This window comes from Gemmobacter serpentinus (assembly GCF_008973825.1).
GTDB classification, from domain to species: Bacteria; Pseudomonadota; Alphaproteobacteria; order Rhodobacterales; family Rhodobacteraceae; genus Gemmobacter; species Gemmobacter serpentinus.
Map to the genome: position 1 here is coordinate 1 of NZ_WCHR01000048.1, position 43,964 is coordinate 43,964.

The following is a 43,964-nucleotide window of genomic DNA, read 5'->3' on the forward strand; positions in this document are numbered from 1 at the left end:
GGGAAAAACTCCGACGAGCTGGCGTCTGAATGTCCCATTTAAGGGCAACAAACGCTGCCCAACGCGCCGTGTGCCGGTTTTAAAGGCAACGCGACAGCGGGATCTACGATCGCAATGCGCGGCAACATGCCTCGGTCGCGCAGCGAGACCTTGCGCCCATGGTCGGGCAATCCAAGCACAGCGTTCCTTGTTGCCTCGGCCCCGGTACCGGCTGTCGTCGGCAGGGCGATGACAGGTAACGCCGGCAGCGCCAGTGGTAGGCCGCGCCCGACCACTTCCAGATGGTCCATCGGGCCCCCCGGTGCCGGGATCAGCGCCGCCAGCGCCTTGGCCATGTCAAGCACCGCCCCCCCGCCGATCCCGACCACAACATCGGGCCGGAACCCTGCAAGCTCTCCCAGGGCGGCCTCGATCATGGCAAGGGTCGGCTCAGCGGCGCAGCGCATCGTGCGGATTTCACTGCCGGCAAGCTCCGCAAGCAACCAGCCGACGCGCGCGGCGTCGCGGCCATGCACCACCAGCACCTTTTCGCCAAAGCTGCGGGTCAGGGCCGGAGCCTTTGTGGCCTCGCCACGGCCAAACAGGACCTGCCCGGGCAACGCTACGGAGAAAGCGGGCATCATGCGGCGGCCATCGTGGCCGCGACCGCACGTTTCCAGGCGGCATATTTCTTCTCTCGCAGGCCGGGGTCCATGCCAGGCACAAAGCGCCGCTCAAGCGCCCAGTTGTTTGCGAAATCTTCGGGCGGGGGTTGCAGGCCGGCCTGCAGGCCCGCCAGATAGGCCACGCCAAGCGCCGTAGTCTCCGTGACCGAAGGCCGGTCCACCGGCGCGCCGAGAATATCGGAGAGGAACTGCATCGCCCAGTCGCTGGCCACCATACCGCCATCGACCCGCAGCACTCCGTCGCCCGCAGCGCCCCAGTCGGCGCGCATCGCCTCCAGCAGATCGCGGGTCTGGTAGCCGACGCTTTGAAGCGCCGCGCGGGCAAATTCGGCGGGGCCGGAATTGCGAGTCAGACCGTAGATCGCGCCCCGCACTTCCGGTCGCCACCAGGGCGCACCGAGGCCAGTGAAGGCCGGAACCAGGATCACCTCCTGCGCAGGATCGGCGCGTTCCGCGAGGCCCTGTGTCTCAGCGGCGGAGCGGATGATCTGCAGCCCGTCGCGCAGCCATTGCACCACCGCCCCTGCGATGAAGATCGAGCCTTCCAGCGCATAGGTCGTCTGCCCGTTCAGTCGATAGGCGATGGTGGTCAACAGACGGTTCTGCGACGGCACCATCTGATCGCCGGTATTAAGAAGCGCAAAGCATCCGGTGCCATAGGTGGATTTCATCATGCTGGGATGGAAACAGGCCTGACCCACGGTCGCCGCCTGCTGATCGCCCGCGACGCCCAGGATCGGGATCTCGCGCCCGAAAAGATCGGCCCGCGTCACCCCGAAATCGGCGGCGCAATCCCTCACCTCGGGCAAGAGCGCGGCCGGGATGTCGAGAAGCGCAAGGATTTCGTCATCCCAGCGGTTTTCGGCGATGTTGTATAGCATGGTGCGGGCCGCATTGGTGGCATCCGTCGCATGCACGCGCCCGCCGGTCAGGTTCCACATCAGCCAGGTGTCGACCGTGCCAAAGGCCAGCTCGCCACGCCGCGCGCGGTCGCGGGCGCCCCCAACCGTGTCGAGCAGCCATTTTAGTTTGGTCCCCGAGAAATAGGGGTCGAGCAGCAGGCCGGTGCGGGCGGTGATCATCGGCTCATGCCCGGCCTCTTTCAGCGCGGTACAGAGGCTCGCGGTGCGGCGGTCCTGCCAGACAATCGCATTGTGAAGCGGTTGGCCGGTGGACCGGTCCCAGAGCAGGGTGGTCTCGCGCTGATTGGTGATGCCGATGGCGGCGATATCCTCCGCGCCGATACCGGCGCGCTCGATCGCGGCGCGGGCGGTGCCGGCGACGGTGGCCCAGAGATCGGCGGGATCATGTTCGACCCAGCCCGAAGCCGGGTAGTACTGGGGGAATTCCTCCTGCGCCGAGGTAACAGGCTTCAGCGCCTGATCGAAGAGGATTGCCCGCGACGAAGTCGTCCCCTGATCTATGGCAAGAATATGGGACATCGCTCGGGATTCCTCGATTGCGGAAGAAAGGCCGGGCGGCAAGTTACGCCGCCCGGCCACAGGTCAGTTTACTGCCAGGACTTGATCAGCTCATCATAGGAAACCGTCTCGCCCGCAGGCTTTTCGTTTTCCAGCTTCGCCACCGGCGCGCCCGGGGCATCAAGCCATTCCTGCGGGTCCTTCGGTTCGTTCATCTTCGGGCCCAGATCGCCCTGGACACCGGCTCGCTCGAGGCGTTCCAGCACACGTTCCTGTTCGGCGCAGAGGCTGTCGAGGGCTTCCTGCGGCGTTTTCGCGCCCGACATCGCATCGCCGATATTCTGCCACCACAGCTGAGCCAGCTTAGGATAGTCAGGAATATTGGTGCCAGTGGGCGACCATGCCACACGGGCCGGGCTGCGATAGAACTCGATCAGGCCACCGAGTTGCGGAGCCCGCTCGGTGAAGCTTTCGTCCAGGATCGTGGATTCACGGATGAAGGTCAAACCGACATGCGATTTTTTCACATCGACCGTCTTCGAGTTGACGAATTGTGCATAGAGCCAGGCGGCCTGTGCCCGGTCAACCGGGGTGGATTCCATCAGCGTCCAGGAGCCCACATCCTGGTAGCCGATCTTGGTGCCTTCAGACCAATAGGCGCCATGCGGGCTGGGGGCCATACGCCATTTCGGCGTGCCATCCTCATTCATCACCGGGGTGCCGGGTTTGACCATGTCGGCGGTGAAAGCGGTGTACCAGAACATCTGCTGTGCGATGTCACCACGCGCAGGAACCGGGCCGGCCTCACCGAAGGTCATGCCTTGCGCTTCCGGCGGAGTGTATTTCTGCAGCCATTCAACCGCTTTGGTCACAGCATAGACTGCTGCGGCGTCATTGGTCGCACCACCGCGGGCCACGCAAGAACCGACCGGACGGCTGTTTTCGTCGACCCGAATACCCCATTCATCGACCGGCAATCCGTTCGGCTCGCCCTTGTCGCCGCCGCCGGCCATCGAGAGCCAGGCATCGGTGTAACGCCAGCCGAGGCTCGGGTCTTTCTTGCCGTAGTCCATATTGCCCCAGGCCTTGGCGGGGCCGCCCTCGATATAGGACATATCGCGGCCGGTAAAGAATTCGGCGATGTCTTCATAGGCCGACCAGTTGACCGGAACGCCCAGATCATAGCCGTATTTGGCCTTGAAATCGTCTTTTGTTTTCTGATCGTTGAACCAGTCATAGCGGAACCAGTAGAGGTTGGCGAATTGCTGGTCGGGCAGCTGATACAGCTCCCCATCCGGGGCGGTGGTGAATTTGATCCCGATGAAGTCGTTCAGATCAAGCCCTGGGTTGGTAAAGGCCTTGCCGTCGCCCTCCATCCATTTCGTCAGGCTGCGGGCCTGCTTGTAGCGCCAGTGGGTGCCGATCAGGTCCGAGTCATTGATATAGCCGTCATAGATGTTTTCGCCGGTCTGCATCTGGGTCTGCAGCTTTTCGACGACATCACCCTCGCCGATCAGGTCATGGGTGATCTTGATCCCGGTGATCGCGGTGAAAGCCGGGGCAAGCACCTTCGCTTCATATTCATGGGTGGTGATGGTTTCCGAGACGACCTTGATTTCCATCCCGGCCAGCGGTTTGGCGGCGTCGATGAACCATTGCATCTCGGCCTCCTGATCGGCGCGGGAGAGCGACGACAAATCGCCGATCTCGGCGTCGAGGAACTTCTTTGCGGCGTCCATGTCCGCCCAGGCGGGTGCGCCGAAGACCATCAGCGCAAGCGCCATGGCGGTGGTTGTGTTTTTCAGTCTCATGCTTCTCCTCCCTGAGAATGCTTGTCAGTTTGCCCGGCCCGGATCATTCCGGGAGACGGGGTACTCAGACCCAGCGGAACACCGCTGCGGCGTAGAAAGGGCAAAGGACCAGGGCCCACCACACGGGTGTCCCCAGGAAGAACAGCCAGATCAGGCAGATGAAAGCCGAACCCAGCAGGGTAATGAACAGCCGGTCGCCGCGCGTGGTCTCGATCTGCAGAAACCCTTTGCGCGGGGTTTCCGGGAAACGGATCGCGAGGATGGTGAAGGTCACGAGCAGGCTCGCGATGCACCAGAAGAAGAGCGCCACCGGGAAGGTCCAGGCCATCCAGCCGCCCCGGATCATCGGGTCGGTCCAGGCCTTTGCACCGTCGCGCACCGGCGTGGCCCAGATCAGGAAAGCCAGCGCGGCACCCAGGAGCAGGACGACGGTCAGCGTGATCAGGGTCCAGTTGGCGCGGCGCGGCGCGAATTGGGTAGCGGTGCTCATCAGACCCTCCCCAGGGCAAAGCCCTTGGCGATGTAGTTGCGGACAAACCAGATCACCAAAGCGCCCGGAACGATGGTCAGTACCCCGGCGGCGGCGAGCACGCCCCAGTCCATCCCCGAGGCGGAAACCGTGCGCGTCATGGTCGCAGCGATGGGTTTGGCGTTCACCGAAGTCAGGGTGCGAGACAGCAAAAGCTCTACCCAGGAGAACATGAAGCAGAAGAAAGCCGCGACCCCGATGCCCGACGCGATCAGAGGCATGAAGATCTTCACGAAGAAGCGCGGGAAGGAATAGCCGTCGATATAGGCAGTTTCGTCGATTTCTTTCGGCACGCCGCGCATGAAGCCCTCAAGAATCCAGACCGCCAGCGGGACATTGAAGAGGCAATGCGCTAGTGCCACTGCGATATGGGTGTCGAACAGCCCGACCGAGGAATAGAGCTGGAAGAATGGCAGCGCGAAAACCGCAGGCGGCGCCATCCGGTTCGTCAGCAGCCAGAAGAATAGATGCTTGTCGCCCATGAAGCTGTAGCGCGAGAAGGCATAGGCCGCCGGCAGCGCCACCGAGATCGAGATCGCGGTATTCATCACCACATAGATGATCGAATTGACGTAACCCATATACCAGCTCGGGTCGGTCAGGATCACCGTGTAATTGCGGAGCGTGAAGTCCGCTGGGAACAGGGTGAAGGCGCCGGTGATCTCGGCATTTGTTTTGAAGCTCATGTTCACGAGCCAGTAGATCGGGATCAGCAAGAAGAGCAGATAAAGCGCCATGACGATTGCAGAGGATTTGATCCGCATTACTTCGCCTCCTTGTCCATATTGGTCATCACGGTGTAGAACACCCAGGAGACGAGCAGGATCACGAGGAAATACATCAGGCTGAAGGCCGCAGCCGGGCCGAGGTCGAACTGCCCCACCGCCATCTTCACGAGGTCAATCGACAGGAAGGTGGTCGAATTGCCCGGGCCGCCGCCGGTGACAACGAAGGGCTCGGTATAGATCATGAAACTGTCCATGAACCTGAGCAGCACCGCGATCAGCAGCACGCCCTGCATCTTGGGGAGTTCGATGTAGCGGAACACCGCCCAGCGGGAGGCCTGGTCAATCTTTGCCGCCTGGTAATAGGCCTGCGGAATGGATTGCAGCCCGGCATAGCACAGCAGTGCAACGAGCGAGGTCCAGTGCCAGACATCCATCACGATGACCGTGGCCCAGGCGTCGATCGGGTCATTGGTGTAATTGTAGTCGACGCCCAGTCCAGCCAGCGTCCTGCCCAGAAGGCCGATATCCACCCGGCCGAAGATCTGCCAGATCGTACCGACCACGTTGAACGGGATCAGCAGCGGCAGCGCCATCAGCACGAGGCAAAACGAGGCCCAGAATCCCTTTTTCGGCATGTTCAGCGCGACGAAAATCCCCAGAGGCACCTCAATCGCCAGGATGATCGCCGAGAACATCGCCTGACGGCCAAGCGCGCCGTGCAGGCGTTCGGAATGGATCATCTCGTCGAACCATTCCAGACCCGCCCAGAAGAAATCATTGTTCCCGAACGTATCGTTGAAGGCGTAGTTCACCACCGTCATCAGCGGGATCACCGCCGAAAAGGCGACCAGCACCAGAACCGGGATCACCAAGAGCCAGGCGCGGTTGTTCTGCGTCTTTTCCATCAGGCCGCCCTTTCCGCAGGACCACGCGGAGCAACCCGCCATTCATTCGCATAGATATTGATCTTGTCCGGGGCGAAGGCGACGCGCGGCAAAGCAGCAACCGCCTGGCCTTCGGGCACCACCACATTCAGCGGTTTACCCAGAACCTCGCCGCGGATCAGGCGGTGACGGCCGACATCTTCGATCCTGTGGATGGTCAGCGGCAGCCCGCCCTCATCCGTCAGCCCGACATATTCCGGCCGGATGCCGATCTGGCCAGAGATCGGCGCGTAATCGGCGCCGAGCGCAATCATAGTGCCGTCCGGCAGCGTGGCGCGATTGCCCGAGACCTCGGCATCGAAGAAGTTCATCCCCGGCGAGCCGATGAAGTAACCCACGAAAGTATGGGCCGGCGCCTCGTACAGCTCTTCCGGCGTGCCCATCTGCACGACGCGGCCGTCGTACATGATCACCACCTTATCGGCGAAGGTCAGCGCCTCGGTCTGGTCATGGGTGACATAGATCATCGTATGGCCGAACTCGCGGTGCAGCTGTTTCAGCTGGGTGCGCAGCTCCCATTTCATATGTGGGTCGATCACCGTCAGCGGCTCGTCAAACAGGATCGCGTTCACGTCTTCGCGCACCATACCCCGGCCAAGACTGATCTTCTGTTTCGCATCGGCGCCCAGACCGCGCGCCTTTTTCGACAGCATCGCCTCCATACCGATCATCTGCGCGATCTGATCGACGCGGGCTTTGATGTAACCCGCATCCATGCCGCGATTGCGCAGCGGGAAAGCCAGGTTGTCGCGCACGGTCATGGTGTCGTAGACGACCGGAAACTGGAACACTTGCGCGATATTGCGCTCGGCGGTGGCGGCATCGGTCACATCGCGCCCGCCAAACAGCACCCTTCCATGGCTGGGGCGGATCAGCCCCGAGATGATGTTCAGAAGCGTGGTCTTGCCGCAGCCCGAGGACCCGAGCAGCGCATAGGCGCCGCCATCCTGCCAGATATGATCCATCTCTTTCAGCGCGTAATCCGCATCCGAGGTCGGGTTGGCAAGATAGCTGTGTGCCAGATTTTTCAGCGTGATCTCTGCCATGGGTCAGGCCGCCTTTGCATAGGCCGCAGGCGCGGCGAGCCGACCTTCGGTGTCGAACAGATATACATGGGCGGGGTCGAGCCAGACCTGCAGATCGGTCCCGGGTTCCAGATTCTGGACGCCCTCGACCAGGCCGACCCAGCGATCAGAGCCATTGTCGAGATGAAGGAAGGTCTCCGATCCGGTGATCTCAGACACCGCAAGGCGCGCGGTCAGGCCGACCGATGATGCGGAATGCCGGCGCAGAAACAGATGATCGGCGCGGAAACCCGCCATGTAGTTCCCGTCGGGCAGTGTGGCCAGACCTCCGTCGACCGGGGCATGGGCGGTTTCGCCGAAGGTCAGCCGGTTGCCTTGTTTTACCACCGGCAGGAAATTCATCGGCGGATCGGAAAAGACCCGTGCCGTGGTGGCATCGACCGGCTGGCGATAGACCTGCGGCGTCGGACCGAACTGGGTGACACGGCCTTCCCACATGGTCGCGGTATGCCCCCCCAGAAGCAGCGCCTCTTCGGGTTCCGTGGTAGCATAGACAAAGATCGCACCCGAAGCCTCGAAAATACGGGGGATCTCGACGCGCAGCTCCTCGCGCAGCTTGTAGTCGAGGTTCGCCAGCGGCTCGTCGAGCAAGACTAGTCCCGCGCCCTTGACCAGAGCGCGCGCCAGTGCGCAGCGCTGCTGCTGGCCGCCCGAAAGCTCGAGCGGCTTGCGGCCCAGCATCGGCGTCAAGCGCAGCATGGCGGCGGTTTCCTGCACCTGGCGGTCGATCTCGGCCTTTGGCCGGCCCAGGATGCGCAGCGGCGAGGCGATGTTCTCGTAAACCGTCAGGCCGGGATAGTTGATGAACTGCTGATAGACCATCGCCACGCCGCGATCCTGGACGCGCTGGCCGGTCACATCCTGGCCGTTCCACAGAATGCGTCCGGCATCTGGGCGATCCAGCCCCGCCATCAACCGCATCAGGCTGGTCTTGCCCGAAAGCGTCGGCCCCAGCAGGACATTCATCGTGCCCTTTTGCAATGTCAGGCTGGTGGGGTGGATATGGATCCGCCCGCCCACCTGCCGCGACATGCCTTGCAGTTCCAGTGTCATCCATCCTCCCCTTCAGGCCAGCGGTCGCCCCTCTTCCGGCTTCCGCGCCCGATCCCTTTCTCAGGCCGCCGGAACTTCCCGACGTTTCGCGCGCTCCATCCAGGATGCAAGCGCCGCGACATCTTCTTCATTCATATGCAGTCCAAGCCGCGTGCGGCGCCAAAGCACATCCTCGGCGCTCCGGGCAAATTCGCGGCGCATCAGCCAGTCGACCTCTGCCCCGGTCAGGCCGGCGCCGAAATCAGGGCCCAGATCCGCCCATGCCTTCGCTTCGCCCAGAAGGGCGAAACTGTCGGTCCCATACGTGCGGACCAGCCGTATGACCTGCGCGCCGGTCAGGAACGGATAGGCGCTGCCAAGCCTGAGCCGCAGATCTGCCACGCCGTCATGTGGGAAATCCCCGCCCGGCAGCGCCACGCCCGCCGTCCAGTTTGCGCCGGCCTGCGGAAAATGACCGGCGAGCTTTGCCAGCGCGTTCTCGGCCAGGCGGCGATAGGTGGTGATCTTGCCACCGAACACATTCAGCAGCGGCGCCTCGTCATGGCCGGCACCATCATCCAGGCTGAGCACATATTCCCGCGTCGCCGCCGTCGCCGATTTCGCCCCGTCATTGTAAAGCGGGCGGACGCCGGAATAGCTCCAGACCACATCCTCCGCCGTGACCGGCTTCGCGAAATATTGGCTGGCAAAGGCACAGAGGTAATCGCGTTCCTCATCGGTGCAGCGGGCGTCAAGCGGGCTGCCCTGATGGTCCTTGTCGGTGGTGCCGATCAAGGTAAAATCGTCCTCGTAAGGAATGGCGAAAATGATCCGCCCGTCGCTGCCCTGAAAGAAATAACAGCGGTCATGATCGTAAAGCCTGCGGGTGACGATATGACTGCCCCGCACCAGCCGCACCCCTTCGGTCGAGGGCACACAGGCCACGTTGCGGATGATATCCTCGACCCAGGGTCCGCCCGCATTCACTAGGCCACGGGCGCGCCAGGTCTTCCGCCCGCCCTCGCCTTCGGTGACGATGTCCCAGTACCTGCCGTTGCGCGTGGCCGAGACCACCCGTGTCCGGGTCAGGATCGTTGCGCCACGCGCCTCGGCATCGCGGGCATTAAGCACGACAAGCCGGGAATCCTGCACCCAGCAATCGGAATATTCCCAGGCAAGGCCGAAGCCCGGCTTCAGCCAACGCCCGGCTGGATCGGTGTTCAGATCAAGCTTGCTAGTGCCCGGCAGGATTTTACGCCCACCCAGCGTGTCATAGAGGAACAGGCCAAGCCGGATCAGCCAGGCCGGGCGGCGCCCCTTCATCCAGGGCATCACCACCCCCAGCAGCCGCGAGGTCGGCGTTTCACTTTCGAACCGCATCCCCGGGCTGTAGGGCAGCACGAACCGCATCGGCCAGCTGATATGCGGCATGGCGGCCAGCAGCGTCTCGCGCTCTTTCAGCGCCTCGCGCACCAGATGGAATTCGAAATATTCCAGATAGCGCAGCCCGCCATGGAACATCTTGGTCGAGGCCGAAGAGGTCGCCTGGGCAAGATCGCCCTGCTCGGCCAGAATAACCGAAAGCCCGCGCCCGGCCGCATCGCGGGAAATCCCGCAGCCATTGATGCCGCCGCCGATGACGAAGAGATCTGCCATGTCAGACTCTGTCGATGCCATGCGACCCCTCCCTTCGCTTTGCGTCTTCCGTGCTTTCTTACGAGTAACAGCTTCGCGAGGTCGGTCAAGAACGATTTTCGTTTAGCTTTCGTTATTATGAAAAACGAATGCTTGGTTCTGCAATGCGGCAAGAAAGCGAACCAAATCCAAAGAAAGTGAGGGAAATTGCCGCCTTGCAGGCGCGGGCTCGTTGCGTAAAATCCGCAGGAAACCGAGCAAAAGCGAACATGACGCGAACCCGCACGGGAGAGGAGGCCATGATCCCCAGCGTCCGCCAGAACCAGATTCTCGAACTTGCCCGTGCCGAAGGCAGGGTTCTTGTCGAAGACCTCGCCCACCGATTCGAGGTGACATTGCAGACCATCCGCCGTGATCTCGGCGAATTGGCTGAGGCCGGCCTGCTTGAACGCGTGCATGGTGGTGCTGTGCCCCGGACCGGCATGGTCAATCTGGGCTATGAGGCGCGAAGGAAGATGAATTCCGGGGCAAAGGCAGCAATCGCCACCGCCTGTGCCGCAGCGATACCTGAGAATTCCAGCCTGATCCTGAATCTCGGCACGACGACCGAGGCCGTGGCGCGCGCGCTGATTCATCACCAGAACATCACGGTGATTACGAACAACATGAATGTTGCCAATATTCTTGCGGACAATCCGGGCTGTGAGATCATGGTAGCCGGCGGAGCTCTGCGACGCTCGGATGGCGGGCTGGTGGGAGAGTTGGCCACCCAGTTCATTGAGCAATTCAAGGTCGATTACGCGGTGATCGGCACGTCTGCGATGGACCTGGACGGTGATCTTCTTGACTATGATCTGGCCGAGGTCAGGGTAAGCCGTGCCATTCTGAAACAGGCAAGACAGGCTTTTCTGGTGACCGATTACAGCAAGCTTGGCCGCTCCGCACCGGCGCGAATCGCCAGCCTGGCGGAGATCGACATATTGTTCTGCGATCATGCGCTGCCCGAGCCGCTGAGCGAGCGTTGTGCAGAGTGGAGAACCAGTGTTCGAATCTGCGATCACGGCTAGGTGTTTGATCCCACGGTTTGATGGTGCGATCCTTTCTCTGGAATGGAAGGACGCCCTATGGGGCAAATTCGTCATGGCAGCGCCACGACCACGCACGCCGTCAGAGCAGCAATACAGCGATCGCAAGCTTCGCTCGCGCAGTTGAGCCGTGAGTTGGGCATCAATCCCAAGACCGTTGCGAAGTGGCGCAAGCGGGCGACCGTCGAGGATATGAAGACGGGGCCTTCGGAGCCGCGATCCACTGTCCTAACCGAGGCGGAAGAAGCAATGGTCGTAGCATTCCGACGCCATACGCTGCTGCCATTGGATGACTGCCTTTACGCCCTGCAGCCATCCATTCCCCATCTGACCCGATCCGCGCTGCACCGCTGCCTGCAGCGCCACGGCATCTCGCGCCTGCCTGATATGGAGGGCGACAAGCCGAAGCGGTCGAAGTTCAAACGCTACCCGATCGGCTTCTTCCACATCGACATCGCCGAGGTGCAGACCGCTGAAGGCAAGCTATATTTGTTCGTCGGCATCGACCGCACGAGCAAGTTCGCCGTGACCCAACTCGTCGATAAAGCTGACAGGAAGACAGCCTGGGAATTCCTTCAGCATATGCTCGAGGCCGTGCCCTACCAGGTTCACACCATTCTCACCGACAACGGCATGCAGTTCGCAGAGCAGCCTCGGAACAGGAACACCGTCTATTCCCGGCCGATGCGCTTCGACATGATTTGTGAGGCAAACGGGATCGAGCACAGGCTGACCAAGCCTAATCACCCATGGACCAACGGACAGGTCGAACGGATGAACCGCACGATCAAGGAGGCCACCGTGAAGCGTTTCCACTACGACAGCCACGACCAGCTGCGAGCACATCTGACGGACTTCATGGCAGCCTACAACTTCGCTCGAAGGCTAAAGACACTCAGCGGACACACCCCATACGAATACATCTGCAAGATCTGGACATCAGAGCCTGACAGATTCATCCTAAACCCGATCCACCAGATGCCGGGACTGAACACCTACGCCAGAGGCGCGGGCAATTTCAACATATCCGCCTGCGACCTCTTGGCGCGGGGGCGCATGTGGCAGAGAAAACTCTGCAAGATCAGCTCCATAATGCGGCCTCTGCCCGGCAATCCGGGAAGGCCGCCAGCATAGTCGCCAGATCGCCTTCATCTTCGGTCAGGCAGGCCGCAGTCGCCAGCGCATCCGCAAGCGCGGCGGTCGGGGCCGAGATGGATATGCTTGCCAGTGTCGATGCCGAAGGCGCTCCGGTCCCTGGATCAAGGATGTGACCATCCCGGCCCGCCGCGTCGAATGTGGTGCCAAGCGGGGCTGATGTCGCCAGCGCGCGGGCGGTCAGCGGGATCGTGGCATCACGGCCAGGCGCCCGGATCGGCCAGGCGTTGCCATCGGGGCGCGGGCCCAATGCGCGGTGTTCTCCGGTGTCGATCAGGATATTGGTCAGCCCTTCGGCCTCCAGCAGCGCGGCCACCCGGTCGGCGACATAGCCCTGGCCGATGCCGTTCAGCGTGACGGCCATGCCGGGGACGAGGCTGATCCGTTCAGATGTGATCTCCACCCGCTCCATGCCAGCCAGCGCCAGGGCGTGTCGGCGTTCGAGAAGCGTCGGGCGGCGGCCTCCGGTCGCAGCCTCGGCCCAGAGCGCCCATAAGGGTTGCAGCGTCACGTCAAAGCGCCCGCCGCTGGCCCGGTGAACCGCCTGCGCCTGGGCGAGGCAGTCGAGGAGCTCGAACGGCGGCGCATCAAGCCTCCCCTCGCGGTTCAGCCGTGAGAGGGCGCTGTCAGAGCGGTAGAGGCTGAGGATGTTTTCCAGTCGGTCGATCTCGCTCAGGCAGCGGGCGGTGATCGCCTCTGCCTCGGGATGGTCGATCCGGATCGAAGCACGTGCGCCTAGCGCCTGGCCTGCCCAATGCAGCTCGGGCCGCGCGGCGAGGGCGGCGGGCAGACTGGCGGCAGCGGCGGAGATGGCAATGAAACGGCGGCGGCTCAGGGACATGGCTATGCCTTCAATGTTCGTGGATGGCGCGCAGGCGGTCGGCAAAGTCATCCTCACCGTCCTCGGCTGTGTTCAGGTCCGGGGCCATTTCGACCGGGGCCAGTACCGCGTCATCGGGGATCTCGGTGAGGGTCAGCACTGCGCCGCCCTCGGCTTTGGCAAAGGCTTCTGCGGCATCGCGGCTGGAAAAGGGCACAGTTTCGGGCGCGCCCATGCCGCCCTCGCGCGCGGATCCCAGTACATAAAACGCTGCATCGGCGGCGATCCAGTTGCCCTTGCCCGGAACCTCCCAGGTCGCACCGGCTGCGCCCATGTCATTGACGTAAATCGCCAGTGTCGGGAGGTTTTGCTCGGGCATCCGCAGGTAGGCGATCGCGTCGCGCACCTGACTGAAGTAAAGCGGCGTGCCGGGCTGGCCCTCAAGATGGATCTGGGCCTTTGGACCGGGGTGTTCCAGCAGGTTCATCTGGCAGAAATGACCCAGCGTCTCGGCGGTCATATCGACCGGGGTCAGATCCTGCGCGACCTCTTCCTTGCAGGCGCTGAGGGTAAGGGACACGGCCAGCAGGAACGCGGGGGCAAGACGGATCATGGCGTGATCTTTCTGAAGGCGGCTACGGCAAGGATAAGGGCAGCGAAGGGCCAGAGCGCCAATGACAGCGCCGATTGCCAGAGCGGGATCGAGGCGGCAGCGCCCCCCATCCCACCCGCCGCGCCGACAGAGTCTGCGGCGGCGAGGTTGAAGAGGCGGAAGGCATCGGCGGGGTTGGCGAGCAAGAGCGCAGGCAGTGCCCCGGTGGCGAAGCCCCCGCCCGCGCCAGAGACGACCAGCGCCAGTAGCCCGAGGTCATAAAGCACGACGAGCGCCAGCCACAGCCCGATGGCAAGGCCCGCAGCACCAGACGGGCGGCGCGACAGCGACGAGAGCAGATAGCCAAACCCGAGGAAGGTCGCGCCCAAAAGCACCGAGGTCCAGATCAGCCGGATCAGCGCGGGCAGGCCGCGTGCCGCATCCGGGTCGGTCCAGAACGCCGCCATCGCCGCCGCACCATAGCCGAGCGTAACGGCGATCCCGAGGATCACCACATGCGCCAGCAGCTTGCCCGCAAGGACACCGGCGCGCGACACGGGATAGGTCAGCAAGAGCGGCAAGGTGCCGCGCTCGACCTCTCCCGCAACGGCGTCGAAACTCATCAAAAGTGCCAGCAGCGGCACCAGATAGACCGCAAGTGAGGTCAGCGAGACCACGGTGATCGACAGCCGGTCAACGCCGACATCTCCCGTCGGCGCGGCCCCTGCGGCGGCAAGAACCAGCGCAAACAGCACCATCAGCCCGGTCGCAATCGCCACCCAGCGGTTGCGCAAAGCGATGCGGAATTCGATCCCTGCGGTCGAGAGGATGCGCCTCATTGCCCGGTCCTCCGGCTGAAATGGGAATAGATGTCTTCAAGGCTCGGCGGCGTCACGTCGAGATCGGTGATCCTTGGGCCAAAGCCGGTGATGCGTTTGAGAAGCGCGAGTTTCTCCTCCTGGCGGCAACTGATCTGGATCTGGCCGGAGGATAGGAGCTGCGCCCCGGTGAGGGATTCCATCAGGCTCTCCGCATAGCCCTCTGCCGGGGTCAGGGTGAAGGATACCGGCAGCTCCGCCTGGCGGCGCAGATCGGCTAGCGTGCCTGCGGCCTCGATCCTGCCTTTCGCGAGGATCAGGATCTGATCGGTGCGGGCCTCGACCTCGGTCAGCACATGGGAAGACAAAAGGATCGACGCGCCCTCCGCCGCCAGCCCATCGAGAAGCGCGTAGAAATCACGGCGTGAGACCGGATCGAGTCCGGAGGTCGGTTCGTCCAGCACCAGCAGGCGCGGGTGGCCGATCAGGGTCTGCGCGAGGCCGACGCGCTGGCGCATCCCCTTGGAATATGTGCCGATCCGGCGCTTCGCGGCGTCACGCAACCCAACGCGGGCCAATAGGTCCTGCGCCTGGCCCGGGGCCTCGCCCCGCAGGCGCAGGTAGTGGCGCAGCTGTTCCTCGCCAGTCAAAGCCGGGTGGAATGCGGCGTTTTCCGGCAGATAGGCCACCTGGGCGCGCGCCTGCGCCGATCCGGGGGCCGAGCCGCAGACCGAGATCTCGCCTTCGCTGGCCGGGATCAGCCCGAGGATGATCTTCATCATCGTCGATTTGCCCGCGCCATTATGGCCAAGCAGCGCCACGCGCTGGCCGGGGGCGACCGTCAGCGAGACATCCGTGAGCGCCGCGACCGGGCCGAAGCGTTTAGTGAGATGTGAGATCGTCAGGGTCGATGTCATCGTAATTTCCAGTGGTCCAGCGGCCTGCGACGGCGGTTTCCGTTGCCGCGATGGCGGGGGGGACGGGGATGGTCAGCGGCAGCATCAGGGGCGCGCTGTCGGTCACGCCGCCGGGCATGGTGGCGGGAAAGCTCGACTGGCCCCACCTTATCAGCTGCACGGCGGGGGAGCCGGTCAGCAGGGCTGCGGAAGGGGTGGACCAGAGGATATGGTCCATCAGATCATTGGGGCGGTAGCTGCCATCGGCGATACCATCGCCGTTCAGATCATAGGCGGGATGGTCGGACCAGAAATTGCCGCGCCCCTCATGGCTCCATTCCATGAAACGGGTGCCGACATATTTCACCTGGTTCTGATTGCCGATGAAAGCGTTTCCGGTCAGCACGTTGCGCTCGGAGCCGGCGGTGAAATGGATGCCGATGCCGCAGCCCTGAAAGCGGTTTGCCCAGATCAGGTTCTTATGGGCATTATAGATGAAGAGGCATTTCTTCGTGCCGCCCCGGATCAGATTGCCGGTCACATCGGCATTATTGGCGTAGTTCAGCATCAGCCCGTGTTCGCGGTCGCCAAGGCTGAGATTGTTCAGGATCTTCGTGCGATCCGAGAACATGATCGCAAAGCCGAGATGGTTGCCGATCGAGATATTGCCGGACACTTCGGTCCTTTGCGTATACATGAAATGCACCGCGAACCGCAGGTCGCGCATGATGTTGCCCCGGTAGATGCTCGACGCGCTGGCGTTCGAGAATATGCCGTCCCGGCCATAGCGGATCTCGTTGCCGTCGAGCAGCGTGCCGGGGCTGTTCCAGACATAGATGCCGTTGCCGCGCTCATTCATGCGGTGGTTCTGGCGGCCGGTGATATGGTTGCCGATCACCTGAGCATCGCGTCCGCCATGCACGTCGATGCCGTGCATATTGTCGTAAAGCGTCAGGCCGAGGATCTGCACCCGGTCGGCGCCTTTCAGGATCTTCACCCCGGCATCGAGGTCTTCATTCACGCTGCCCGACGCGGTGACCGAGAAGCCCTTAAGCACCACATCGGCGGCGGTAATGGTGATGACAGTGCCTTGGCCGCTGCCGTCGATCACCGCAGCTGCCGGGCCTCGGATCGTCAGGGCGCGGTCAATGATGACGGGGCCCGGATAGGCGCCGTCCTGCAGGATCAGCACATCGCCGGGGTCAGCCCCGGCGATGGCTTGCGCCAGGCGGCCCGGACCGGGCACGACCTCACGCTCTGCCGCAAGCGCGGGCAGGGCGAGAAGGAGGGCAAGGCAGAGGGCCGCGAGGCGCATCGGATCAGCCCTTTTTCGGCTCGACGAACATCCGGCCGCGCATCTCCATATGGAGGGCGTGGCAGAACCACTGGCAATAATACCAGTAGACGCCGGCATTGGCGGCGACGAAGGTGACGGAAGAGGTCTGTTGCGGCCCCACCTCCATCGCGACGCCATGGTTGCCCATGGTGAAGCCGTGGGTCAGATCGTCAATCTCATCCATATTGGTGACGATGACAGTGACCTCATCGCCCTCCTGAACGGTGAACTCCTCCAGCGAGAAGGAGGGCGCGACCGAGGACATATAGACCCGCACCTTATTGCCATCGCGGATCACGGTTTCGCACCAGTCGTCGAGATTGATCCCATCCGCCTCGGCCTGTTTGCGGGTCTCGGCCCACATCGGGTCCTGGCGTTCCCAGACCGATTTGATCCCCGACATGATCGAGGGGTGGACCGCAATCGCGTCATGGGGTTCGGCGAAGGTCGGGCCGTCATGCACCAGCTTCATCTCATCGCCGGAGATGTCGATCAGCTGGTCATTCTCGGCCTTCAGCGGCCCCACATTCAGGAAGCGGTCTTTCGAGAATTTGCACAGGCACACCATCCAGTCATTGGTGGCATCGAGCGTCTCGCCCATCACCGTTTTCAGGTGGCCGGGCTGATAATGCACATCCAGCTTGTGTTTGATCGGATCGACCTTCTCGCCGTTATAGGCACGGATGGCGTCTTCGATGTTCCACTTCACCACCTGGCTGTCGAGGAAGAGCGAGGTATAGGCATTGCCGCGCCCGTCAAAGGCGGTGTGCAGCGGGCCAAGACCCACCTCGGGTTCGGCCACAACGGCGGAACGCGGCTCGGCATTTTCCGAGAACAGCGCGTCGAATTTGGTGACATCCAGCACCGTGACCGTGGGCGACAGCTTGCCCGCGATGCATAGGTGCTTTTTATCGGGCGCCATATTGCAGCCATGCGGGTTATTGGCGATCGGGATGTAACGGGTGAATTGCGATTTGGCCTCTTTGCGGCCATCGACAACCTTCACGCCGTTGATTTCCTGATACTGACCGGCGGCGATGGCTTTCTCGATCTCTTCGATATTGAAGACGACGACATGGTCCATCTCGGATTCGGTCATCTCGGCGAGCGTCATGCCCATTTCCGAGTTATAGGAGGTCGAGAAGGCCCATTTGCCTGTGTAATCGGCATCGCAATTGTCGAGATTGCCCGAGACCTGGACCTGCCAGGCGACCTGCCAGGCATCGGCATCAACGGCGGTGAAGATGTTCACATAGGTCGACACATCGCGCATGGTCGAGCCGTCATTGATCAGCGGTGCCTCGTCTTCGCCATTGCAGAAGACATAGTTCGAGCGCGGCCATTTCTGCGGGCGCAGACCGTGGATCCCCTTGGCGTTCGGAATCTCCAGGATCGCATCGGTCTTCATCACGTCACAACGCACCCGCGCCACGCGGGTATTGGCCTTGTCGTTCATGAAGAGGAAACGGCCGTCATATTTCCCTTCGGTAAAGGACATATGGACGTGGTGAAGATCGCCATTGTCATGGATCTTCTTGCCGTTCGCCGCGAGGTGCTTTTTGGTCTTCTCGCTCATGGTGCGCTGGTGGATATGCAGCGATTCATTGGTCTGGCCCCAGCCGGTGGCCGAACAGCGGTTGAAGACCGGCACCCGCATCAGCTCGCGCATCGAGGGGATGCCGAGGATGCGCAATTCGCCCGCCTGGCCCGAGGACCAGAAGCCGTAGTAATCATCGAGCTGGCCCGGCGCGATGGAGCCATCGGCCCCTGCCGCCAGCGCCGCGCCCGAGGTCGCAGCCGTGACCGCGCCGATGCCGCCGATGCCAAGCGCCAGCCGTCCCGGCAGCGATCCTGCCAGTGCCACAGAGCCTGCGGTCGCGCCAAAGAGCGAGCGGCGGCTGAGGCCTTTTTGTTCGGTCTTATCCATGATCGGGTTCCTTTCGATCAGACTTCAGATGGGGTTGCGCGGGCCGCATTCGGGTGACCGGCAGGTGGCCTGCCGAGTTTCGCGCCCAGATCGGGCGGCGTGCTTTCCGCAAGTTTTTCCCGCCGTTTCAGCTTCTTGATCACGACAGGGCAGGTGGTTTCCGACTGGTAAAGGACCTGGCAATGAAGGCAGTTGATGCATTCATTCGGGTTGATCTCTCCGGTCGGGTGGATCGATTGCACCGGGCATTGCCTGGCGCAGGTCTGACAGGGGTTGCCGCATTCGTGGTAGCGTTTCAGCCAGTCGAACATCCTGAGCCGCGCCGGGATGGCCAGCGCCGCGCCCAGCGGGCAGAGATAGCGGCAGTAGAAGCGTTCCACGAACAGACCGGCTATCAGCAGGGCGGCGGCATAGGCCACGAAGGGCCAGGCGCGGATGAATTTCAGGATGATCGCGGTCTTGAATGGCTCTACCTCGGCCAGGTGTTCGGCCTGGTCGATGCTCATCAGCGACACCCCGAACAGCCCGAGGAAGATCATGTATTTGATCGGCCAGAGGCGTTCATGCAGGCCCCAGGGCAGGGTCCATTGCGGGATGCGCAGCTTGCGCGCGATCTGGTTCGTCAGCTCCTGCAGCGCGCCAAAGGGGCAAAGCCAGCCGCAATAGGCGCCGCGCCCCCAGAACAAAAGCGCAGCGGCGACCGCAAACCACAGGATGAAGGTCAGCGGGCTGAGGAGAAACGCCTGCCAGCTGAAGCCGCTGACGAGGCTGCCAAACAGCGCCATCAGGTTCACGACAGACAGCTGCGCATTGGCATACCAGCCGAGGAAGACCAGCGTGACGGTGAGGAAGCCCATGCGGAAGATGTAGAAACGGCGCTCATTGCGGACGGCGAAGCTCTGGAAGAAGAAGACGCCGGTCAGCACCAGAAGCATCACGCCGAGGACGGTGATTTCCAGCTTTGATGACAGCCAGATGCGTTTCCACAGGTCTGACTGCGCCTGGGCCTCATCGCGGTCCGTGACCTGCGCGACTTCCGGCGGCGGCGCGGGGGGCGCAAGGCTGCGCAGATAGGCGGCGGGCAGCTGATAGCCCAGATCAAAGGTCTGGAACACCTTCTCCACCGGCCCGACCGCGCGCTGCACCAGCAGCTGGATGCGGAAGGGTTTCGTCGCATCAAAGCCCGAGTCGGCGGGGATGCGGAATAGGTCCATCTCGGCAAATTCCGGCGCGCCATCGGCGGTGATCGCATTGATCCGCTTATGGTCGCGGTCGCGGAAGCGCACGGAAATATCGTCCTGGATCAGCACGATACGGTCAAAGATGCCGCCGCGCACATAGCCCGAACCCTTGAAGCTGTAGATGCCGCGACCGACCACGGCGATGGCGTGATCGCCCTCTTTCAGCCAGTTTTTCAGATTGGTATCGGCGGCCCCGCCCAAAAGCGCCTCGCCAATGGCGGGCACGGAAACGAGCGCGGTCTGCATCTCGATAAAGGTGGTGGCGGGGGCCTCGGTCAGGGCGCGTTCAGCGGCGCGCGGATCGGGATTGGCCGCGAAAGCCGCATTGATCTGGCCGACATCGAGCGACAGGCGGCGCAGGGTGCCGTCTCCCTCCATCTCTGACCAACCGGAGGGAACCGGCGCATCGGGGTTGATCTCGAAGCGCGGGCCTTGCGCTGCGGCCTCGGGTGCCAGGCCGCCAAGGCCAAGCCCACGCGCCACTTTCAGCCCCGAGCGGATGATGGAATCGTCGATCACCATCACGGTGACGGTGGCGCCCGAGATGATCTCGACCTCATGGCCGGTGCCACCGGATTTCGCCTCGGCAACGAGATCGAGGCCCAGATAGCCATCGACCATCGCCTGGATCTTCGCCTCGGGAATGCCGATCAGCACGATCGGCTCGGAATGTTTCACCAGCTTCACACCGGCGATTTTGGCGTCCTTGTCCAGCGCGACCAGCGTGTGGATCGGCTTCCCCGAATAGCCGGTGGTGCCGACGAAATCCGAGGTGACAAAGGCCCAGGCCAGGGTCTCGCCGCCCTTCAGCACCGGGGCAACTGCGAGGTCCGCGCTGATCGGGCCGAAGGCATCGGCACCTGGCACCAGATCGGCGGCACTCTGATCGGGAAGCAGTTTTGAGAGCACGGTCTGCGCCGCCAGCGGGAGCGGCAGCAGCAAACAGGCGAGGAGCAGGATAAGGCTGAGGAACGGGCGGCGGGCGGTCATGCGCTGGCTCTTTGGGATTGGGACATTGGGGGGCCGCGGGCATGCGGGCTCTGATGATCCCGCAGGGTCGTGCCGGGGCGCTCTGTCAGACACGACGCGGCTGTGGGGGTAATCTCATGCGGCGCTGCGCCCCCTGCGGAGCTGGAAAGAACCGGCACAGGCAGGGCGCAAAGGCAGCAATCGCGGCAGTCCTGCGGGGCGGGATGTTCTTTGCCATCGGCATCAAGCCAGACGGTGGTGACCTGCGCATCATGGCAGATTTCGACCGCCATCAGGGGGCCGCTGAAGGGCATCGCGGCCCTCGCCTGGCCTGCCACCACGAGGCTCAGCGCCACGAGGATCGTGGCGGAAAGACGGAGCCAGAGAGGGGAGAGGCGGCAGGACATGGTGAATAGGATAGGCCGAGGGGGAGGGGGAGTCTTTGCGCCAGATCAAAGAGGTGATGCATTTCAGACAGGCGCACGCATTCCCGTGGTTCCGGCAAGGAACCCATCGGCGAAGACCGCGCCGGGCATCTGTCGGTGCAGCTCTGCCAGGGCAGCGGCGGGCGGAAGTTCCGCGCAGGTGGCCCGGGCATAAATATCGACAATTTCTGGAAAATTCCCGATCTGCGGCGAGAGGCGCAGCGCGGTCACCCCCGCCTCGCGCAATGCCGTGATCTGGTTTGCCACGGTGGTATGGGCGTGTCCCAGCGTCTGCACCCCGTTGATGGTGAGGAAGGTGGTGCCATCCAGCGTCTGCACTTCGCGCCCGTCGGGATCTTCGCCGCAGACGAAGAGGCAGGCATCCTTGATCCGGTCATGCAGCCGGGCGTGATAGCAGCGCCCCGAGATCGCCAGCGGCGCGCGGCCATGGCCCCAGACCTCGATGGCCACGCCTGCGTCACGACCCGCGCGGGCCAGCACCGCGACCGATGCCAGCGGCAGTTCCGGGGGCAGGCAGATGCGGGTCGCGCCTTTGCGGGCCAGCCATTGCAGCGTGCCTTCGTTATAGACATTCACGGTGGGGCCGACCTGGAAGGGCGCGCCCTCTGGCAGGTGCTGCAAGGGCTGCGTTCATGGAGCGGATGGCCGAAGGTTTCATCGGCCGCGCAGGAATGCGGTGCGAGATACTCGGGCTGATGGCGGCGACGGGGTTTTCCGGGCTGGGGATGCTGGCGCTTGGGGCTGCACGACTTGGCGCTCCCTGGTCTGAGGTGGCGGCGTTGCATCTGGTGGTGATGGGCGGCCTTGGTCTTGGTGTGCTGGCGGTTCTGGCCATTGCGGGGCGGTTTCACACCGGCCAGGGTCTCGGGTTTTCGCGCCGCACCAGGGCGGCATTCGCGCTGATCGCGCTCGCCACCTGCCTGCGCGTGTTGCCCGAGATGGGGCTGATACCCTGGCCGCCCGGCCCTTTACACGCGGCTTCGGCGCTGGCCTGGGCTGCGGCGTTTCTCTTGTGGGTTTGGGATTACTGGCCCGCCATACGCGACGGGAATACGCTTGAACAGCTACACTGAAGGCTTCTGGTCCGCCTCATCCAGCAGATGACGCACCCATCGCCCCGCGGCCCAGGCTGCCGGCACCCCGAGTGGCCCCGCTGCGATCAGCGCGGTCACCGGCGGCAGCGCGGTGAAGCCGAAGACCTGCAACAACAGCCCCAGCATGAAGAGATTGATCGCCACCGCCGCCGCTGCAAAGATGTAGAGCAGAATGGCGAGCTTTCCCGCGCTCCAGTATGGGGCGGATCTCTGGCTGGTTTCCTGTCCCATTCTGGCCGCCTTTGCTGACATCTTCCTTCCGCCCGGTTTTGCCACGCGCGAAATCCCGTATCCTTGACTTTTGTTAAGGAGAGACTCGCGCAGGGGGCGCAAGCCGGAGCCATCGCCAACAGCTCCGGGAGACCCTCGCCATGCGCGAAGTCCTGACGAAGAGCATGGCCCGGAATATCTTTTACGGCGGGTCCCTGTTCTTCATCCTCATCTTCATCGGCCTTTTCATCCATGGCCATTGGTACATCGTCAATGTCTCGACCGACCACGCCGGGATCACCGAATCCGTCGCGCGCGGCAAACACGTCTGGGAAAAGAAAGCCTGCGTGAATTGCCATTCGATCCTCGGGGAAGGCGCCTATTTCGCCCCGGAGGTCGGCAATGTCATGGCCCGCTGGGGCGTCCAGGACGATCCCGAAGCCGCGTTCGAGACCATGAAAGGCTGGATGGAGGCCCAACCCTCCGGCGTCGAGGGCCGCCGCCAGATGCCGCAATTCAACCTCTCGGATGAAGACATTCAGGGGCTGACCGATTTCCTTCTGTGGACGGGCAAGATCAACACCCAGGGCTGGCCCCCGAATGATGCCGGTTAAGGAGCCAAGCACATGAAATACCAATCCCAAAAGATCGCGCTGGCCTATATCCTGGTCGCGCTGGCCCTTTTCGCCGTGCAGGTGACGATGGGCGTCGTGCTGGGCTATATCTATGTCCAGCCGAATTTCCTCGCCGAAGTGCTGCCCTTCTCGGTGGCGCGGATGCTGCACACCAATTCGCTGATCGTCTGGCTTCTGACCGGCTTTTTCGGCGCGGCTTACTTCCTGATCCCGGAAGAGGCCGAACGCGAAATTCACTCCGTCAAGGCCGCCTATATCCAGCTCGCCATTCTTGTGCTGGGCACAGCGGGTGTGGTCGTCACCTATCTCTTTAACCTCTTTGAAGGGAATTTCCTGCTGGGGCGTGAGGGGCGCGAGTTCCTTGAACAGCCCCGCTGGGTCAAGGTCGGCATCGTTGTCGCCGCACTCATCTTTCTGTGGAACGTCACCATGACGGTCGCCAAAGGCCGCAAGACGGTGATCTCCTCGATCCTGCTGATCGGGCTCTGGGGGCTGGCGCTTCTCTTCCTCTTTTCCTTCTACAACCCCGACAACCTGGCGCTCGACAAGCAATACTGGTGGAACGTGGTTCACCTCTGGGTGGAAGGTGTGTGGGAGCTGATCATGGCCTCGATCCTCGGCTTCCTGATGCTGAAGCTGACGGGGGTGGACCGTGAGGTCGTCGAGAAATGGCTCTATGTCATTGTTGCCACGGCGCTTTTCTCCGGTATCCTCGGCACCGGCCACCACTATTTCTGGATCGGGATGCCCGCCTATTGGCAATGGATCGGCTCGATCTTCTCGTCCTTTGAGGTCGTGCCCTTCTTCGCGATGATGGCCTTCGCCTTCGTGATGGTCTGGAAGGGGCGGCGCGATCACCCGAACAAGGCAGCCCTCCTGTGGAGCCTCGGCTGCGCGGTTCTCGCCTTCTTCGGCGCGGGCGTCTGGGGCTTCCTGCATACGCTGCACGGGGTGAATTATTACACCCACGGCACGCAGGTGACGGCGGCCCACGGGCACCTTGCCTTCTACGGCGCCTATGTCTGCGTCAACCTCGCGCTCTTCACCTATGCGCTGCCGATCCTGAAACAGCGTGACCCCTATAACCAGGTGCTGAACATGGTTGGCTTCTGGCTGATGTCGGCGGGGATGGTCTTCATGACTTTCGTGCTGACCTTTGCGGGCACCATCCAGACCCATCTGCAACGCGTCATGGGCCAGTATTACATGGAGGTCCAGGACCAGATCGCGCTCTTCTACTGGATGCGGCTTGGCTCGGGCGTCGCGGTGGTGATCGGGGTCTATATCCTGATCTACGCCCTGCTTGTCCCGCGCCGCCGCGAGGTGATCGAACCCGGCCCCGTCATCAAGCATGCAGCGGAGTGATCCCATGGACGGAAATCTGATGGCCAATATCAATGGGGAGGGGGCTCCGGCCCCCTTCTACCTCGCGCAGGGCGATGAATGCGATGTCTTCACCGCTGCCTATACCAACCGCCTGCCGCTTTTACTGAAAGGCCCGACCGGCTGCGGCAAGACCCGCTTCGTCGCCCATATGGCCGCGCAGCTGGCCCGCCCGCTTTACACCGTGGCCTGCCATGACGATCTTTCCGCCGCCGACCTGATCGGGCGGTATCTTTTGAAAGGCGGCGAGACGGTCTGGGTTGACGGCCCCCTGACCCGTGCCGTCCGCGAGGGTGCGATCTGCTACCTGGACGAGGTGGTCGAGGCGCGGAAGGATGTGGCTGTGGTCCTCCACCCGCTGACCGATGACCGCCGCATCCTGCCGATCGACCGAACGGGCGAGGAATTGCAGGCAGCACCGGGCTTCATGCTGGTGGCAAGCTATAACCCCGGTTACCAGAATATCCTGAAAACACTGAAACCCTCGACCCGGCAGCGCTTCCTGTCGGTCGAATTTACCTTCCCGAAGCCAGAGCACGAAATCCCCGTTGTGATCCGCGAAAGCGGGCTGGATGAGGGACGCGTCTCGCTGCTGGTGCGGCTCGCGGGCAAGCTGCGCGGCCTCAAGGGACAGGACCTGGAGGAGGGCGTCTCCACCCGCCTTGTCGTCTATGCCGCGACGCTGATTGCAGGCGGCATGGATCTGAACCGCGCTATCCGCGCCGCGATGATTGAACCCCTGACCGACGATGCCGACACCCGCCGCGGGCTGATGGATCTGGTCGTGGCGGTAATGGGGTAAGGCCATGGCGCTTCTCGACATCACGCCCTGGGAGCCAGAGGAAACCGTCGGCAAACTCTGGCACCGGCTGGCCGCCCGTATGGACCCGCCACAGCGCTTTCACGAGGCGGCCGTGCGGTTTGACGAGATGCGCGGCCGGATCGCCGTGCTGTTTCGCGGCCTTGGTGGGGATGCCGATGTGGAGCTGAAACCGGTGGCGGATGAGACCTCGCGCCACCGGATTTCCTGGCGGCGCTGGCTGGCCTTTGATGCCGAACAGCTACCCCGCGCCAGTTTCGACGGTGAGGCCCTGCGCCTGCCCGTCGAAATCGCGGTCTTTCCCGACCGCGACGACAATGCAGCGCTCTATCTCTGGCTGGCCGCCGCCGCCGCCCATGCGCCTGACATTGCGCCGGAAACCGACGCGCTGCGCGCAGATCTGGCGGCGATCCGGGCAGGGATGGTGATGACCCGCGCCACGCTCGCCGCCGCGCCGGGACTGGCAGCATTGCATAAACGGCTTTGCGCGGCGCATCTGGCCCTGCGTCAGCGCCCCATGTTGCGCGGCACCGAGGCGCATATCGAGGGGCTGGTCCGGCATCTGCTTGGCGACATCGCCGCGTTTGAGCCCGATCTTTTGCTGCATTGCGACGACCCGCCCGCCCATTGGCAGGCGCCAAAAAGCTACCGCCCCTTCCTGCCGGTGCCGCTCTGGCCGGATCTCAGACGGCTTTCGCGCGGCAGCCCGACCGAGATCGCGACGCTGCCGACGCAAGGCACGCCCGAGGAATCGGGTGACGGTTCCGCCCGCAAAGCGCGGCGGATGAAGGCCGATCAGGTGGAGCGTAAAGACAGCCTGATCCTCTATAAATTCGAGGCCATGCTGACCTGGGCCGAGATGATGAACATCAATCGCCGGGTCGAGGATGATGATCTCGACAATGCGAAAAAGGCCGCTGAGGACCATGAGGAAATCGTGTTGGGCCAGCTGTCGAAAGCGCCCGCAACGAAACTGAAACTGCATCTCGATCTTGCCCCCGAGGATGTGGATCGTGAACGCATCGCCGGGGTCTCGACCTATCCCGAATGGGATGCGCGGGCGAATGCGTATCTGCCCGATCACTGCCGCGTGCTGGCGGCAAAGACCGAACCGCTGCCCGACTGGCAGGGGATCACTGATCTGGCCGCCCTGAAACGCATCCGCGCCGTAAAACGGCAATTCGAGGCCCTGCGCCCGGCGAAGCTGACCCATCATGCACAACCCGAAGGCGAGGATCTCGACCTTGACGCGGCCTTGCGCAGTGCCACCGATCTGCGCGCAACAGGGCGCGGATCCGACCGGATCTGGCAGCAATCAAGGCCGCAAAACCGCGATCTCGCGGTCTCGATCTTGATGGATGTCTCGCGCTCGACCGAAAGCGCCGTCACGGGCCGCGCCGTGATCGACATCGCGCGTGAGGCGCTGACGGCGCTGGCCTGGGGGCTTGACGCCTGCGGCGACCGTTTCGCCATTCAGGGCTTTTCGTCCCTGAAACGCGACCGTGTCTGGATCCATGACTGCAAGAGCTTTGACGAACCGATGGGGCAGGGGATCGAGGCGCGCATCCATGCGTTGCGCCCCGGCTTCTACACCCGCCTTGGTGCCGCGATCCGCCATGCCTCGCACGGGCTTGCCGAGGAAGGCCGTTCGCGTCGATTGCTGATCGTGATCACGGACGGCAAGCCCAACGACCTCGACCATTACGAGGGCCGTCACGGCATCGAGGACAGCGCCATGGCCGTGCGTGCGGCGCGGCGCGCAGGTCATGCGGTATTCGGCATCACCATCGACCGCGCCGCCCAAAGCTGGTTCCCGAGGATCTTCGGCCAGGGCGGGTTCCAGGTGATCCGCGAGCCGGACCGGTTGATCACCGCGCTCCCTGAAATCTACCGCCAGCTGGTGCTGTGATGGCGGCGCGCCCCATGACAATCGACGACCTGCCGGGGGAGCTGATCCTCTGGGTGCTGATCGTCTCGGAACTTGCGGTCTTCATGGCCGGGGTCTCGGTCATGGTTATCCTCGGCCTTTTGGATCCGGAGGGTTTTGCCACTGCGCAAAGCCAGCTTGACGGTCGGATGGCGGCGCTGAACACGGTTGTGCTGGTGACATCGGGGCTTTTTGCGGCGCGGGCCGAACGTGATGCGGCCCATGGACGCCCACGCGCGGCGCGGCGGGGGCTTTTGCTCGCCGCGCTTGGCGGTGTGGTCTTTCTGATCGTGAAAGGCGTGGAATATGCCCATGATATTCAGGCCGGGATCGGCATCGACAGCCACCCGTTCTTTACCTTCTATTACCTTCTGAGCGGCTTTCACGCCGCGCATGTGATTGCGGGCATCGTGGTCCTTTTGCTGGTGGCATACCGCGCCGCGTCTGCGCCGGTGCAGGCGGGGGCGATGTTCTGGCATATGGTGGATCTCATCTGGGTGATGATCCTGCCCGCGGTCTGGCTGATCTGGTGATGATCATGGATGTGTTGACGAAAACCTGGGCACTGTTGATCGGTCTGACGGCGGCCACCGCCGCACTGGCAGGTGTCAGTGGCCGGCTGGCGGTGATCCTTGTTCTGGCGCTGGCCTTCCTCAAGGCACGGCTGATCCTTGGCCGTTTCCTGCATCTGGGCGCGGCTCCGGGCTGGCTTGCGGCTTTCACCCTGCCGATCGGGATCTGGTTTCTGGTGACAGGGGTGGGCTATGCGCTACTTGTCAGATAGCGCGGCTGAGCGTGCCCGATCCGTCATCATGGGCCAGCGCCTGGAGCGCGGTGACCGAAGCAATCGCCGCACTTGTCTGCGTAACCACCACCCCGAAATCGCGCAACCGGGCGAATGCGCGGCTGAGGCTTTCGGGCTTCATCCCCAGCCGACCGGCGATCAGCGCCTTGTCATAGGGCAGCCGCACGGTCGCGCTTTGCGCGCCTTCGGGGCACAGCTCCAGCAGGAACTCCGCCACCCGCTGCGCGCCGGACCGCGCCTTCAGCTGCTCGATCTGTTCCACAAGCCCCTGCAAATGCAGGAATGTCGCCGAGAGGACCGAGATTGCGGTCTCCGGATGCGCCTGCAAAAGATCAAGGAAGGCCTGCGCCGGAACCGCCAGCACCTCACCCGCTGTTGTCGCCTCGGCCGAGACCGGATAGGCAGCCCGGCGCAGCGCAATCGGCTCGCCAAAGCTCTGGCCGCGTGTCATCACACCGACCACCGCCTCGGCGCCATTCGGCGCGATCCGGTAGAGCTTCACCCAGCCCTCGGTCACGATATGGATCGAATGTGCGGTGTCGCCATGATGGAACAGCGCTTGCCCGCGTCTGAGCTTTTTGACATGCGCGGTGTCCAGCAGCCGCGCGGCGATCTCGGGCGGCAGACTGGAAAACAGCCGCGACTGGCAGGCGATCCTGCGATGCAGCGGGGTCAGGGTCGGGCGCATGGGGAACGGCCTTTCAGGCAGGGAGACGGCATATGGACTGGCTGAACTTTGCACTGGCACTGGCGGCGTTTTTCGCGAGCCACGCGGTCCCGGCGATACCTGCGGTAAAGGCCGGGCTGAAACAGCGGCTCGGCCGGGCGGGCTATGGTGCGGTCTTTGGCACGATATCTCTGGCCGTGCTGGTCTGGGTGGTGATCGCGGCAGGCCAGGCCCCCTATGTCGAGGTCTGGCCGCAATACCCCTGGATGCGTTGGGCGGCCAATCTGGTGATGCCTGTGGCGCTTCTGATCCTGGTGCTGGCCGCAGGCCGCCCCAATCCGCTGAGCTTTGGTGGCCGCCGCACCGGCTTTGATCCGGCCCGCCCGGGGATCGCGGGCTTTGCGCGCCACCCGCTTTTGTGGGCGCTGTTTCTCTGGTCGGGCGCGCATCTCCTCGTGAATGGCGATCTGGCGCATGTGATCCTCTTCGGGGCCTTTGCCATTTTCTGCCTCATGGGGATGGGGCTGCTGGACCGCCGCCGTCGCCGCGAGATGGGCGAGGCGGAGTGGTACCGCCTGGCGCTCGGCACCGCGAACCTGCCGCAGCCCCTGCGGTTGGCGGCTGCCGTGACGCTGCCGAGACTGCTGATTTTCGCAGTAATATGGGCGGCAGTGCTTGCCGCCCATCCGCATGTCATCGGTGTGTCGCCGCTGCCTTAAGGCAGGTCACTGCACCTGGGCGATGGCCGCATCCATCCGCTCACGGGCTTTCTTGGCCATTTTGGCGGTTTTGGCGGCCTCAAGATTGGCGGGCGCATCGCCGACCTGGATCAGCGCCACCATGCCCATGGCGAAATGCGGCGTGCATTTCACGCCATAAAGCCCCGCCTCGGTCACGGTCAGTGTATATTCCTCGCTGATCTTGCTTTTGAAGACCTCGACCCCCTCGGGCAGGATATCCTTGATCGCCTCGACATTATGGCTCTTGTCGGTCGGGATGAAATGGATGGTATCGCCGGGTTCGGCCTTCACGAAGGCGGGCTCGAACACCATGGTGCCGGCTTCGCCCTTGTTCAGCATATGGACTTCATGTTCGGCGGCAAAGCCTGCCCCTGCGAGCGCAAGAACGAAAGCGGGAGCGGCGAGAAGGGTGGCAAGTTTCATGTCAGATCTCCGGTCAATCGGGCCGAAATCCTCGACCCGTTGCAAAGGATTTTAGACAGGATTCGGAGAGGCTACTTTGATCGAACGCAAACAAGGCCGAAGAGAAACATCTCCGACGCATCTTTACGTTGCAGATCACGCTTCGGGATCGGCGATCTTCGCAAGGCCTGCTGCATCAACCACGGTCAGCTTTTGCCGCCCCCCCTCGACCAGCCCCTGACTTTCCCAGGAGGAGAGCAGCCGCGAAACGGTGTGCAGCGTGGTGCTGGTCATCTCGGCGATGTCCTGACGGGTGATCGGAAAATCAATGCGGGTGCCTGCCGCCTCGATCCGGCCCGCCTTTTCGGCCAGGCGCAAAACGGCATGGGCGACGCGGCGTTCCACTTCCTGGGTCGACATCTCGCGCAGGCGTGTATGCGCCTCATCCAGCCGCTGCCCGATGGTCTGCATCGCATTTATCGCAAGGCGGGGATTGTTTTCCACCACCGCATCCCAGTCGGCCATCGGCCAGGAGATCACCAGCGATTCCACCGCAGCCTTTGCGGTGCCGGGGTAATCCGGTCGCGCCAGCGCGCGGGCAAAGCCGAAAAGATCACCGGGATGCACCACCCGCACCATGACCTGCTGGCCATCGGGCGTGACCTGGCTGACCTTCAGCCGCCCATGCAGCAGCAGGTAAAATGCCACCGCCTTGCCGCCCTGTTCAAAGACGGTATCGCCCTGCAAGATCCGCACAGGCGTCGCGCGCACCATCAGACGCGTCAGCGCCGCCGGTTCCATCTGCCGGAACAGCGGAAGATTCCGCACCAGAGAAATGTCGATCGCCACGCTTTGCGCTTTCACTCAGACCTTTCCCTTCGGTGCCGCAAAACGTGGCAAAAGCAAAGCATTGATCTTCCTCTTGACCCAAATACTCCCGCCGGAGGCTCCCGCATCCGGGCAGACCCGGCTCAGATTACCTCTCTCACCAAACGAAATCCGAGATTGGCAGGCGGCACACCGACCGAGCAGCCACCGGATTTCGGATCGCGGACAAAGTCGATGATCGCGGCCCGGTGCAGACCTTCGGCGATATAGATGCCGCAGCTTTCCGTCTCGCGCAGGATTGCGCCGCTTGCATCAATCTCGCCCTGGCGCAGGCAGGTCGAGGTCCATTCCCAGACCGCGCCGCCGATATCATGCACCCCCAGCGAATTGACGTTCAGGCTTCCCACTGGCCGGATTTCACGGTCCAGATCGCGCGAGCGCGCCGATTCAAGCTGATATTCCGCCAGCCAGCGCACGGCGGGGTTGGCGGGATCGCTCTCGACCCCAAGCGCATCATCGCGAAACATCTCTGCTGCCGCATGGGCCCATTCGACATCAGTCGGAAGCCGCCAGACCTCGCCGGTCTGCTCCGAGAGCCAGGCGGCGTAGGCCTGAGCATCATACCAGTTCACCGCCGTGACCGGCAGATCGGGCTGTGCGGCGATCTGGCCGGGGGCCGCGCAGGCACCTGCCACCACACAGTCCATCCAGTCGGCATGGCTGACCGGGACCGCCATGATCTCGACCGGAGCCGGGATCGAGACGACAGCCATTGGCGCATCTGCGGGCAGGCCGTTCCTTTGCCAGTCGCCATCGATGCGATGTTCAAACGGCTGAGGGTCGAGCCGCACCACCCGAGGCCCCTCCGGCAAGGGTTCGCTGGCCGTTCCGGGCAGCGCGAGCGGCAAGAGGCCCGTAAGGGCGGTCACGACGCCCGAAAGGAACAGGGTGCCGATTTGCATGGCAGATCTCCCGTGGAAGATGGTCCGCTGCACATGGCCTGCGCAGCGGGTGGGGATGTGGGCGGATCAGATCGGCCCCGGTCAGATCGGAGTGGGTCAGATCGGACTGGGGGGCAGGACCTGCATCATCAGATCGTCATTCCATTCGCCCTCGACCACCACATGGGCGGCGGCGCCAAGCTCGAAGGCCTCGATCAGATTGTGGTTCACATAGGCGTAAACCCCGGGCTGTTCGAAAGTATAGACCATCAGGCCAGCGGTCCCGCCGGGAATGAACCAGGTTTCCAGCCCCCGCTCGGGCGGGTTGTTGAACTTGCCGGTCGCCCAGACATAATCGCCATGCCCGCCGATCAGGTGGGGCCGCGTGTCGCGGTTCGCCTGACCATGGATGAAGGCGACCGTCTCGCCGACTTTCGCCTTCATCGCATGGTCGCCGGTCAGGGCACCCACCGCGCCGTTGAACACGACATGGGTGGGTGTCAGCGTGCGCATCACAGCCAGCGTATCCTCATAGCTTTCGCCGGGGCTGTCATATTGCTTCCAGTTGCCGGCCTCGTCGCGCGGCACATAGAAATCCTGTTCGCCGATGTAATAGACCTTGTCATATTTCACCGGCTCGCCCTCGCGGCCTTTCAGCCCGTCGCGCGGCAGCACCATGATGACGCCATGCATCCCCGAGACGACATGCCAGGCCACCATGCCCGGAGGGGCGCAGTGATAGACAAAGACGCCCGGTTTCGTGGCCTTCCAGCGCAGCACCGTCTTTTCGCCCGGGTTCACCTGGGTCAGCGCCCCGCCGCCAAGCGCGCCGGTCGAGCTGTGGAAGTCGATATTGTGCATCAGCTCATTCGAGGCCGGGTTGATCAGCGTGAGTTCGACATAATCCCCCTCATGCACCACCATCAGCGGCCCCGGCACCGTGCCGTTGAAGGTCGAGGCCCAATAGGTCGCGCCAGAGTCATCAAGGGTGATCTTCTTCTCGATGATGGTCATCTCGAATTCGACCACTTTCGGGCCGCCGGTCGCGACCTGTTCATGTTCATGGACAAAGGGCGGATCAACCAGCTTGACCTTCACGCGCGGCAGGCTGGTGATGTCGGTCGCGACCACCGGGGTCAGCACCTCTTTCGTCTCGGCGGCGGCCTTGCGGATCTGGGTCATCGCGCCTGCAATGGCGGCGCCTGCAAGGATGGTGCGGCGGCTTACGGGCAGTGTGGGCATGGCTGGTTCCTTTCGCTCATGTCACTGAATTGGTTCCGGTTCTGATCCGGTTAAGCCAATCATGCCCTGGTCTTGCGCCCCCTTCGTTGAGCCGGATCAACCTTTGCCCCGTGAACTGCCTCCTTGCTTGCGACAGCACAAAGAGCAGAGAGATTTCCGCTCTAGCTGTTGGACAAATCGCCCAGGGCACCGAAAGAACCAGCACCATGACCGACTCAAAACGCCCCCGTATCCCGCGCGGCCTGAAACAGGACGGGCTCGCGATCTGGTCCTATGGGTTCCGCCCCTTCTTCCTTGGCGGCGCGGTCTGGGCCGTGCTGACCATGATCTTGTGGATCCTCGCGCTGGCGAAGGGGCTGCCTTTGGGCGGTGATTTCGGCGCGGCGCTCTGGCACGCGCATGAGATGGTCTTCGGCTTTGCGCCTGCCGTATTGGCGGGGTTCCTGCTGACGGCGATCCCGAACTGGACCGGCAGCCTGCCGGTCTCGGGCCGACCGCTGATCGGGCTGGTTGCCCTGTGGCTGGCCGGTCGCATCGCCATGGCCTGCGCGGGCGTGACGGGCACCGCACTCGCCTCGGTGCTGGATGCAGCCTTCCTGCCCGTCTTCCTTGCGCTTTGCGCGCGAGAGATCATCCGGGGCCGCAAATGGAATGACCTGAAGGTGCTGGCGGGAGTGTTTGCGATCTGCCTCGGCAATCTCGGCTTTCACCTGTCGCTGCATCTGGGCGGCGACCCGCATCTGTGGCTGCGCGGAGCAGTGGCGGGCTATGTGGCGCTAATCCTGATCATCGGCGGCCGCATCATCCCGAGCTTCACCCGCAACTGGCTGAACCAGCGCGGGGTGAGCCTGATGCCGGTGGCTTATAACCGCTTTGACATGGGGGTAATCGTCTTTTCGGTCCTCGTGCTGGCGGCATGGGTCTTCGCGCCCGAAGAACGCCTGATCGCCGCGCCCGCGCTGGTTGCGGGGGCGTTGAACATGGCGCGGCTGATGCGCTGGCGCGGGGCGTCGGTCAGGGCGGAAGGGCTGCTTCTGGTGCTGCATCTCGCCTATGCTTTCATGCCGCTCGGGCTGATTGCCATCGCCCTGGCCACGCTCGGGGTGATCCAACCGGTCTCGGCGCTGCATGTGCTGACGGTCGGTGTGATCGCCACGATGATGCTGGCGGTGATGACACGGGCGACGCGGGGCCATACCGGCAGACCTCTGACCGCGACAAGGCTGACGGTGGCCTCCTATCTGAGCCTTTTCGCGGCGGCGCTGGCGCGGCCCCTGGCGGATCTGACAGGCTGGCCGCATGTGATGGAGGCCTCGGGGGCGCTCTGGATCCTCGCCTTTGGCCTCTTCATCCTAGAATATGGCCCGATGCTGATCCTTGTCCGCAGGAAGCCGCGCGGGGATAGCGCCTGATCAGGGCAGGTATCAAAAAGGGCAGCTATGGCTGCCCTTTTTCGTTCAGAAGCTCAGCGGTTCCATCCGGTCGGGTGTCCAGGGCGGATCCCAGGTGAGGCTGACCTCGGCCGCGCTGATCCCCGGTATTGCCAGCAACGCCGCCTCGACGCCGAGGCGCAGCATCTCGGTCAAAGGGCAGCCGCGCGTCGTGGTGGTCATGGTGACATGGGCGGAAGTGCCGTCGAGCCGCGCCTCATAAATCATGCCCATCGCGATCAGGTCGCGCCCGGTTTCCGGGTCGCAAACCCCGCGCAGCGCCTGATGCAGCGCGTCAGTCATCCTTCGCCCCCGCCCGCACCATCAGCCGGTAGCTCTGGCCATCGCCTGCGTAATTCCCCGCCCATTCATGGCCGCGCTGCGCCAGTTCAGGGAAGAGAAACATCGGCTCCCGGTCAAGGAGCGCAAACAGAACCTGGCCGGGTTCCAGCAGCGTGACCTCTTCGAGGATACGCACCATCGGCTCGGGCGGTTCCAGCCCGATCAGCTCCAGCTCCAGCACCGGATCGGGCCAGAAACCGGCACCGGGGGCCGACCCCGGCGCCATGCCCGCATCCTGAAGACCGTCACCCTGGGGGGTAAAAGTCACCTCCCAGACGCCATCGTCACGCCGTCGGTCGGCGCAGTCAAAACCACGATTGGCCATGACCTTGAAGAGGGGCGCGGGCCGGAACGGCGCCAGCATCCGCAGCGCCTGGCCGGGTTCGAGCGCATCAATCGCCGCCATAATGGCTCCGAATGGTTCTTCGCCACGGGCAAGAATCGGGCGGACATCAAGCTCATGGGGAGGGGGCATTGTCATATCTGGGTCTCTCCGGAATGCGGGGGTTTCATAAAGTTTGGCAGGATCAGGGGCGGCAGGCGTGCTGGGCGTTCGGGTGGTGACAGATGTGAGAGGCAGCGGATCGCGCCCAGCTCGCACAGGATCTGTGTTGCGGCAATCAGCAGGCCGCAAAGCGCGAGACGAAAGCCCGTGTGAAAGCCGGTTGCGAGCGAAAGCGTGCCTATCCCGGCAGAGAGGCTCCAGATCGTCAGCGCGAGGCCCGCGCGGCGCGGATGGGTCAGGCTTTGCACGACAGGTACCTTGCGCCGCCCGATCAGCGGCGCGAAAACCTGGATCCAGGTCAGGAAGGCGGTGATGCGGATCATCTGCGCAAGGGTCAGTGTCGACAGCCAACCCACAAGCGCCGCGAAGACGCTGGCCCGGGCCAGCGCGCCGCCTTGCCAGACCGCAAAGGGCAAAAGCAGCACCGAAAGCGCGAGGAAGCCGAGCGCCACCCGGCTCCAGGACATGTTCAGCTCGGGGACGGGGCGTCTGCGCGCGCGCCAGAGGCGACGGACATCGTCGAGATAGAGCGCGCATCCCACCAGGGAGATCGCGCAAACTCCGATCAACAGGGGGGCCAGGCTGCCAGCCCCCGCGAGCATGACAAGCCCGGTCAGCATCAGCCCTGCCATCAGCGCCGCCAGGGAAAATACTGCGCGGCGCTGCCAGCTGGCGGCTTCAGGGGCCAGCAGGAACATGGCAAAGAGCTTATAGCTGACGCCGCAGGCCGCAAAAGTCAGGAACCCGCCGATTCCGAACAGCATATGCAGGGGAAGTGCCTGGCTTATATCAACCGCGAGGTGGCTGCCCGTCAGGGTCGAGACCATCGCGGCCCCGCTCAGCCACAGACCGGCGAGCCCGGCCAGCGCGACAATCACCATCCTGACCTCGGGCAGGCGCAGGGTTTGTCGGGTGATCAGGGTCGACAGGATCATTACTGCCAGCATCGCAAAGCTGAGCCCCAGAGCAACCGGTCCCAGCAGAAAGAAGGGCCGGGCAATCTCATAGCCGTCAAGGCTGAGAAATCCGCCCGCCAGTGTCACTGTGCCGAAGCACGAGCAGAGCAAGGCAGGCAGCGCAAGGCGCGAAAAGGCCAGGGGGCGGGCGGCCAGAACCGGCACGAATTGCACCAGCGCCCCCAGCATGACCTGTGTCAACCAGCCAAGGGCAAAGAGATGCACGATGGCCAGCGCCTCTGGCCGGTCGAGATTTTCCGGTCCGATCCCCGTCGCCAGGGCAAGCAGGAGCGACAGCAAGAGCGCGATCATCGCGGCTCCGAACCAGCTCAGCGTCCAGGGTGAAAGTGACTTTCCCAGCATCCTCTTCCCTCGGAAATCCAGTCCCGAGGATACAAGGATGCTAAGCAGCGTCATTGCGCCGCATCAAACAGACGCGCAAGAGCGCGGGAAATGACACAAGGCCCGGTTTGCGCAGGCGGTCGGCAGAACGGGACGGCGCGCCTGTGCCCGCCAGCACAGTGGCAAAGGGCTGAAGGTCCGCAAAGATGGGCATCTCCTGTTTGCCGCATGGAAAAGAGTGGCGCGTGAGCGGCAAGCCAGCAGTTGGAGGGGCTACATTGCGCATCTGGATCTTTGCCCGGATGCCGGAGTATGTGATGATCGTGGCGTCAGAGGCCGGGACCGATACGCTCTGCCCACTGGTGCCGGATAAGAGCACGGGGGAGAGACTGTACCGGACGAAGGGGACTGCGCCACCCGCGTCGCACCGCGAAAGAGACCAGGCAGCCAGATCGGCTTCAGGTGCCCAGGGCGGTCCTTGAGCCAAGGTGTTCTGTCCAAGCAATAGCTTGATGGATCAGTCTGTCGCGTCTTCCGAAATGCGGTTTCAAGACAGCCTTTCCTGAGGTCGCCGTGCCCATCGCGGAGACCGAGATGCTGGTGCCGCAGGGGCCGAAGGTTGCCTTCTCGGGCGGCGATACCACCGATCACCGCACGATCTGGGACCGTCTCGATCAGATCCACGTCAAACATCCGGACATGGTGCTGATGCATGGTGGCAGCCCGAAGGGGGCCGAGCGCATTGCCGCCACCTGGGCCAGCAATCGCAAGGTGCCGCAGGTCGCCTTCAAACCGGACTGGACCAAGCACGCCAAAGCCGCGCCCTTTAAACGCAATGACCAGATGCTCGACTGCCTGCCGATCGGCGTCATCATCTACCCCGGCACCGGCATCCAGGAAGGTTCTGTCGCAACTTTGCGCTCGAGGTCTGATAGGGGTAGATTGAGCCGTTTGCAGCGGGGTACGCGAAGATGGCGATATCTTTCAAAGGAGCTCAGTATCCGAGGAGCGTCATTCTGTTCGCGGTGTTCTTCTATGTCCGCTATCCGGTATCCTACCGAGAACTTGAAGAGATCATGTCTGAACGCGGCGTTGCAGTCGACCACGCCACGTTGAACCGGTGGGTTGTGCGGTATTCATCGCAACTGGCTTCGCAGGCTCAGGCCCGCAAGCGACCAACTGTGATGTCCTGGAGGGCAGACGAGACCTATATCAAGGTGCGCGGAAAATGGACCTACCTTTACAGAGCAGTTGATCGGGACGGTCAAACCCTTGATTTCCTGTTGTCCGAGCGCCGTGACCTCCCCGCGGCCCGAAGGTTCTTCCGAAAGTGCATTGTGTTGAACGGCGTCCCCGAGAGGATCGTCATCGACAAAAGCGGTGCCAATCTCGCAGGTCTGCAGGCGGTCAACACTGCCCTGAAGCTCACCGGTGACGGTAAGATCGTCGAGGTGCGGCAGGTGAAATACCTCAATAACATCCTGGAGCAGGACCACCGCTTCATCAAGCGGATCACGCGGCCCATGATGGGCTTCAAGGCGCTCCATTCCGCCGCTGCAACCTTAGCCGGCATCGAGGTCGCCCACATGATCCGCAAGGGGCAGATTGCCAACGGCAACGTTTCTCCCTTCCAGACCTTCGCGGCCCTGGCAGGGTAACTCTGACCGCAAAATGGCGCATATCGCCTGCCGAAGAACTTTGCGACAGAACCGGCGCTTGACCTGCACCGCAGGCATCTTGGCCGGCTTCTCGGGTATTTCACGACCGACAGCGGCGAACTCAATCAGGTTGTTCACCTGTGGGGCTTTTCCGATCACGCAGACCGCGCCGCCCGGCGCGCCGCCCTTTACGCCGATCCGGTCTGGCTTGCGTTTTTAGAGCGGACCGCGGCCGATGTCCTGCGGATGGAGGCGCGCTTCCTGTCACCCACCGCCTTTTCGCCGATCCGCTGATCGGTATATCCGCTCGCTTGCCGCTGCCGCACCAAGCGCCACCAGTGCCAGGCCGGCGCCCGCAAGGCCCAGGGCGAAGGGTCCGGCCAGCGTCATGATCGCCCCGCCGATCGCGGCCCCGGTCGCGACACCAAGATAGTTTGCGGTGCCGTTCAGGCCCAGCATCAGCTCGCCCCGCTCCCGATCCCGCTCCAGCAACAACATCTGCTGCGGGATCATCAGCGGCGTGGCCAGGACGGCCCACAGAAACACGGCCGTCAGAAAGAGGGCGGTGCCTGCGGTCAGACCGATCAGCGGCAGCGAGAACAGCGGCAGTATCACGACCTGCGCCAGGATCGCCCGCCGCCGCGCGCGCACCGGCCCGATGGCCTGGGTGATCCGCCCCATGATCAGCCCGCCGGTCAGCCCGCCGAACCCGAAACAGGCCAGAACCGGCCCCGGCGCGTCGCCGCGGACCAGCGCCAGCGCGGCAATGAAGGACAAGGGCACCATCATGGCCATGGAATGAAGTCCCATGACGGAAACCGCCATCAGCCCGGTCGGGTTGCGCAACGCCTGGGCGAATTTTGCCAGCGACGGTACAGGTGTGATGATCTTCCGGGGAAGCGCGGCGATCAGGATGGCCAATGCCACACCGCCAATGCCGCAGGCCAGAAGGAACGCGGCCGGCCAGCCGAACTGGTCTGACATCACCGCGCCAAGGGGAACGCCGACCGCCTGTGAAATCTGCAATCCGAAGAATACCGTGGCAAGGGACCGCCCGCGCCGCTCGGGCGCGCTGAGCGCATAGGCAACGGCGGCCGCGACCGGCGTGTAGATCCCCCCGCCCAGGGCCGCGACCGACCGGCTCAGCAGCAGAAGGCCGGGGGTCGGTGCAAAGGCAGATCCCAGCGTCGCCACCCCCGCCAGGGCAAGCGACAGGCACAGCATCACCTTGCGCGGCACCCGTCCCGTCGCCCCGATCAGAATGGGCGAACTGATGGCATAGACCCCTGCATAGATCGAGAAGACCATCCCCGCGCTGGCTTCGGAGATGCGGTAATCCTGTGCAATGGCCGGGAGGATGCCGATGACGACAAAGGCAAGTGTCCCGATTGCCGTATTGCCAAGGGCGAGGCCAACCATCGCAAGCCTGTGCTGCAGGATGGTCATGATCACTCCTTTCAGAGGTGCATGACCAAATCCGCGCCAAACCCCCCAGCGGCGCAAGCGGGGCGGGGCGCGCCCGCGCAACAATCATGCATGTGCTTCATCACGGTTGTGGAAACGCGTCGGCACGGTCAGCTTCCGCTGACAAAGGCGCTATAGAGGCTCCGACATATGCGGGAGTTCGTGATGAAGGTCTTGGTGCCTGTCAAGAGAGTGATCGACTACAACGTGAAGGTTCGCGTGAAGGCGGACGGGAGCGGGGTCGATCTTGTGAATGTGAAGATGTCGATGAACCCCTTTGACGAAATTGCCGTGGAGGAGGCGATTCGTCTGAAGGAGAAGGGGATCGCGACCGAGGTGGTGGTGGTCTCCATCGGCGTGAAGCAGGCGCAGGAGACGTTGCGCAATGCACTGGCCATGGGGGCAGACCGGGCGATCCTGATCGAAGCCACGGCGGATGTTCAGACCGATATCGAGCCTTTGGCCGTGGCCAAGCTTCTGGCGGCGGTGGTGAAGGACGAGGCCCCGGGCCTGGTTCTGGCGGGCAAGCAGGCCATCGACAATGACATGAACGCGACGGGCCAGATGCTGGCCGCGCTTCTGGGCTGGGCGCAGGGCACCTTTGCCAGCGAGCTGGCGATCGAAGGCGAGACCGCGAAGGTCACCCGCGAAGTGGACGGCGGGTTGCAGACGATCAGCGTGAAACTGCCCGCGATCATCACGGTGGACCTGCGGCTGAACGAGCCGCGCTATGCGTCGCTGCCGAACATCATGAAGGCCAAGGCAAAGCCACTGGCCACCAAGACCCCCGCCGATTATGGCGTGGACGTCGCGCCGCGGCTGACCGTGGTCAAGACGGTCGAACCCGCGGGCCGCAAGGCCGGGGTGAAGGTCGGCTCGGTCGATGAGCTGATTGCGAAGCTGAAAGACGAAGCGGGGGTGATCTGATGGCCGTTCTCCTGATTGCGGATGTGAATGACGGGCAGCTTGCCACCGATTCGGTTGCCAAAGCCCTGACGGCAGTGGCTTCGCTGGGCGATGTGCATGTCCTGGTGGCCGGTGCGGGCAGCGATTCGGCCGCGGCCGAGGCGGCGGGCCTGTCGGGCGTGGCAAAGGTTCTGGTCGCCGGCGATGCGGCCTACAGCCATGGGCTGGCGGAATCGACGGCGGATCTGATCGTGGCTTTGTCGAAGGATTACAGCCACATCGCCGGTGCGGCCACCGCGTTCAACAAGAACCTGCTGCCCCGCGTGGCAGCCCTTCTGGACGTGATGGTGATCTCGGACGTGACGGCCGTTATCGATTCGTCAACTTTTGAGCGGCCAATCTACGCGGGCAATGCGATCCAGACGGTGACGTCCGGGGACAAGGTCAAGGTGTTCTCGGTGCGGACGGCGGCCTTCTCGGCGGCGCCTTCGGGCGGCTCCGCGGCGGTTGAGGCCGTCTCGGGCCCGGCGGGCACGGGCCTGTCCTCCTGGGTCGAGGACCGCGTGGCGGCGAGCGACCGGCCGGAGCTGACCTCGGCCAGGATCGTGGTCTCGGGCGGCCGGGGTGTCGGCTCGAAGGACAGCTTCGCGGTGATCGAGGCGCTGGCGGACAAGCTGGGCGCGGCCGTGGGCGCGTCCCGGGCGGCGGTCGATTCGGGCTATGCGCCGAACGACTGGCAGGTGGGCCAGACCGGCAAGGTCGTGGCGCCGCAGCTTTACGTCGCCGTCGGCATCTCGGGCGCGATCCAGCACCTGGCGGGGATGAAGGACAGCAAGGTCATCGTCGCCATCAACAAGGACGAAGAAGCCCCCATCTTCCAGGTCGCAGACTACGGGCTCGTCGGCGACCTCTTCTCCATCCTCCCGGAACTCACCGCGAAACTGGAGGGCTAAGCTGTGACAAGGAATGTGGTAATCGTCTCGGCGGTGCGGACGGCCATCGGGGATTTCGGGGGGGCGCTGGCAGGGATCAGCCCCTGCGCGCTTGCCGCCGCCGTCGCTGCCGAAGCCATTGCCCGTTCGGGTTTGACGCCTGATGATGTCGGCCAGACGGTCTTTGGCAATGTGATCCATACCGCGCCCGAGGACATGTATCTGTCGCGCGTCGCTGCGATCAGGGCGGGGGTGCCGGCGGAAGCCCCGGCGCTGACGCTGAACCGGCTCTGCGGCTCGGGCCTGCAGGCGGTGATCAGCGCGGCCGAGCAGATCGAGCTGGGCAAGGTGGATGTCGCGCTGGCGGGGGGCGCGGAAAGAATGTCGCGGGCAGGCCATCTGATGACCCAGATCCGTGTGGGCCAGAAGATGGGGGATGTCAGCGCGACGGACATGATGCTTGGCGCGCTGACCGATCCGTTCGGCAATGGCCATATGGGGGTAACGGCCGAGAACATCGCCAGCCGCTCGGGGATTTCGCGCGACGAGCAGGATGCATTCGCCGTTGAATCGCATCGCCGTGCGGCAGCGGCCATTGCCGAGGGACACTTTACGGGTCAGATTTTGCCTATAACCATCCGGCAGGGCAAAGCCGAAAAGGTCTTCGACACGGATGAACATGTCCGGCCGGGTGTCACGCTTCAAGATTTGACCAAGCTGCGCCCTGCGTTCCAGCAGAACGGAAGCGTCACACCGGGCAATGCCTCGGGGCTGAATGACGGGGCGGCGGCGCTGGTGTTGATAGATGAAGCCTGTGCAAAGGAGCGCGGCATCAGACCATTGGCGCGGATTCTGGCCACGGGCCTCGGCGGAGTGGCGCCCGATGTAATGGGGTTGGGGCCGGTGCCCGCGACACGGCAGGCGCTGGAGAGGGCCGGTCTGACGGTAGCGAACCTTGACGTGATTGAGTCGAATGAGGCCTTTGCGTCCCAGGCCTGCGCAGTGGCCCGCGAATTGGGTTTCGCCCCTGAAAAGGTGAATCCAAACGGCGGCGCAGTGGCCCTGGGCCATCCTATCGGCGCGTCGGGGGCGATCATTCTGGTCAAGCTCATTCATGAGCTGCATCGCAGCAACGGGCGATATGGCCTTGCGACCATGTGCATCGGCGGCGGACAGGGCATCGCGCTGATCGTGGAGCGGTGTTAGCGCATCACTTTTGGCAGGTCGGGTGAAGGCGGATCGTCTGTTCAGTCCAGACTTGCAGAATATGCAGAATATCTGTATATTCTGTCAAAATGGAGAAACCGGCATGCAACAGCTTCCCGAATTCAAGGCCGCCGATCTGACGCGGCACACGAGCGAGCTTTTCGACGCGGCGATCCGCTCGCCGGTGGCGATCACAAAGCACCGCAAGCCGAAGTTCGTTCTGATGAGCATGGATCAATACCAGCAACTCGCCCGGGGTGCGACCCAGCAGGTCCACATGATCGACGAGATGCCCGGCGATCTGAAGGCGCTGATGATCGAGGGCCTGGAACGGGATCTCGACGCCGATGGCGCATAAACCGTCCGCAGGCGAGGTCTTCCGCTACCCGTTCCTCTGGAAGCGGGAAGAAACGAGCGGTGAGACCGAAGGCCGGAAGAAGCGACCCGTTTGCATTGCGGTGACCATCGCCCGACAGGAGGGCGAGACGGTGGTGTTCATCCTGCCGATCACGACACAGCCCCCTCTGGCAGGGCGTTATGCGCTGGAGGTTCCGCAGATTGAATCGCAGCGCGTGGGTCTGGAAACCCATGTGCGCAAATGGATCATGCTGGACGAGATCAACACCGACATTGTCGAGAGATCCTATGTCTGGGACGATCGCAAGGCGCTTGGCGCGTTCAGTCCAGCCTTTACGGCGACGTTGCGGGGCACTCTGCTGGCGCTCGTCAAATCCGGTGGTGCCGCCCTGGTTGATCGCACGAAATAGCGCCGGGTGTTGGGCTTTCGGGCCTCATTGCTCGGGGGGGGGAAGGCGATGGGCAGGCCCCCCGTATTCATCAATGGCAGCGAGCAAGTCTGCGCTTTAGCCTGAACACATCGCCCCCTGATCAGCGTGGTGTCAGGGCTGGCGGCTGCAGCGATATCCTGTGACGGGATCCGGCTCCTGTCCGATGCGATGCCCCATTCCCGCTTCCATTCGCTAACCTTGGTCTGATCCGTCCCTTTGAAATCAACCCGCAAGGGGTCGGCTAGACGCTTTGCGTGCCGCCCTCGGGGATTCGGAAAGAGTCCGAACGCCCGAGGGTGATTGCAGATCCGGTCAGACACTTCGGGCGCCTGTCGAGCGGGGGATGGTCCCTCGTCTCCAAAGACAGGAGCCAGTCCCATGTCCAAGAAGGATGCCACCGCCTTCGCCGCGAGCCTCGCCACCACGCTGATGGTCTCGATCGTCGTGTTTCAGGCCGGGGATGGCAGCCATGCCGCCATGCCCGCTGATGAATACGATGGCGATGAGAGCTGTCGCGTAGCCCTTAAAAGCGGCATACGAAAGTCAACGAAATCAATGGGGCTTCTTTGCCATTAAATATGATATCTTGCCTTTAAATCCGACATT

At 63.3% G+C, this 43,964-nt stretch carries 45 protein-coding genes and 2 pseudogenes; 20 read left to right on the forward strand and 27 right to left on the reverse strand.

What is annotated here, in order from left to right; translation table 11 throughout:
• Nucleotides 1–38 precede the first annotated feature (38 nt).
• From GBJ34_RS19150 to glpD, 9 genes are all read right to left on the reverse strand, one after another.
• Nucleotides 39–623 (reverse strand): iron-containing alcohol dehydrogenase, encoded by a 585-nt coding sequence (locus tag GBJ34_RS19150; protein ID WP_226341284.1) that lies wholly within the window; start codon nucleotides 621–623, stop codon nucleotides 39–41.
• Entirely contained in the window at nucleotides 620–2,107 is a 1,488-nt protein-coding gene (glpK, locus tag GBJ34_RS19155; RefSeq protein WP_020952563.1) for a glycerol kinase GlpK, read from the reverse strand. The genes GBJ34_RS19150 and glpK overlap by 4 nt, the downstream gene beginning before the upstream one ends.
• Before the next feature lie 68 nt (nucleotides 2,108–2,175).
• Nucleotides 2,176–3,897: an ABC transporter substrate-binding protein gene (locus GBJ34_RS19160; RefSeq protein ID WP_020952562.1), complete on the reverse strand. Its 1,722-nt coding sequence runs from the start codon at nucleotides 3,895–3,897 to the stop codon at nucleotides 2,176–2,178.
• Between the two features lie 64 nt (nucleotides 3,898–3,961).
• On the reverse strand, nucleotides 3,962–4,387 hold the full coding sequence (locus GBJ34_RS19165) for a DUF2160 domain-containing protein (protein WP_020952561.1): 426 nt from the start codon (nucleotides 4,385–4,387) through the stop codon (nucleotides 3,962–3,964).
• On the reverse strand, nucleotides 4,387–5,190 hold the full coding sequence (locus tag GBJ34_RS19170; protein WP_020952560.1) for a carbohydrate ABC transporter permease: 804 nt from the start codon (nucleotides 5,188–5,190) through the stop codon (nucleotides 4,387–4,389). Before GBJ34_RS19170 ends, GBJ34_RS19165 begins: the two co-directional genes overlap by 1 nt.
• Nucleotides 5,190–6,059, reverse strand: coding sequence for a carbohydrate ABC transporter permease (locus GBJ34_RS19175; RefSeq protein ID WP_151720792.1), 870 nt, complete (start codon nucleotides 6,057–6,059; stop codon nucleotides 5,190–5,192). The genes GBJ34_RS19170 and GBJ34_RS19175 overlap by 1 nt, the downstream gene beginning before the upstream one ends.
• The gene (locus GBJ34_RS19180; RefSeq protein ID WP_020952558.1) at nucleotides 6,059–7,144 is read right to left on the reverse strand and encodes an ABC transporter ATP-binding protein; all 1,086 of its coding nucleotides are present in this window, start codon (nucleotides 7,142–7,144) and stop codon (nucleotides 6,059–6,061) included. The genes GBJ34_RS19175 and GBJ34_RS19180 overlap by 1 nt, the downstream gene beginning before the upstream one ends.
• 3 nt (nucleotides 7,145–7,147) lie before the next feature.
• Nucleotides 7,148–8,236 (reverse strand): ABC transporter ATP-binding protein, encoded by a 1,089-nt coding sequence (locus GBJ34_RS19185; RefSeq protein ID WP_020952557.1) that lies wholly within the window; start codon nucleotides 8,234–8,236, stop codon nucleotides 7,148–7,150.
• A 60-nt stretch (nucleotides 8,237–8,296) separates the two neighbouring features.
• Complete coding sequence (gene glpD, locus GBJ34_RS19190) at nucleotides 8,297–9,892, reverse strand: glycerol-3-phosphate dehydrogenase (protein ID WP_020952556.1); 1,596 nt, start codon at nucleotides 9,890–9,892, stop codon at nucleotides 8,297–8,299.
• 257 nt (nucleotides 9,893–10,149) lie between these two features.
• On the opposite strand from glpD, the gene GBJ34_RS19195 reads away from it, so the two are divergent.
• Together GBJ34_RS19195 and GBJ34_RS19205 are read left to right on the forward strand one after the other, a co-directional pair.
• The gene (locus GBJ34_RS19195) at nucleotides 10,150–10,917 is read left to right on the forward strand and encodes a DeoR/GlpR family DNA-binding transcription regulator (protein ID WP_151720793.1); all 768 of its coding nucleotides are present in this window, start codon (nucleotides 10,150–10,152) and stop codon (nucleotides 10,915–10,917) included.
• A 57-nt stretch (nucleotides 10,918–10,974) separates the two neighbouring features.
• A pseudogene (locus GBJ34_RS19205) lies at nucleotides 10,975–11,928 on the forward strand (IS481 family transposase); the annotation flags it as partial.
• Nucleotides 11,929–12,016: 88 nt separating this feature from the next.
• On the opposite strand, the gene GBJ34_RS19210 reads toward GBJ34_RS19205, so the two are convergent.
• The 8 genes from GBJ34_RS19210 to GBJ34_RS19245 all read right to left on the reverse strand — a co-directional run bounded on the left by GBJ34_RS19210 (nucleotide 12,017) and on the right by GBJ34_RS19245 (nucleotide 21,756).
• Nucleotides 12,017–12,931 carry an FAD:protein FMN transferase gene (locus GBJ34_RS19210; protein WP_151720794.1) on the reverse strand — a complete coding sequence of 305 codons (915 nt, stop codon included), beginning with the start codon at nucleotides 12,929–12,931 and terminating at the stop codon, nucleotides 12,017–12,019.
• Nucleotides 12,932–12,941: 10 nt separating this feature from the next.
• Nucleotides 12,942–13,523, reverse strand: coding sequence for a nitrous oxide reductase accessory protein NosL (locus GBJ34_RS19215; protein ID WP_151720795.1), 582 nt, complete (start codon nucleotides 13,521–13,523; stop codon nucleotides 12,942–12,944).
• The gene (locus tag GBJ34_RS19220) at nucleotides 13,520–14,341 is read right to left on the reverse strand and encodes an ABC transporter permease (RefSeq protein ID WP_151720796.1); all 822 of its coding nucleotides are present in this window, start codon (nucleotides 14,339–14,341) and stop codon (nucleotides 13,520–13,522) included. The genes GBJ34_RS19215 and GBJ34_RS19220 overlap by 4 nt, the downstream gene beginning before the upstream one ends.
• Nucleotides 14,338–15,237 carry an ABC transporter ATP-binding protein gene (locus tag GBJ34_RS19225; protein ID WP_151720797.1) on the reverse strand — a complete coding sequence of 300 codons (900 nt, stop codon included), beginning with the start codon at nucleotides 15,235–15,237 and terminating at the stop codon, nucleotides 14,338–14,340. Before GBJ34_RS19225 ends, GBJ34_RS19220 begins: the two co-directional genes overlap by 4 nt.
• Complete coding sequence (locus GBJ34_RS19230) at nucleotides 15,203–16,531, reverse strand: nitrous oxide reductase family maturation protein NosD (RefSeq protein ID WP_151720798.1); 1,329 nt, start codon at nucleotides 16,529–16,531, stop codon at nucleotides 15,203–15,205. Before GBJ34_RS19230 ends, GBJ34_RS19225 begins: the two co-directional genes overlap by 35 nt.
• Nucleotides 16,532–16,535: 4 nt before the next feature.
• Complete coding sequence (nosZ, locus tag GBJ34_RS19235; RefSeq protein ID WP_151720799.1) at nucleotides 16,536–18,479, reverse strand: TAT-dependent nitrous-oxide reductase; 1,944 nt, start codon at nucleotides 18,477–18,479, stop codon at nucleotides 16,536–16,538.
• Nucleotides 18,480–18,496: 17 nt separating this feature from the next.
• Nucleotides 18,497–20,710 (reverse strand): NosR/NirI family protein, encoded by a 2,214-nt coding sequence (locus GBJ34_RS19240; RefSeq protein WP_151720800.1) that lies wholly within the window; start codon nucleotides 20,708–20,710, stop codon nucleotides 18,497–18,499.
• 449 nt (nucleotides 20,711–21,159) lie between these two features.
• Nucleotides 21,160–21,756 carry a U32 family peptidase gene (locus GBJ34_RS19245; protein WP_151720801.1) on the reverse strand — a complete coding sequence of 199 codons (597 nt, stop codon included), beginning with the start codon at nucleotides 21,754–21,756 and terminating at the stop codon, nucleotides 21,160–21,162.
• A gap of 11 nt (nucleotides 21,757–21,767) precedes the next feature.
• Here GBJ34_RS19245 and GBJ34_RS19250 point away from each other — a divergent pair, with 11 nt between their 5' ends.
• Nucleotides 21,768–22,208, forward strand: a complete 441-nt coding sequence (locus GBJ34_RS19250) for an NnrS family protein (RefSeq protein WP_151720802.1) — start codon at nucleotides 21,768–21,770, stop codon at nucleotides 22,206–22,208.
• On the opposite strand, the gene GBJ34_RS19255 is transcribed toward GBJ34_RS19250, so the two are convergent.
• Nucleotides 22,200–22,460 carry a hypothetical protein gene (locus tag GBJ34_RS19255; RefSeq protein ID WP_151720803.1) on the reverse strand — a complete coding sequence of 87 codons (261 nt, stop codon included), beginning with the start codon at nucleotides 22,458–22,460 and terminating at the stop codon, nucleotides 22,200–22,202. The genes GBJ34_RS19250 and GBJ34_RS19255 overlap by 9 nt on opposite strands.
• A gap of 140 nt (nucleotides 22,461–22,600) precedes the next feature.
• On the opposite strand from GBJ34_RS19255, the gene GBJ34_RS19260 reads away from it, so the two are divergent.
• The 6 genes from GBJ34_RS19260 to GBJ34_RS19285 are packed head-to-tail and all read left to right on the forward strand — an operon-like array spanning nucleotide 22,601 to nucleotide 27,988.
• On the forward strand, nucleotides 22,601–23,053 hold the full coding sequence (locus GBJ34_RS19260) for a c-type cytochrome (protein ID WP_151720804.1): 453 nt from the start codon (nucleotides 22,601–22,603) through the stop codon (nucleotides 23,051–23,053).
• A 12-nt stretch (nucleotides 23,054–23,065) separates the two neighbouring features.
• Nucleotides 23,066–24,439, forward strand: coding sequence for a cbb3-type cytochrome c oxidase subunit I (locus tag GBJ34_RS19265; RefSeq protein ID WP_151720805.1), 1,374 nt, complete (start codon nucleotides 23,066–23,068; stop codon nucleotides 24,437–24,439).
• 4 nt (nucleotides 24,440–24,443) lie between these two features.
• Nucleotides 24,444–25,259 (forward strand): CbbQ/NirQ/NorQ/GpvN family protein, encoded by an 816-nt coding sequence (locus tag GBJ34_RS19270; protein WP_151720806.1) that lies wholly within the window; start codon nucleotides 24,444–24,446, stop codon nucleotides 25,257–25,259.
• Between the two features lie 4 nt (nucleotides 25,260–25,263).
• Nucleotides 25,264–27,186, forward strand: coding sequence for a nitric oxide reductase activation protein NorD (locus tag GBJ34_RS19275; protein WP_151720807.1), 1,923 nt, complete (start codon nucleotides 25,264–25,266; stop codon nucleotides 27,184–27,186).
• A gap of 14 nt (nucleotides 27,187–27,200) precedes the next feature.
• Nucleotides 27,201–27,737: a cytochrome c oxidase subunit 3 gene (locus GBJ34_RS19280; RefSeq protein WP_151720808.1), complete on the forward strand. Its 537-nt coding sequence runs from the start codon at nucleotides 27,201–27,203 to the stop codon at nucleotides 27,735–27,737.
• A gap of 5 nt (nucleotides 27,738–27,742) precedes the next feature.
• Nucleotides 27,743–27,988, forward strand: a complete 246-nt coding sequence (locus tag GBJ34_RS19285; RefSeq protein ID WP_151720809.1) for a cytochrome C oxidase subunit IV family protein — start codon at nucleotides 27,743–27,745, stop codon at nucleotides 27,986–27,988.
• Here the strand turns inward: GBJ34_RS19285 and GBJ34_RS19290 are convergent.
• Nucleotides 27,981–28,697 carry a Crp/Fnr family transcriptional regulator gene (locus tag GBJ34_RS19290; RefSeq protein WP_151720810.1) on the reverse strand — a complete coding sequence of 239 codons (717 nt, stop codon included), beginning with the start codon at nucleotides 28,695–28,697 and terminating at the stop codon, nucleotides 27,981–27,983. The two genes, GBJ34_RS19285 and GBJ34_RS19290, sit on opposite strands and share 8 nt — an antisense overlap.
• A gap of 32 nt (nucleotides 28,698–28,729) precedes the next feature.
• Here GBJ34_RS19290 and GBJ34_RS19295 point away from each other — a divergent pair, with 32 nt between their 5' ends.
• The gene (locus tag GBJ34_RS19295) at nucleotides 28,730–29,395 is read left to right on the forward strand and encodes an NnrU family protein (protein WP_151720811.1); all 666 of its coding nucleotides are present in this window, start codon (nucleotides 28,730–28,732) and stop codon (nucleotides 29,393–29,395) included.
• A 6-nt stretch (nucleotides 29,396–29,401) separates the two neighbouring features.
• Here GBJ34_RS19295 and GBJ34_RS19300 read toward each other — a convergent pair whose 3' ends face one another.
• The 4 genes from GBJ34_RS19300 to nirK form a co-directional block, all read right to left on the reverse strand.
• Nucleotides 29,402–29,839 (reverse strand): pseudoazurin, encoded by a 438-nt coding sequence (locus GBJ34_RS19300; RefSeq protein ID WP_151720812.1) that lies wholly within the window; start codon nucleotides 29,837–29,839, stop codon nucleotides 29,402–29,404.
• A gap of 135 nt (nucleotides 29,840–29,974) precedes the next feature.
• Nucleotides 29,975–30,682: a Crp/Fnr family transcriptional regulator gene (locus GBJ34_RS19305; protein ID WP_226341285.1), complete on the reverse strand. Its 708-nt coding sequence runs from the start codon at nucleotides 30,680–30,682 to the stop codon at nucleotides 29,975–29,977.
• Between the two features lie 107 nt (nucleotides 30,683–30,789).
• Nucleotides 30,790–31,608, reverse strand: a complete 819-nt coding sequence (locus tag GBJ34_RS19310; protein ID WP_151720813.1) for an SUMF1/EgtB/PvdO family nonheme iron enzyme — start codon at nucleotides 31,606–31,608, stop codon at nucleotides 30,790–30,792.
• Nucleotides 31,609–31,704: 96 nt separating this feature from the next.
• The gene (gene nirK, locus GBJ34_RS19315) at nucleotides 31,705–32,829 is read right to left on the reverse strand and encodes a copper-containing nitrite reductase (RefSeq protein ID WP_151720814.1); all 1,125 of its coding nucleotides are present in this window, start codon (nucleotides 32,827–32,829) and stop codon (nucleotides 31,705–31,707) included.
• Between the two features lie 206 nt (nucleotides 32,830–33,035).
• Here nirK and GBJ34_RS19320 point away from each other — a divergent pair, with 206 nt between their 5' ends.
• Nucleotides 33,036–34,241: an NnrS family protein gene (locus GBJ34_RS19320; protein WP_151720815.1), complete on the forward strand. Its 1,206-nt coding sequence runs from the start codon at nucleotides 33,036–33,038 to the stop codon at nucleotides 34,239–34,241.
• A 45-nt stretch (nucleotides 34,242–34,286) separates the two neighbouring features.
• Here GBJ34_RS19320 and GBJ34_RS19325 read toward each other — a convergent pair whose 3' ends face one another.
• From GBJ34_RS19325 to GBJ34_RS19335, 3 genes are read right to left on the reverse strand one after another with little or no spacing between them, the layout of a single operon-like run.
• Nucleotides 34,287–34,562: a metal-sulfur cluster assembly factor gene (locus GBJ34_RS19325; RefSeq protein WP_151720816.1), complete on the reverse strand. Its 276-nt coding sequence runs from the start codon at nucleotides 34,560–34,562 to the stop codon at nucleotides 34,287–34,289.
• Nucleotides 34,555–35,082 carry a DUF2249 domain-containing protein gene (locus GBJ34_RS19330; protein WP_192931295.1) on the reverse strand — a complete coding sequence of 176 codons (528 nt, stop codon included), beginning with the start codon at nucleotides 35,080–35,082 and terminating at the stop codon, nucleotides 34,555–34,557. Before GBJ34_RS19330 ends, GBJ34_RS19325 begins: the two co-directional genes overlap by 8 nt.
• Nucleotides 35,079–36,425, reverse strand: a complete 1,347-nt coding sequence (locus tag GBJ34_RS19335) for a hypothetical protein (protein WP_151720817.1) — start codon at nucleotides 36,423–36,425, stop codon at nucleotides 35,079–35,081. The genes GBJ34_RS19330 and GBJ34_RS19335 overlap by 4 nt, the downstream gene beginning before the upstream one ends.
• A 561-nt stretch (nucleotides 36,426–36,986) precedes the next feature.
• Here GBJ34_RS19335 and GBJ34_RS19340 point away from each other — a divergent pair.
• The 3 genes and pseudogenes from GBJ34_RS19340 to GBJ34_RS21280 form a co-directional block, all read left to right on the forward strand.
• A pseudogene (locus tag GBJ34_RS19340) lies at nucleotides 36,987–37,304 on the forward strand (DUF2493 domain-containing protein); the annotation flags it as partial.
• A 71-nt stretch (nucleotides 37,305–37,375) separates the two neighbouring features.
• Nucleotides 37,376–38,062: an IS6 family transposase gene (locus GBJ34_RS19345; protein ID WP_151720818.1), complete on the forward strand. Its 687-nt coding sequence runs from the start codon at nucleotides 37,376–37,378 to the stop codon at nucleotides 38,060–38,062.
• A gap of 63 nt (nucleotides 38,063–38,125) precedes the next feature.
• Complete coding sequence (locus GBJ34_RS21280; protein ID WP_226341288.1) at nucleotides 38,126–38,356, forward strand: NIPSNAP family protein; 231 nt, start codon at nucleotides 38,126–38,128, stop codon at nucleotides 38,354–38,356.
• On the opposite strand, the gene GBJ34_RS19355 is transcribed toward GBJ34_RS21280, so the two are convergent.
• A complete protein-coding gene (locus GBJ34_RS19355; RefSeq protein ID WP_151720819.1) occupies nucleotides 38,327–39,508 on the reverse strand; it encodes an MFS transporter in 1,182 nt (393 codons plus the stop codon). The genes GBJ34_RS21280 and GBJ34_RS19355 overlap by 30 nt on opposite strands.
• A gap of 183 nt (nucleotides 39,509–39,691) precedes the next feature.
• Between GBJ34_RS19355 and GBJ34_RS19360 the strand changes: the two genes are divergently transcribed.
• The 6 genes from GBJ34_RS19360 to GBJ34_RS19385 all read left to right on the forward strand — a co-directional run bounded on the left by GBJ34_RS19360 (nucleotide 39,692) and on the right by GBJ34_RS19385 (nucleotide 43,934).
• Nucleotides 39,692–40,453, forward strand: coding sequence for an electron transfer flavoprotein subunit beta/FixA family protein (locus tag GBJ34_RS19360; RefSeq protein WP_151720820.1), 762 nt, complete (start codon nucleotides 39,692–39,694; stop codon nucleotides 40,451–40,453).
• Nucleotides 40,453–41,385 carry an electron transfer flavoprotein subunit alpha/FixB family protein gene (locus tag GBJ34_RS19365; protein WP_151720821.1) on the forward strand — a complete coding sequence of 311 codons (933 nt, stop codon included), beginning with the start codon at nucleotides 40,453–40,455 and terminating at the stop codon, nucleotides 41,383–41,385. Before GBJ34_RS19360 ends, GBJ34_RS19365 begins: the two co-directional genes overlap by 1 nt.
• Before the next feature lie 3 nt (nucleotides 41,386–41,388).
• The gene (bktB, locus tag GBJ34_RS19370; protein WP_151720822.1) at nucleotides 41,389–42,570 is read left to right on the forward strand and encodes a beta-ketothiolase BktB; all 1,182 of its coding nucleotides are present in this window, start codon (nucleotides 41,389–41,391) and stop codon (nucleotides 42,568–42,570) included.
• A 103-nt stretch (nucleotides 42,571–42,673) separates the two neighbouring features.
• Nucleotides 42,674–42,928, forward strand: coding sequence for a type II toxin-antitoxin system prevent-host-death family antitoxin (locus GBJ34_RS19375; protein WP_151720823.1), 255 nt, complete (start codon nucleotides 42,674–42,676; stop codon nucleotides 42,926–42,928).
• Nucleotides 42,918–43,337, forward strand: a complete 420-nt coding sequence (locus tag GBJ34_RS19380) for a hypothetical protein (protein WP_226341286.1) — start codon at nucleotides 42,918–42,920, stop codon at nucleotides 43,335–43,337. The genes GBJ34_RS19375 and GBJ34_RS19380 overlap by 11 nt, the downstream gene beginning before the upstream one ends.
• Before the next feature lie 399 nt (nucleotides 43,338–43,736).
• Entirely contained in the window at nucleotides 43,737–43,934 is a 198-nt protein-coding gene (locus tag GBJ34_RS19385; protein ID WP_151720824.1) for a hypothetical protein, read from the forward strand.
• Nucleotides 43,935–43,964: the final 30 nt, after the last annotated feature.

Excerpts from the sequence above, each read along its gene's own strand:
- GBJ34_RS19230 (WP_151720798.1), bottom strand. The coding sequence starts at position 16,531 with ATGCGCCTCGCGGCCCTCTGCCTTGCCCTCCTTCTCGCCCTGCCCGCG.
- GBJ34_RS19375 (WP_151720823.1), top strand. The coding sequence starts at position 42,674 with ATGCAACAGCTTCCCGAATTCAAGGCCGCCGATCTGACGCGGCACACG.
- GBJ34_RS19170 (WP_020952560.1), bottom strand. The coding sequence starts at position 5,190 with ATGCGGATCAAATCCTCTGCAATCGTCATGGCGCTTTATCTGCTCTTC.
- glpD (WP_020952556.1), bottom strand. The coding sequence starts at position 9,892 with ATGGCATCGACAGAGTCTGACATGGCAGATCTCTTCGTCATCGGCGGC.
- GBJ34_RS19160 (WP_020952562.1), bottom strand. The coding sequence starts at position 3,897 with ATGAGACTGAAAAACACAACCACCGCCATGGCGCTTGCGCTGATGGTC.
- GBJ34_RS19295 (WP_151720811.1), top strand. The coding sequence starts at position 28,730 with ATGGACTGGCTGAACTTTGCACTGGCACTGGCGGCGTTTTTCGCGAGC.
- GBJ34_RS19150 (WP_226341284.1), bottom strand. The coding sequence starts at position 623 with ATGATGCCCGCTTTCTCCGTAGCGTTGCCCGGGCAGGTCCTGTTTGGC.
- GBJ34_RS19310 (WP_151720813.1), bottom strand. The coding sequence starts at position 31,608 with ATGCAAATCGGCACCCTGTTCCTTTCGGGCGTCGTGACCGCCCTTACG.
- GBJ34_RS19365 (WP_151720821.1), top strand. The coding sequence starts at position 40,453 with ATGGCCGTTCTCCTGATTGCGGATGTGAATGACGGGCAGCTTGCCACC.
- GBJ34_RS19330 (WP_192931295.1), bottom strand. The coding sequence starts at position 35,082 with ATGACAATGCCCCCTCCCCATGAGCTTGATGTCCGCCCGATTCTTGCC.
- GBJ34_RS19225 (WP_151720797.1), bottom strand. The coding sequence starts at position 15,237 with ATGACATCGACCCTGACGATCTCACATCTCACTAAACGCTTCGGCCCG.
- GBJ34_RS19175 (WP_151720792.1), bottom strand. The coding sequence starts at position 6,059 with ATGGAAAAGACGCAGAACAACCGCGCCTGGCTCTTGGTGATCCCGGTT.
- glpK (WP_020952563.1), bottom strand. The coding sequence starts at position 2,107 with ATGTCCCATATTCTTGCCATAGATCAGGGGACGACTTCGTCGCGGGCA.
- GBJ34_RS19360 (WP_151720820.1), top strand. The coding sequence starts at position 39,692 with ATGAAGGTCTTGGTGCCTGTCAAGAGAGTGATCGACTACAACGTGAAG.
- GBJ34_RS19270 (WP_151720806.1), top strand. The coding sequence starts at position 24,444 with ATGGACGGAAATCTGATGGCCAATATCAATGGGGAGGGGGCTCCGGCC.
- GBJ34_RS19320 (WP_151720815.1), top strand. The coding sequence starts at position 33,036 with ATGACCGACTCAAAACGCCCCCGTATCCCGCGCGGCCTGAAACAGGAC.
- GBJ34_RS19385 (WP_151720824.1), top strand. The coding sequence starts at position 43,737 with ATGTCCAAGAAGGATGCCACCGCCTTCGCCGCGAGCCTCGCCACCACG.
- GBJ34_RS19290 (WP_151720810.1), bottom strand. The coding sequence starts at position 28,697 with ATGCGCCCGACCCTGACCCCGCTGCATCGCAGGATCGCCTGCCAGTCG.
- GBJ34_RS19300 (WP_151720812.1), bottom strand. The coding sequence starts at position 29,839 with ATGAAACTTGCCACCCTTCTCGCCGCTCCCGCTTTCGTTCTTGCGCTC.
- GBJ34_RS19355 (WP_151720819.1), bottom strand. The coding sequence starts at position 39,508 with ATGACCATCCTGCAGCACAGGCTTGCGATGGTTGGCCTCGCCCTTGGC.
- GBJ34_RS19250 (WP_151720802.1), top strand. The coding sequence starts at position 21,768 with ATGGAGCGGATGGCCGAAGGTTTCATCGGCCGCGCAGGAATGCGGTGC.
- GBJ34_RS19380 (WP_226341286.1), top strand. The coding sequence starts at position 42,918 with ATGGCGCATAAACCGTCCGCAGGCGAGGTCTTCCGCTACCCGTTCCTC.
- GBJ34_RS19335 (WP_151720817.1), bottom strand. The coding sequence starts at position 36,425 with ATGCTGGGAAAGTCACTTTCACCCTGGACGCTGAGCTGGTTCGGAGCC.
- GBJ34_RS19185 (WP_020952557.1), bottom strand. The coding sequence starts at position 8,236 with ATGACACTGGAACTGCAAGGCATGTCGCGGCAGGTGGGCGGGCGGATC.
- GBJ34_RS19195 (WP_151720793.1), top strand. The coding sequence starts at position 10,150 with ATGATCCCCAGCGTCCGCCAGAACCAGATTCTCGAACTTGCCCGTGCC.
- GBJ34_RS19255 (WP_151720803.1), bottom strand. The coding sequence starts at position 22,460 with ATGGGACAGGAAACCAGCCAGAGATCCGCCCCATACTGGAGCGCGGGA.
- GBJ34_RS19285 (WP_151720809.1), top strand. The coding sequence starts at position 27,743 with ATGGATGTGTTGACGAAAACCTGGGCACTGTTGATCGGTCTGACGGCG.
- GBJ34_RS19240 (WP_151720800.1), bottom strand. The coding sequence starts at position 20,710 with ATGACCGCCCGCCGCCCGTTCCTCAGCCTTATCCTGCTCCTCGCCTGT.
- GBJ34_RS19280 (WP_151720808.1), top strand. The coding sequence starts at position 27,201 with ATGACAATCGACGACCTGCCGGGGGAGCTGATCCTCTGGGTGCTGATC.
- GBJ34_RS19325 (WP_151720816.1), bottom strand. The coding sequence starts at position 34,562 with ATGACTGACGCGCTGCATCAGGCGCTGCGCGGGGTTTGCGACCCGGAA.
- GBJ34_RS19260 (WP_151720804.1), top strand. The coding sequence starts at position 22,601 with ATGCGCGAAGTCCTGACGAAGAGCATGGCCCGGAATATCTTTTACGGC.
- GBJ34_RS19345 (WP_151720818.1), top strand. The coding sequence starts at position 37,376 with ATGGCGATATCTTTCAAAGGAGCTCAGTATCCGAGGAGCGTCATTCTG.
- GBJ34_RS19210 (WP_151720794.1), bottom strand. The coding sequence starts at position 12,931 with ATGTCCCTGAGCCGCCGCCGTTTCATTGCCATCTCCGCCGCTGCCGCC.
- GBJ34_RS19265 (WP_151720805.1), top strand. The coding sequence starts at position 23,066 with ATGAAATACCAATCCCAAAAGATCGCGCTGGCCTATATCCTGGTCGCG.
- GBJ34_RS19180 (WP_020952558.1), bottom strand. The coding sequence starts at position 7,144 with ATGGCAGAGATCACGCTGAAAAATCTGGCACACAGCTATCTTGCCAAC.
- GBJ34_RS19275 (WP_151720807.1), top strand. The coding sequence starts at position 25,264 with ATGGCGCTTCTCGACATCACGCCCTGGGAGCCAGAGGAAACCGTCGGC.
- GBJ34_RS19165 (WP_020952561.1), bottom strand. The coding sequence starts at position 4,387 with ATGAGCACCGCTACCCAATTCGCGCCGCGCCGCGCCAACTGGACCCTG.
- GBJ34_RS19220 (WP_151720796.1), bottom strand. The coding sequence starts at position 14,341 with ATGAGGCGCATCCTCTCGACCGCAGGGATCGAATTCCGCATCGCTTTG.
- nirK (WP_151720814.1), bottom strand. The coding sequence starts at position 32,829 with ATGCCCACACTGCCCGTAAGCCGCCGCACCATCCTTGCAGGCGCCGCC.
- nosZ (WP_151720799.1), bottom strand. The coding sequence starts at position 18,479 with ATGGATAAGACCGAACAAAAAGGCCTCAGCCGCCGCTCGCTCTTTGGC.
- GBJ34_RS19215 (WP_151720795.1), bottom strand. The coding sequence starts at position 13,523 with ATGATCCGTCTTGCCCCCGCGTTCCTGCTGGCCGTGTCCCTTACCCTC.